Genomic DNA, 55,864 nt, shown 5'->3' with positions numbered 1-55,864 from the left:
CCGACGCGAGAGCGAGCGCGCGTAGAAGTGCAGCCTGGCTTCCGCAGATAGTTCGCGCATGGTGGATCTCCAACGCCCCATTTGCGGGAGTATGAAGGATCAACCCTGGCGGGAGGCAAGATGGCGGCGGAAATAGCGATGGCGGTTCTCTGAAGGCGCCCCGCCGCAGGTGCAAATTCTCTCCGCCCGGCGGTTCCGAGAATCTTATTCGTTAAGATCCGAGCCAGTTGGAACCGGCCGGGATGACGGTGGGATGACAGCCGGACTCAAGGCCCTGGACCCGGTCCAAACAAAAACGTCGAAAACAACCCCATGCACAGTAGAGCCGCGCTTTCGGTAGAACGCCCGGCGCTTGCGCCGCCGGGACGATTCACGCCGATCTTGTCGCAGCTTAGTAGACGTCAGCCTGGAAGCGGCCGGTCTTCTTGAGCTCGGCGACAAAACTGACGGCTTCGTCGGTCGACCGTGCCCCGAACTGGGCGACGATGTCGACCAGCGCACGCTCGACGTCCTTGGCCATGCGCTTGGCATCGCCGCAGATGTAGAGATGCGCGCCCTCGGCGAGCCAGGTCCACAATTCGCGACCGACCTCGCGCATGCGATCCTGCACGTAAAACTTCTTGTCGCCGTCGCGCGACCAGGCCAGCGACAAACGCGTCAGTTGGCCCGAGGTCTTCATCGCGTTGAGCTCTTCCTGGTAGAAGAAGTCGCAATCGCTGCGCTGGTGGCCGAAGAACAGCCAGTTCTTGCCGGGCGCGCCGGTCGCCTTGCGATCGAGCAGGAAGGCGCGGAACGGCGCGATGCCGGTGCCGGGGCCGATCATGATGACCGGCGTCTTCGGATCCTGCGGCAGACCGAAACCGTGCGCCTTCTGCACGTAGACCTTGAGCTTCTCGCCCTCAGCGATCCGCTCGCCGAGGAAGGTCGAGGCAACGCCGATACGCTTGCGCTTGCCAATGACGTAGCGCACGGAATCGACCGTCAGCGACAGCTTTCCCGGCGTCGCATTGTGCGAGGACGAGATCGAATAGAGCCGCGGCTGGAGCGGCTCCAGCGCCTCGACGAACGCCTCGGGATGCGGCCGGATGCCGGAAAACTTCTGGAGCGCCGCCATCACGTCGAGGGTGGCGGCATCGCCATCGGGATCCTCGCCCTGCGCCAGCGCCCGCGCCTTCTCGCGCTGCGCGCCGCCGGTGATGAAGGAGATCAGCTCGAACAGCGAGTCCGGCGCCGGCGACAGCGAGACGTCGTCGATCAGCACCTCGCGTAGCGTCTTGCCGTTCACCTTGGTGGTGTGGGAGGCGCCGAGCAGCGCGATGACCTGGTCGACGAGGCCGACGTCGTTGCGTGCGAACACGCCAAAGCTGTCGCCGACGACGTAGTCGAGTTTGCTCGCCGAGAGATCGAACTCGATGTGATAGGTCTCCTTCTCCGACTTCCCCTTGTTGAGAAGGCGCCGCGACAGGAAGGTCGCTTGGGCCGGATTGTCACGCGAGCGGCCCGGCTCTGCGATCGTCACGGTCACGGCCGGCGCTGCCACCGCATCCGCCTTGTCAGACCCCTTGTCACCCGCCTTGGCCGCCGGCGCCTTGTCCAGCTCCTCGTAGAGCGATTTCAGCATCCGCGCGGTTTCCTTGCCGCCGGGAACGCAAAGGTTGAGCCGCGCTTCGCTGCGGGTGGCGATCGCCTCCGAATAGTCGTGGCAATTGTAGCCGCACTGGCCGCAATCCTGCTGCGCCATCGCCGCCATCATCTTGCGGCGGACGGGACGCCCGTCCGCAAGCTTCATCCGATCGGCGATCGGCATGGTCTGGTCGTGCCAGGGCGCCTCGCCATCGTCCCCGTCGCAGGCTTGCATCACGGCGGCGCCCTGCTCCGCCGATAGCGGTGTGGCCACATCAGGCGACAGCAGCCCGGCAAAGAAGCCGTTCAGCCAGGAGCGCTGCGCGTCGGAGAACGGCGCGCTGGCGGGAATGATATCGAGTTTCGGCGGAGGGGTGATCTGGTTCATGCGGACACCTGTGCATCGGCAAGCTTGCGCAGCGTCTCGCCGTCATGGCGGCGCGCAAAGGAGAGGAAGGTTTCGTCGGGTGAGGCGCGATGGACGATATAGGCCTTGAGCAGCGCTTCGACCGTCTTCGGCGCGTCCTCGGCCTTGAGGTCGTGATAGACCTCCTGCCCGACGTCGGCATCGGGACCGAACCCGCCGCCGGTGAAGAGGTGATAGCCCTCGACCGTGTCCTCCTCGTTCACTGGCACCCGCGCCCCGATCAGTCCGATGTCGCTGATATAGTGCTGCGCGCAGGAATGGTGGCAGCCGGTCACGTGGATGTTGACGGGCTTGTCCATGTCGACGCGCGGCTCGCACCAGTCGCCGATCTCGGCGGCGTGGCGCTTGGTATTGGAGGCCGCGAAGCGGCAGCCGGCATTGCCGGTGCAGGCGATCAGGCCGGCGCGGATATGCGAGGCCTCGACCGCGAGCCCGATCTGCTTGATCGCGGCAATAGCGAGCTCGACGTTCTCGTCGCGCACGCCCGGGATCAAGAGGTTCTGCCAGACCGTCAGGCGAATCTCGCCGTCGCCGAGGTCGCGCGCGACCTTGGCGAGGCCCCGCATCTGGTCGCAGGTGAGCTTGCCGAGTGTCAGCGACACGCCGATCCAGTTGAGGCCGTCCTGCTTCTGCTTGTGCACGCCGATATGCGCCATCCGGTCCGACGCAGGCCGCGGCGCAAACGCCTCTTCCGGCACGCGCGTGAACGGCGTCTTCAGCCGTTCCTCTACGAGCTTCAGGAAGCCGTCATGGCCCATGGTGTCGAGCACGTATTTCAGCCGCGCCTTGTTGCGGTTGGTGCGGTCGCCATGGTCGATGAACACGCGCACGATGGCGTCGGCGACAGCAGTCGCCTGCTCCGGCTTGACGATGATGCCGGAGTACTTTGCGAAATCCTTGTGTCCGGTGATGCCGCCGAGGCCGAGGCGAAACCAGACCCCGGGCTCGACGCCGAAACCGTCCTTCACCTCGAACGCCGTGAAGGCGATGTCGTTGGTTTCCTCGAGCACCGCGATCCTGCCGGCGCCGTCGAAGGCAACGTTGAACTTGCGCGGCAGGCCGTAGAGCGAGCGGTCGTTGAGGATGTGGTAGTGCCACTCGCGCGCAAACGGCCGCGTGTCGATCAGCTCCTGCGGATCGATGCCGGCGGTCGGCGTCCCCGTCACATTGCGGATATTGTCGGCGCCGGAGCCGCGCGAGCACAGGCCGAGATCCTGGATGCCCTCGATCAGCTTGATCGCGTGCTTCGGCGGGATCTCGCGAAGCTGGAGGTTGGCGCGCGTCGTGACATGGCTGTAGGGACCGCAGAGATCGTCGGCGAGATCGGCAAGGCCCGACAATTGCCAGTGCTTCATGATGCCGTTCGGGATGCGCAGGCGGCACATGTAGGAGTCCTGCGTCGGCGCAACGTAGAAGATGCCGTAATAGCGCCAGCGGAAATTGTCCGCCGGACTCGGCGGCGCGTTGTCGAGCGCCTGCTGGCGCAGCCGCGGATAGGCGTCGAACGGATGCTCGTCGCGCTTGAACTTCTCCTGGTCGGCGAGCTTCTTGCCCGAGGCGATGACCTTGTCCTGCGCCTTGATGTGCACGGCGTCCGGACTGGTCGGCTCGGCATTCGCCTTGCCGGAGCCGCCACCAAGACCGCGACCGACCCGGCTGATCTGCAGACCGGTCGTGAAGCCTTCGAGATAGCGCTTCTGCTCGTCGGTAAAGTCGACTGAGACTGTTTCGAGTTTCATGGTCAGTAACGAAGCTCCTGCGGCCACCGGGGTGGTATCGACGGAAAATTGCGCGACCCGCGAGGCACTCGGCTGGCTCAAGAGCCTGCTCTGCACCCAACGGTCCGATCAGCTTCGTTGCTGCGGGACTCGGCTCAGCAGGCGTCTGTGACAAGCTGGCCGCAGTGCAACATACAAGTTGCGTGCCAGCTTCATCGAAATGAGAATTGCTGTAGATTCAGATGATTAGGAGCGCCCCCGGGAACTCCCGGGCGGGGAACTCTCACGAAATTCGAGCAGCCAGCCCAAAATTTAGACGAGGAGCCTAGGCGCCCAAAAACGATGCAGGCCCGAATCAGGCCTTCCAGCGCCCGACTTCGAAGGCCTCGAGATGCCCCCTGATATTGTCGGGATCGAACACGGGGCCGGCGAATGCCCCGAACGCCGCGGGAGCCTCACTGGGCGGCCGGCTACCCAAGGCCGCATCATAAAGATCCGGCCTGAACACGGCCATTGCCGTCTTGACGCCATCCGGCGTCAGCGGCGTCTGTCCCCAGCGCACCATCTGGGCGTAGAGCCAGGCGGCCTGGACCGGATCGGGGCGCCCTGCCCCTTCGCGTCCGACCAGCAGGTAACGGCCGCTTTCGCGGAAGGTGCCATCGGGCGAGATCTTCAGCCGTCCCGTGAGCGTGCGCTGGATCACCTCGGCATCGACGCCGATCCGCTCCGGCTGCGCCAGGATGCGCGCCGCCTCGATGCGGTTCTCCGGATGCTCGATGAACGCGGCGGCTTTCACCGCCGCGCGCACGAGGCCAGCGACCATGTCCGGATTCTTGTCGGCCCAGGTCTGGCGAACCGCCAGCACCTTCTCCGCCGCCCGGACGAGGATATCGGAGACGAAATGCAGGATGTGGCCGATGCCGAGATCGACCGCGATCGAATTCCAGGGCGCGCCGACGCAGAACGCATCGACATGGCCGTTCGCGAGGCTGTCCACCATGTAGGGCGGCGGCAGCACCACCAGCCGCACGTCCTCGTCGGGATCGACGCCGGCCGCCGCCATCCAGAACCGCAATTGGTAATTGTGGGTCGAGAACGGAAAGGTCATGCCGAAGGTCAGCGGATCGGCACCCAGCTTGCGCCGCCGGGCGACCACCCGCGCCAGCGCTTTCGCCGTGACGAGCGGATCGAAGCGGTCGCCGTCGATCTCCTCCATCAGCGCGGCATGGAGCGCCGGCGACACCGTGATCGCGTTGCCGTTGATGCCGAGATTGAAGGGCGCGGCGATCGGCACCTTGACGTGGCCGAGCCCGAGCGAGGACGCGATCGCCACGGGCGCCAGCAGATGGGCGGCGTCGAACAGGCCGATATTGAGCTTGTCGCGGACGTTGGACCAGGAGACCTCGCGCACCAGTTCGACGTCGAGGCCTTCGGCGGCGGTCAAGCCCTTGTCGACGGCGACAATCAGCGCGGCGGCATCGACCAGCGGAATGAACCCGATGCGGAGCGGTCCGGTCATTTCAGCATCTCCGACGCGGTGATGATCGACTGGGCGATCTCGCCGATTTTCTTCTTCTCGCGCATCGCGGTGGAGCGCAGCAGCACATAGGCCTCGTCCTCGGTGAGGCCCTTCACCTTCATCAGGATGCCCTTGGCGCGCTCGATGATCTTGCGGTCCTCGAGCTGCGACTTGGTGCGCTCAAGTTCCTCCTGGAGCTTGGCGAAGGCGTTGAAGCGGGACACGCAGAGGTCGAGGATCGGCTTGATGCGCTCCTTCTTCAACCCGTCAACGATGTAGGCGGATACCCCCGCCTCGACCGAGGCCTGGATCGAGGCTGAATCGCTCTGGTCCACGAACATCGCGATCGGCCGCTTCACGGCGCGGCTGACCTGGAACATCGCCTCCAGCACGTCGCGGCTGGGGTTTTCCAGATCGATCAGGATGATGTCGGGATCGACCGCATAAATACGGGCCAGCAGGCTCTGCATCTCGCGGATATGGGCGACCTGCGTGAATCCGGCCTCCCGCAACCCCTCCTCGAGGATCGCGGCCCGGATCGGGCTTTCGTCGACGATCACGATTTTGGGCGACTGTTCGGCGCTCATAGCTCACTCACGTCAGGTGATTCATCCATAGCACGCCGGAACGCCCTGCAAAGGGTTGTAATTGACCGCATTTAGGACTAGCTCCTGCCGATCAATCAGGCAGATCAAGAGATATGCAAGAGACGGCTGCGCCCAAGGTCAGCTTCGTGTCGCTCGGGTGTCCCAAGGCATTGGTGGACTCCGAGCGCATCATCACGCGCCTGCGCGCCGAGGGCTACGAGCTCGCCCGCAAGCATGACGGGGCCGACATCGTCATCGTCAACACCTGTGGCTTCCTCGACAGCGCCAAGCAGGAATCGCTCTCGGCGATCGGCGAGGCCATGGCCGAGAACGGCAAGGTGATCGTCACCGGCTGCATGGGCGCGGAACCCGAGCAGATCGAGCAGGCCTATCCCGGCGTACTCTCCATCACCGGCCCGCAGCAATATGAGAGCGTGCTCGATGCGGTCCACCGCGCGCTGCCGCCCGCCCACAATCCGCATCTCGATCTGGTGCCGCCGCAGGGCATCAAGCTGACGCCGCGGCACTACGCCTATTTGAAGATCTCCGAGGGCTGCAACAACCGCTGCACCTTCTGCATCATCCCGAAGCTGCGCGGCGACCTGGTCTCGCGCCCGGCCAATGACGTGCTGCGCGAGGCCGAACGGCTGGTCGGCGCCGGCGTCAAGGAGCTGCTGGTGATCTCGCAGGACACCTCAGCCTATGGCGTCGATCTGAAATACGCCGAGAGCCCGTGGAAGGACCGCCAGGTCCGCGCCAAATTCCTCGACCTCGCGCGCGAGCTCGGCGAACTTGGCGCCTGGGTCCGGCTGCAATATGTCTATCCCTATCCGCATGTCGACGAGGTCATCGCGCTGATGAACGAGGGCAAGGTGCTGCCCTATCTCGACATCCCGTTCCAGCACGCAAGCCCCGAGGTGCTGAAGGCGATGAAGCGTCCGGCGGCGCAGGACAAGACGCTGGCGCGGATCAAGCGCTGGCGCGAGGAGTGCCCGGACCTGGCGCTGCGCTCGACCTTCATCGTCGGCTTCCCCGGCGAGACCGACGCGGACTTCGCCTATCTGCTCGACTGGCTGGATGAAGCCGAGATCGATCGCCTCGGCTGCTTCAAATACGAGCCGGTCGCCGGCGCGACGTCGAACGCGATCACCAATCCGGTGCCGGAAGAGGTCAAGCAGGAGCGCTACAACGCGCTGATGGCGCGCCAGCAGAAGATCTCCGCACGCAGGCTGAAGCGCAAGGTCGGCACGCGCCAGCAGATCATCATCGACGAGGTCGGCCCGACCGTCGCCAAGGGGCGGTCCAAGGCCGATGCGCCCGAGATCGACGGCGCCGTCTATTTGTCGAGCCGCCGCCCGTTGCGCATCGGCGAGATCGTCACGGCGAAGATCGAGCGCGCCGACCAATACGACCTGCACGGCAGCGTCGCGGGGTTTTGACGCACTGACGACAGCGACTTCCACTTCATCACCGTCATCCCCGCGCGAGCGCGGGGATGACGGGTCCGCTATCGCGTTTGCCGCGCTCGCGATGACGTCATGTCGCTTCTCCCGACGCCTGCCGTCCGTCATGCGCGGAAAACACCTCCTTGGCTGCGAACAGCCCGTTCACCGCCGCCGGGAAGCCCGCATAGACGGCCATCTGCATGATGGTCTCCACGATCTCGTCGCGAGACAGCCCGACGTTCAGACCCGCCTCGATATGCACCTTGAGCTGAGGCGCGGCATTTCCGAGCGCCGTCAGCGCGGCGATCGTCGCGATCTCTCGATCGCGCAGGCCGAGGCCCTCGCGGCTGTAAATGTCGCCGAAGGGAAACTCGATCACGTATCGTGCGAAATCCGGCGCGATGTCGGCGAGTGAGGCGACGACCTTTTCGCCGGCTCTGCCGTCAATGCGTGACAGGGCCCGCTGGCCGCGATCGAAGCGACTTTCGGCTTGTGGTTGGGCGTGCGTCATTTTCCTTCGTCCTCTGTTCGTCGCCGGCATAGCCGTCGATCTTGGTATCAAGGACGAGCAGGCATTCCTGGAGTTCGGCAATCTGCGTGCGAACCTGTTCCCGGTGGTTTTCCAGCATCTGCCGCCGGGCTGGCCCGGTGGCTTCGCCTTCATCACGAAGCGCCGCATAACGCAACATGTCCCGGATCGGCATTCCCGTGGTCTTGAGCCGACCGAGGAATGCGATCCATGTGAGGATCGATGCGTCAAAGTCACGCTGGCCGGAACGATCCCGGTCTGCGTATGGCAGCAGCCCGATGCGCTCATAATAACGCAACGTGTGAGTCGACAAGCCGGTTCGTTTTGCGAGGTCGCCGATCTTCATGTGTGCCCGTTCTCGTACTGACGCACGTACAGATACCCCTTCGAGCGCACTCTAAGTCAAGGGGGATCGAAGGTGCCGTTCCCGCGAGGTCAAGATGGCACGACCGCAGAAGATTTCGGCGCGCCGGCTGGGCGGCAGCATCGCGGGATACCGGACGTCAGGATGCCGCCAGCCATTTCGGCACCCAGCGTTCCGGGCGCGGGGCGCGGGCGAGATCGGCCTTCGCCTCGGACAGCAGCGCAGGCTCGCCGTCGATGATCGGGCGCAGATCGTATTCGAAGTTCGGCATGACGCGGCCGTCGGCGTAGAGCCCGAAATTCATCGCGTACCACAGCCCGAGCTCGGGCTGCGCGCGGCGCATCTCCTCGCGCAGGTCGCGCAGCAGAGATTCGATCGAAGATGCTTCCGCGAACGGCTGCGGCCCGCGGGTGAGGACGCGCGCCTGATACTGCGCGCCCGATATCGCGACCTCGAAGTTGGTCTTGTCCCAGGGCTTCTTCCCCTTCGGCAGATGCGCAGCCAGCCGCCAGCCGAGCTCGGCCATCAGGCGGTGATTGGCCCAATAGTCTTCGCGATCCCGGCTCCATTTTTCCACGAAGCCGCGAAAGTCGGGAAGCTCCGACGGTGCGTCGTCCGGCGTCATCGGCTCGCCAGCCGGCCGTCCGGCCAGCCACTGCGCGAGCTCGACCGTCTGACACTGGACCTCGTCATGCGGCAGCAGGTCGCTCCAGGCGTTGCCGAATTGCTGCGACGTCAGTTTTGCGAGCAGACCGTCAAGGCTTGGCGCCAGCAGCTCGTAGTCGCCTTCCGAACCGAGACCGACGATCGGCGGATTGTCCCGGTCGAGACCGGCACCGTACCACCCGCCGACGGCTGAGCCGTCCGGCAGCCGCATGAACAGCGAAAACCTGTCGCGCAGGGGGCTGCCGTCGACGATCGGCGCATGATCGGAGAACTGCCCTTGCAGGGAGAAGCGACCGACGCTGCCCCAGGGGCGCCCATTCAGCCAGTCGGCGAAATCGACAAGCAGGGATGGCGCTTCGATGCCCGGCGGAAATGCGCCGCGAATGCTGTCGAGGTCGATCGGGTAAGGCGTGTCGGACAAGGCTGAATACTGTCTGGTTGGTCCCGCCAGGGTTGGTCTCAACGGACCAGCGTCCGGTTCGAACCAATTCGCGTCCTTCGATCACAAACGCGCCAGAGGCTCAATGGTTTCTGCGCGGCAATCGATGAAATACAATCACAAGGCTGGTATCCGGGCCGGGCTGTGCGCGACCGGCACAGCATTGATCCTGCTTGCACTTCCCGCCGCGGCGCAATCGCCCTCACCCGCGCAGGCGCGGCAATGGTGTTTCGGCACCGACAAGGTCGGCGACGACCGGCGCCTCGCCGGCTGCTCGGCGCTGCTGCAAGCCAATCCATCCAATGCGCTCGCGCTTGCCAACCGCGGCGAGATCTTCCGGCGCAAGGGCGAAACAGAGCGGGCCCTGGCCGATCTCAACCGCGCCATCGATCTCGATCCGAAGGACGCCATCGCCTGGTACAATCGCGGCATTACCCATGACGATCTCGGCGATCGCGACCACGCCATCGCCGACTATACGAGCGCGATCCGGCTCAAGCCCAATGATCCGCTGTACTATAACAACCGCGGCAATTCTTACATCGACAAGAACGACTACGCGCAGGCGCTCGCCGACTACGGTCAGGCGATCAAGCTCGATCCGAAATTCGCGCTCGCCTATTTCAACCGCGGCACGGCCTATCGCGAGCACGGCGAGGCCGATCGCGCGCTCGCCGATCTCGACATGTCGATCAGGCTCGATCCCAATTATGGGCCGGCCTATGGCAACCGTGCGCACATCTTCCGCGACAAGGGTGATCGGACGCGGGCGTTTGCCGATTTCGGCAAGTCGCTTCAGCTCACGCCGAACAACGACCGCGACGCCTATGCGCGCGCCAACATGTATTTCGACGACCACGATTACGCGCGGGCGCTGGAGGATTACGACCGCGCCATCAAGGCCAATGCGAGTTATTCCGGCGTGTTCAACGCCCGCTGCATGACGCGCGCGATCGTCGGCCGCCTGCAGGAGGCGCTGGCCGATTGCGAGCAGTCGCTGCGGATGCGCCCGAACGATCCCAACACGCTGGACAGCCGCGCCCTCGCCCACCTCAAGCTCGGCAATCTCGACGCGGCGATTGCGGATTACGACGCAGCGCTGAGCGCAAAGCCGGAGCTCGACAGCGCGCTCTACGGCCGCGGCCTTGCGAAACGGAAAACGGGCGATGCCGACGGCGCCGAACGCGACATCGCGGCGGCCAAAGCACTCAATGCCGGCATCGCCGATGTGTTCGCCCGTTACGGCTTGGAGTAGGCCGGGAAAGCCGCGCATCCGCGCTTGACCGATGCTCGCCAGGGGTGTGTCTCGCAAAACACCGGCTTGACAAGCCCTGCCCTTCGGCTGTAGGGACGCGCCCCATGATCAACTCTCGGACCAACCGCCGCGCAGCTTTCCGTCGTCGCACCCGCGACGATGATGGGTTGCGCCATGTCCGACGACGCCGCTGAAGCACTGAATTCAGCCAGTTTTCGAGAAGGCCGCACCCGCAAAGTGCGGCCTTCTTGCTTTTTGCGTCCATTTTCAACCCGCCTCCAGAGGAGTTCGACATGACCACCGCCACTCATCCGTATGACGCGCTGATGGACATCACCGCACGGCCGAAGGCCGTGTTCGTCCGCGGCGCCGGCTCCTACCTCTGGGACGACAGCCGCAAGCGCTATCTCGATTTCGTGCAGGGCTGGGCCGTCAACTGCCTCGGCCACTCCCCGCCCGCGATCGCCGATGCGCTGGCCACGCAGGCCAAGCGGCTGCTGACGCCAAGCCCGGCCTTCTACAACGAGACCAGCCTCAAGCTCGCGCAGGCGCTGGTCGCAAACAGTGCGTTCGATCAGGTGTTCTTCGCCAACTCCGGCGCGGAAGCCAATGAGGGCGCGATCAAGCTCGCGCGCAAATACGGCAGCCTGCACAAGGGCGGCGCGTTCGAGATCATCAGCTTCGAAGGCGGCTTCCACGGCCGGACGCTGGCGACGATGTCGGCCTCGGGCAAGAAGGCGTTCGAGCCCCTGTTCGAGCCGAAGGTCGCCGGCTTCAAGAAGGCGAAGCTCAACGACATCGCCTCGGTCGAAAAGCTGATCAACGACAACACCGTCGCTGTCATGCTGGAGCCGATCCAGGGTGAATCAGGCGTGTGGCCCGCGACCGATCGGTTCCTGCAGGAGCTGCGCGCCCTCACCGAGGCGCACGGTCTGCTGCTCATTTTCGACGAGATCCAGACCGGCATGGGCCGGACCGGAAAGCTCTTCCACTACGAGCATGCCGGCATCGCGCCCGACATCATGACGCTCGGCAAGGGCATCGGCGGCGGCGTGCCGCTCGCGGCCCTGCTTGCGACCGAACGCGCCGCCTGTTTCGAGCACGGCGACCAGGGCGGCACCTTCAACGGCAACCCGATCATGTGCGCGGTGGGCCTTGCGGTGCTGGACGAGGTCGGCAAGCCGGATTTCCTGAAGGCGGTCACCGAGACCGGCCTCCTGCTCGAAAGCGAGTTGCAGAAGGTCTCGGCCCGGCACGGCCTCGGCGGCGTGCGGGGGCGCGGCCTGCTGCTGGCGCTCGACCTCAAGCTGCCGATCGCCCCCGGCATCGTTGCACAAGCGTTCGAGGCCGGCGTGCTGCTGAACGCACCGCAGGTCGACACGCTGCGCTTCATGCCGGCGCTGAATGTCACGCGGGCGGAGATCGCCGAGATGATCGACTGCCTCGACGCGATCTTGACCAAGGCCGGCGCGGCGAGACGCGTGGCGTAAGGCCACTCTCGTGCCCCGGACGCAGCGCAGCGCCCCCTTCGGCGGTGCGCTGCAGAGCCGGGGCCCATCTCGCCGCATTGTACCTTGTTGCCAATCTGGGTCCCGGCTCTGCGCTGCAACGCTTATGCGTCGCAGCTTGTCCGGGACACGGGAGCTACGGCTTCAAGATCGACGCGCCCGTGGTCTTGCGGCTCTCGAGATCGATATGCGCCTTGGCGGCGTCCTTCAGCGCGTAGGCGTGGTTGATCGGCACGTGCAGCTTGCCGTTGATGACGGCGGCGAACAGCGTGTCGGCGCCTTCCAGCAACTCCTTGCGGGTGCCGACGTAGTCGTTGAGCTTCGGCCGGGTCGCGAACAGCGAGCCGTGGTTGTTGAGCTCGGCGATCGAGAACGGCGGCACGGGGCCTGAGGCATTGCCGAACGAGACGAACATGCCGCGCGGCTTCAGGCAGGACAGCGAGCCCGGGAAGGTCGCCTTGCCGACGCCGTCATAGACGACGTCGCAGCCCTCGTTGCGGCTGATCTGCTTCACGCGCGCGACGAAGTCTTCCTCGTTGTAGAGGATGACGTGGTCGCAGCCATTGGCTTCCGCAAGCTCGGCCTTCTCGCGCGAGCCGACCGTGCCGATGACGTGGGCGCCGAGTGCCCTCGCCCACTGGCAGGCGAGCAGGCCGATGCCGCCGGCGGCGGCGTGGATCAGCACGCGATGATGCGGCTCGACCTTGAAGGTCTTGTGCAGCAGATACCAGACCGTGAGCCCCTTCAGCATCAGCACGGCGCCCTGCTCGTGGGTGATGTGGTCGGGCAGCTTGACCAGCTTCTCCCAGGGGATGTTGCGCTCGCCGGTATAGGCGCCGAGATTGTAGTAGTAAGCGACGCGGTCGCCGGGATGGAAATTCGTGACGCCCGGCCCGACCGCGATGACCTCGCCCGAGGCCTCGTTGCCGGCGATGAAAGGAAGCCCCGGCGCCTTGTAGAGGCCGGTGCGATAATAGACGTCGATGAAGTTCAGGCCCACCGCATGCTGGCGGATGCGCACCTCGCCGGGGCCGGGCGCCGGCACGTCGACGCTCTCGTAGACCAGGGCTTCCGGGCCTCCGACCTTGTGCACACGGACGGCTTTGGTCATTGCCTGACCTCCTCTCGGTCGACGCGGCGGCAAGCCAAAGACATCACGGCCACCTTGTCAACTCGACTTGGAATGGAACGGACCAAACGCGACTATTTGCTGGCTTTCCTGCGGTTGCGCTTGGCCAGCACGTTGAAGAACTCCACCGCAGCCGAGAACGCAATTGCGAAATAGATGTAGCCGCGCGGGATGTGGAATTGGAATCCATCCGCAACCAGCGCGACGCCGATCAACACCAGGAAGGCCAGCGCCAGCATTTTGGTGGTCGGATGCTCCGCGACGAATCGCGACACCGGCCCCGACGAAAGGTACATGATCAGGCAGGCGATCACGACGGCCGCGATCATGATCTCGATGTCCTGCGCCATGCCGATCGCGGTGATGATCGAGTCCAGCGAGAACACGATGTCGATGACGATGATCTGGACGATCACCCAGAAGAAAGCGTTGCGGCCGGAGGCATCGTCGCCCTCGCCGTCATCGGCCTCGACCTCGGCGTGGATCTCGTGCGTCGCCTTCGCGATCAGGAACAGGCCGCCGCCGATCAGGATGAGGTCGCGCCAGGAGAAGTCGTAACCCGCAAACGAGAACACCGGCGCGGTCAGGCCGATCAGCCAGACCAGAACGCTGAGCAGGATGATACGGAAGACCAGCGCCAGCGCGAGCCCGATCTGGCGGGCGCGGTGCGCCTGCTTCTCGGGGATACGCGAGACGATCACCGACAGGAAGATGACGTTGTCGATGCCGAGCACGATCTCGAGCGACGTCAAGGTGAGCAGCGCGGCCCAGGCTTCGGGGCTGGTGAGCAGATGCATCATGCGAAGGATCTTGCGAAGCGAATCAATGCGTCGCTGAAGCTGATCCAGAGCGCGATGGCGCACAGCGCGAGCGTCACACCGGGACCGACGCGAAAGTCCATGTCCAGCGTGTAGAGGGAGAGCACCGCCCAGATCGCGATCAGCGACATGGTCAGCCAGCGCAGCCGCACGACGCGGACCGGATGCAGCACGTGGAACGGCACGAAGGTCAGCACCACGAGTGCCGCGACCAGCAGCGTCGACCACAGCGGCGGCCAGTGCAGCAGGAACAGGTAGAACGCGGCCGCATTCCACAGCGCCGGGAAGCCGCGGAAATGATTGTCGTCGGCCTTCATGCGCAGATCGGCGAAATATAATGCGCTGGTGACGATGATGGCGACGCCGAGCAAGGGAGCCGCGATCGGCAGCAGCAGCCCGCTCGCCACGATCGCGTAGGCCGGCACGAACACATAGGTGACGAAGTCGACCACGAGATCGAGCACATCGCCCGACCAGTTCGGCTGCACGTTCTTGACGTCGAGCCGGCGCGCGATCGGACCGTCGATCGCGTCGATGATCAGCGCGACGCCCAGCCATTGAAACATCGCCGCCCAGTGCTCGCGCACGGCCTCGAGCATCGCCAGCAGCGCGATGGCCGCGCCGAAGGCGGTGAAAATGTGCACCGAGAAGGCCGCGGCGCGGATCGCCGGTTTCGGCTTCAGGGAATCCTGCTGGGTATCCATGGCTTCTGCTATCAGAATGAGACCGGTTTGCACATAAGCCATTGCGGCGCCCGGTCGCACAATTCGCCATAAAATCAGGGAAAAATAGGTGGGCTTGAATTTGCCGCGGGGCGTGTCAAATGTCGTTCCATGACAGACGCATCGACACTCTTTGACGCAGCCGTGATCGGCGGCGGACCGGCGGGCCTTAGCGCGGCCGTCGCGCTTGCGCAGGCGGGTGCACGGACCGCACTGGTGGCGCGCCGCGTGCCCTATGCCGACAATCGCACCACCGCGCTGCTCGGTGCCTCGATCGAGCTCCTGGAGAGCCTCGACATCTGGCCGCGCTGCAAGGACAAGGCGGCCGCGCTCGAAGTCATGCGCCTCGTCGACGACACCGGCCGGCTGTTCCGGGCGCCGGAGGTCCGCTTCTCCTGTCACGAGATCGCGCTCGACGCCTTCGGCTACAACATCGACAACCGCTCGCTGATGCTGGCGCTGGAGGCGCGCGCGGCCGAGCTGCCCGGGGTCGTCCGTTTCGACGACGAGGCCGAAAGCATCGTCGTCGAAGCCGACGATGTCGCGATCCGCACGGCCTCCGCGCAATTCCTCACGGCCCGGCTCGTGGTCGGCGCCGACGGCCGGCATTCGCTGTGCCGGGAGGCCGCCGGCATCGAGGTGACGCGGCGCGAGCTGACGCAGACGGCGCTCACCTTCAACGTCGGCCATGCGCGGCCGCATCGCAATGTCTCGACCGAGTTCCACACGCCGCACGGGCCCTGCGTGTTCGTGCCCCTGCCCGGCAACCGCTCCAGCATCGTCTGGGTCGCAGCTCCGGCGGAAGCCGAGCGGCTCCGCGGCTTAAGCGACGAGGAGCTGTCCGCCGCGATCGAGAAGCAGTCGCACTCCATTTTGGGACGCATGATTGTCGAGCCCGGGCGCAACCTGTTCCCGCTGGCGATCGAACGTCCCAAATCGTTCGGCCGCGACCGTATCGCACTGGTCGGCGAGGCCGCCCATGTCGTTCCCCCGATCGGCGCCCAGGGCCTCAACCTTGGCCTGCGCGATGCCGCCGATATTGCCAGGCTCGCGGGCGAAGCCATCTCATCAGGCCAGGACCCCGGCGCAGCCGACGTGCTCCAGCGCTACGACCGGGCGCGGCGCCCGGACATCCTGAGCCGGACCTTCGCGATCGACATCGCCAACCGCTCCTTGCTCAACGATTTCCTGCCGCTCCAGCCGGTCCGCGCCGTCGGCATGCACCTGCTCGGCGCCATCGGCCCGCTCCGGCGCTTCGCCATGCGGGAGGGGTTGACGCCGACCTGGCGAAGGTAACGCCTCTCACGGAAACGCCAGCCGGCCGGTCTGGATCGCCCACATCACGCTGGTCAGAGTGACCACGGATGCAAAGGTCCCGAGCAGCACCGCGACGGAGGCAGATTCGATCCAGGCCCCGTTCTGCCGGGCGATCACGAACACGTTCAGCGCCGGCGGCAGCGAGGCCATTAGCACGGCGGTCGCGGCCCAAGGCTGCGCGAACGGGCCGAACGCCAGCATCAGGCCGAACGCTGCGAGCGGATGGATCAGGAGCTTCACCACGATCACGCCCGGCACCTCCCACGGCACCCGGTCGAACGGGCGGAGCGCCACGGTCACGCCGAGCACGAACAGCGCGGTCGGGGCGGCGGCGTTCTGGAGGAAGGTGATGGTGCGGTCGAGCGCGACCGGCAGCTCGATATGCAGCGCTGCCACCGCCGCGCCAAAACAGGCCGACATGATCAGCGGGTTGAGCACGATCTGCTTCAGCACCACGCCGAAGGCGTGCACGATCGAGGGATGATCGCGGTCGGAGAGTTCGATCAGGAGCGGCACGATCGTGAACAGGAAGATGCTGTCGCAGCAGAAGATCAGCGCGGTCGGCGCCGACGCCTTCGTCCCGAGCACGGCGAGCGCCAGCCCCGGCCCCATATAGCCGATATTGCCGTAACCGCCGGAGAGCCCTGCCAGCGTCGCCTCGCGCAGCGTCAGGCGGCCGAGAACCTTGCCGACGACCAGCGCCAGCGCGAACGCCGTAACCGTCGACAGCGTGGTCGCCACCAGGAACGGCGGGTTGTTCAGCTCCGCAAACGGGGTCTTCGACATGATCGCGAACAGCAGCGCCGGCAGCGACACGTAGAGCAGGAAAAAGTTCATCCAGGCCAGGCCCGTTTCCGGCAGCGCCTTGACCTTGCCGCAGGCAAATCCGACGAAGATCAAGCCGAAATAAGGTAATGCCAGATTGAGGATATCGGCCATTTCTAAGGTTTTTTCTGAAGACTTGAGGGCTATCCGCCCCCTAGGCGAGCATTAATTCCAGGTGAGGCCACTAGCATCGGCCACAATCCTGGTCTATCGACGGTGAATGATTAAAGCGCGGACCGCGAAATTCCAGATCGGACAGGTCGTTCGCCACCGGATCTTCTCGTTCCGGGGCGTGATTTTCGACATCGATCCGGAATTCAACAACACCGAGGAGTGGTGGCTGTCGATCCCCGAGGAGGTGCGGCCCCACAAGGATCAGCCGTTCTACCATCTGCTCGCGGAGAACGCGGAATCGGAATACGTCGCCTATGTGTCCGAGCAGAATCTGTTGCCCGACGAGTCGGGCGAGCCGATCCGGCACTCGCAGGTCGCCGAGATCTTCATCAAGGACAAGGGCGGCGGCTATCGTCCGCGCAATCCGTCGCTGAACTGAGTCGAGCCGCCGGCATGCGGCCAATAAAAAAGGCGCTCGACGTGAGCGCCTTTTTCATGTCGGGGATCTGGTCCCGATTATTTCTGGCCGGCCGGAGCCGCACCGGGCGCAGCGCCGCTCTGCTCGAGCTTCTTGCGCTGCTCGTCGGCCTTCTTCTGAAGCTCTTCCTGGAGCTTCTTCTGGGTCTCCTCGAACACCTTCGGATCGGTCGGCGGACCGTCATAGGCCTTCTGGAATTCGCCGGCGAGCGGCAGCGGCAGGGTCAGCGGCGCGCCGTTGGCGTTGATCGCCTGGACGACGAGATTCTGGCCCTTCTTCATGTTGGCGATGAGCTCGGGCGTGGCCTCGTAGTCCGACATGCAGCCGTTCTGGAAGCAGATCACGTACGGGCTCTGCAGCGGCGCGTTGCTGTCCACGATGATGCGGGTGCCGTGCACGAGCTGCATGCCGAGCGGCAGCGTCACGCGCAGGATCTTCTTCGGTTCGCCTTCCGGCTCGATGATCACGGCGGCGATGACCGGCTGGCCCGACTCGATGCGACCGTCCTTGCCGGTGAAGCAGACCTGCTTGGCGTTGGCGTCCTGGCCCTTGAGGCAGAACTTGGTCCAGGGGGCGTAGATCAGCTGGATCTGCTGATCGGCCGGCTGGGCTGCGCCCTGCTGCGGGGCGCCCGGCGCCGGGGCCTGCTGGGCCTGCGGCGACGCCGCCGGCGCGGGAGCCTTGGGGGCAGCCTTCGGCGGAGCGGCCTTCGGGGCCGGAGCTGCCGCCTTGGGCGCGCCGGGGGCCGGCGTCGGGGTCTGGGCCTCGGCGGCAAACGGGACGGCCAACACCGTCGCCGTCAACAAGGCGAGAAGTCGCCCGCGCGGCCGGACGGACGCGGCCAAGTAACGTAAATTCATTGCGGAAAACCCTTTCTGAACGGGAAGTGCCCGAACCGCTCCGAAGCGCCGAACCTGGCCGCCTTGGGCGCGGCTCTCTCCCCGTCAATTGAGGCGGATAAGTGACGGGCTCGACGCTCTTGCGCGATTGCCCGCCTTCTTAACGTGGCCGACGAAAAGATCAATGCCGACAACCGTCTTTGGCCGCCCTGGCGCCAGCGCCCCACCAAATTCCCTGTGATAGGATTCAGGTCCGCCGGTCCTCGAATCAACGTGTGCCGATGTTCATGTTCCAGCGCCTGCTCGAGGGCCCCGGCATCCGCCATTGCATCATCCTCGCCTCGGTCCTCGTTATGGTCCTCGCCGCCGGGCTGCCGGCAAGCGCGCGGGCCGAGGAGGCCCATGCCATCGCCATGCATGGCAAGCCGGCGATGCCCGCCGGTTTCACCCACATGCCCTACGCCAATCCCGATGCCCCCAAAGGCGGCCGGCTGACCTGGGGCATGCTCGGCACCTTCGACAGCCTCAATCCCTTCATCGTGAAGGGACTGGCCGTGCAGCAGATGCGCAGCTACGTGGTGGAAAGCCTGCTTGCGCGCGGCCAGGATGAACCGTTCACGCTCTATGGCCTGCTCGCCAAATCGGTCGAGACCGACGATGCGCGGAGCTATGTCACGTTCCGCCTCGATCCGCGCGCCCGCTTCTCCGACGGCAAGCCGGTACTCGCCGAGGACGTGCTGTTCTCCTGGCAGCTTTTGCGCGACCACGGCCGCCCGAACCTTCGGCAGTACTATGCCAAGGTTGCCAGGGCCGAGGCGCCCGATCCCCTCACCGTCCGCTTCGACCTAGCCGGCGCCAATGACCGGGAACTGCCGCTGATCCTCGGCCTGATGCCGATCCTGCCGAAGCACGCGGTCGATGTCGCGACCTTCGAGGAGACGACGCTGACGGGGCCGGTCGGCTCGGGCCCGTATCGGGTCGCCGCGGTGAAGCCCGGCGCCAGCGTGACGCTCATGCGCAATCCCGACTATTGGGGCCGCGACCTCGCCGTCAATCGCGGCCTGTACAATTTCGACGAGATCAGGCTCGACTATTTCCGTGAGGCCAACGGCCAGTTCGAGGCCTTCAAGCGTGGCCTCTACGATTTCCGCGTCGAGAACGAGCCGCTGCGCTGGCACGACGGCTACGATTTTCCGGCCGTCAGAAGCGGCGAGGTGATCCGCGACACGGTCAAGCCCGGCGTGCCGCAGCCCTCGGAATTCCTGGTCTTCAACACCCGCCGTGCGATGTTCGCCGACATCCGCGTGCGCCAGGCACTGACGCTGCTGTTCGATTTCGAGCTGGTCAACCGCAACTACTTCTTCTCGCTCTATTCCCGCGTCGCCGGCTATTTCGCCGGCTCGGAGCTGTCGACCTATGGCAAGCCGGCCGACGCGCGCGAGCGCGAGCTGCTCAAGCCGTTCGCCGCACAAATTCCACCCGATGTCATGGACGGCACCTACCGCCTGCCGGTGACCGACGGCTCCGGGCGCGACCGGACCACGCTGCGCGCCGCGCTGAAACTGTTGTCGGACGCCGGCTACGATCTCGACGGCACCGTCCTGCGCAACCGCACGACCAGGGTGCCCTTCACGTTCGAGATCCTGGTCACGACCCGCGACCAGGAACGCATCGCGCTCGCCTTCCAGCGCGACCTCAAGCGTGCCGGCATCGAGCCGAGGGTACGGTCGGTCGATCCCGTGCAATTCGACCAGCGCCGGCTCGCTTACGAGTTCGACATGATCCAGAACCGCTGGGACCAGTCGCTGTCGCCCGGCAACGAGCAGTATTTCTATTGGGGCAGCGCTGCCGCCGACAATCCCGGCACCCGCAACTACATGGGCGCCAGGGATCCGGCTGTCGATGCCATGATCGGCGCCCTGCTGGAGGCCCGTGAACATACGGCCTTCGTCTCGGCGGTGCGCGCGCTCGACCGCGCCCTGATCGCGGGCTTCTACACAATCCCCCTGTTTAACGTATCCGAGCAATGGATCGCGCGCTGGAATCGGATAGAACGGCCGAAGGCCATCGCGCTGTCCGGCTACCTGCCGGAGACCTGGTGGTCGAAGGGTGAGCCCAGTCAAGCGAAGTGACGCCGTGAACCAGCCAGCCGTATCGCCGACGCTCGACACGCTGTTCCAGCGCACGCTGATGCGGCAGCCGCACGCGACCGCCCTGCTCGACCCCCTCAACAAGGCGCGCGTGACCGGGCACCAGCCGCGGCGGATGAGCTATGCCGAGGCCGATACCGCCATCGAGGCGCTGTCGGCCTATTTCGTCGAATCGGGCCTGCCGGCCAATTCCGTCATCGCAATCCAGCTGCCTGCTACGGTCGAGTTCGTGCTGACCGTGCTCGCCGCCCATCGCGCCGGCCTCGTCGTCGCCGTGCTGCCGCTGCTGTGGCGCCACGCGGAACTGACCGCAGCGCTCAACCGCACCGCGGCGCGTGCCATCGTCACCATGAGCAAGGTCGACGGCGTCAGCTACGCCGACCTCGCGATGCACGCTGCGGCCGAGGCGTTCTCGATCCGCCATGTCTGCGGCTTCGGCACCGACCTGCCCGAGGGCATGGCCTCGCTCGACGAGGTGCTGGCCCGCCCGCCCGGCACCACGCGTGCCGTGATCCAGGACGGCCGCAAGGCGGCGATGATCTCCTTCGACGTCACGGCGGAAGGTTTTCGCCCGGTGCCGCGGCCGCATTTCAGCCTGATCGCCGGTGGCCTCGCGATGTCGCTGGAGGCCGATATCAAGCAGGGCGCGACCGTGATGGCGGCGTTCACGCCGATGTCGTTCGCCGGCCTCGCCTCCTCGCTCGCGGTGTGGCTGCTCTCGGGCGGTGCGCTGGCGCTGCATCATCCCTTCGAGAACGACGTGCTGGAGCAGCAGATCAACGAGCATGAATGCGAGGTGCTGATCGCGCCCGCGCAGCTCGCGCTGCGGCTCGGCGATTCCGACCTGGCGGCGCGGATGCCGACCTTGCGCAACGTCATCGGCCTGTGGCGCGCGCCGGAGCAGGTGGCGGCAAGCGATGCCTGGATCGCGCCGCATGCGCCGCTGACCGACGTCTATCTGTTCGGCGAGGCCGGATTGTTCGGCGCCCGCCGCGGCGAGGACGGCATGCCTGTTGCGGTGATGCCGGGGCCGCACGGCGCCCCGCGCGAACAGTCCGGTTCATCCATCGCCGGCGAGATCCTGCTGACACCGAAGGGCACGCTCGGCCTGCGCGGGGCGATGGTGCCGATCGGGGCCTACGCCCCGCCGCAGCCGGTCGGCGAGACGCTGATCGCGCAGCCGCCGCGCGACTATGTCGACACCGGCTATGCGGCGCGGCTCGATCGTCCAAGCGGTGCGATCTGCATCACCGCGCCGCCCTCCGGCATCATGGCCGTCGGCGGCTACCGCTTCCTCTCCAACGACCTCCAGGAATGGGCGCGCCGGCTCGGCCAGGGCGCCCTGCTCACCGCGCTGCCCGACCGCCTCTCCGGTCACCGGTTGGCGGGCCGGGCCCAGGACAACGCCCGCGCCCGCGAGGCGCTCAACGAACTCGGGCTTAACCCCCTGATGGTCGAGGCTTTTCGCGACCGCTCCGGGGCGGCCTAGGCGTATTTTCAACCCACCGTTGACGCTGCATTAAGGCGGCCAAACTAGATTGCGCAGCATCTGTCGCGTGATCCGAGTTTGCGATGTCCCAGGCGGGCCCGATCCTCTTTGTTTCCAATGCCGAGCGCCCCGCCTTCGTTGCGGCGCTGGACGAGGCCCGTCTCTTTCCCGTGGTCGACACCGACTGGGCCAGCGCGGCGCGCGCGGTCGAGCAGGTGCAGCCGGCCGCGGTTCTGGCCGCAATGAACAGTGGGTATGAGCCGTATCTGGCGCTGCTCGCCAGGAAGATCGCCGACCAGTCGCCGTACCTTCCCTTCGTGGCCCTGGATGCGGCGGGCGCGCTGCCGCACAACGCCCTGCCCTTCTCCTCGCGCGGCAATCCCGACCGCCTGAGCGCGCGGCTCCGCGCCGCGCTGCGCGTCCGCACCCTTCACGCCACCGTGCTGCGCCGGCTGCCGGAGGTGAAGGTCGCGCTGCCGCAGAGCGATCCGTCGCGCGATGCCACCGTGCTCCTGATCGGCCGCGGCGCGGCCTATCCCGCACTGTCCGTCGCTCTCGGCGAACGCGTCGGCGTCATCGGCGCGCTCTCGATCGAGGCCGCGGCCAAGCATCTCAACACCCGCGACATCGACGGCGTCGTGCTCGCCGAAGGCTTTACCGCGCGCGTCACCGACGCCTTCCTCACGGTGCTGGCCGAGGACACCCGCTTCCGCAGCCTGCCCGTGATCGTCACCGCGCACCAGCTCGTTCAGACCTACGACCTGCCCAATCTCGAGCTCATCCCGGGCGAGCCGGCGAAAGTCGCCGCCAACGCGCTGCCGCTGATCCGCCAGCACGCGCTGGAAGCGCAACTGAGCCGCACGCTGCGCTCGATCGATGCCGGCGGCTGGCTCGATCCGCGCAGCGGCCTGCTCACGACGGAAGCCTTTGCCCGCGACTTCTCCAAGGCTGTCGAGCAGACGCTTGCTCGCGGCGGCGGCCTGTCGGTGGCGCGCTTCGCCTTCGATCCCTCAAATCCCCGCGCCCAGCTCGATGCCGCACGCATCCTGAGCCGCCTGATGCGGCAGATGGACTTCGGCACAGCGCAGAAGGACGGCTCGGTCATCGTCGTCTTCGCCGAGACCGACTTCCGCACCGCCCACATGATCGCTCGCCGCCTCTCCGCGGTGATGCGGCACACCTCCAACGGCAAGCACGAGATGCGCAGCGATCCCGTGGTCAGCGTGGACTCGCTGTCGTCGTCGGATACGGCAAGGTCGTTGCTGGCGCGGCTGTCCGCCGACGCCTCGCGCGCGGCGTCGTAGTCAACCGCCAGCGTTCCCGGATCTGTTGCTTGTCTTGACGTCCGCCGCCGGGCCTCGGCGGCTCAGCTCATCATGAGCTTGATCTGGCCGTCCTCAAAGGCTCCCATCGCGAGAGCGTCGCGAGCCATCTTTTCGACCGCCGGCCAATTGGCGAGAAGGTATTTTTGCGCCTGCGCCTTGGTTGGGAGCGTGGTTTGCAAAATACAGGTCTGCCGCGCGTTCCCGTTCGCGATCTGAAAGGACACGGCCTGGGGACCCTCTTTGAGCTCTTGCTCGGAGGGCTTGGGAAATTTGCGCATGCGGCTCCTTCTCGGGGCTCAGCGAACGGTGACCCCGAACGCTTGATCGGCGCGGGTCATCCCGGCCGCGATCTTCCCGGCTTTCGCCAGGCGCTTCGACTCTCCGCCGGGCTGCGTGTTACGGACCGCCTCAGCCAGCATCTCGCGAAGCTCAGCCTTGGTCTTGGGTGCTTGCCGTGTCGTCGACTTCTGCCAATTTGCCATGCCCCTTATATGGGGACGATCGAGCTAAATGCCACTCTTCGCGTTCGTGCTGGCCGATAGAGCGGGAGTAGCCAGGAGAAAGCCGACAGAATCGTGCAGGAGCTCGTAGGCACGGTCGACGATATCGTCCAGCGATATGGTCTTGGCGAACATGCGCTGCGCCTCAGCCAGCAACTGCTCGCGGGTCGGCATGCTGGACAGGCGCAAGTCGGCACGGTGCTGCAACAGACTGAGCGCGTCCCGGACCGACAATTCGGTCTCGTGGATCGACGTTCTGATCGCGAGCGCGATGTGTTCCGGATCAAAGCGAGCGGCGAGCTGCTCGGCCGCTTGCTTGACCACGCGTGATCCCAACCGATGCTCGTTGCGCAGAACCTGCCTGGGCGGCAACTTCAGATCCCGGACAATCCCGAGCCAGGACAAGGCCACCAGGACGTAATAGGTCAGATCGACCTCATACCAGTAGAACCCTTGCCGGGCGCTGGCCTGGTAGGCGTGATGATTGTTGTGCCAGCCCTCGCCCATCGTCAACAGGGCGAGCAGCCAGTTGTTGCGGGAGTCGTCACCGGTCACATACCGCTTGCGTCCGTGAACATGTGCGAGGGAGTTGATGCAGAACGTGGCGTGATACAGAAGCACGGTGCTCCAGAGGAATCCGACCACGAGTCCCGACCACCCGGCAACGAGAAAGCACAGACCCGCGAGCACGGCCGCCGGCAAGAGCTCCAACCTGTGCAGCCACATCAACTCGGGATACGACGCCAGATCCGATACTTTCACGAGGTCGGTCGCATCGTGCTGCCGGTAGAAGATCCAGCCGACATGACTGTACACGAAGCCCTTGTGCCGGGGCGAGTGCACATCATGCGCCGTATCCGAGTGCAGATGATGATGGCGGTGTTTGGCGGCCCACCAAAGCACGCTTTTCTGCGCGCTGCTCTGGGCAATGAAGGCAAGGATGAATTGGAACACCCGGCTCGTCGCGTAGGCCCGATGCGAGAAGTAGCGATGGTATCCGGCGGTGATCCCAAACATGCGCAACCAATAAAGCGCGGCGCAGATCGCGATGGCCTGCCACGAGACGCCCGACCAGATCGCCGCGACGCATCCCGCATGGATCAATACAAACGGCAGGACCTGCGGATACATGACGTCGTCGTGTTCCTGATCCGGTTCCTGGCCTGAATCGATATTGATGGACACGCTCGCGACCTCAGCTGTTTCGATGGGCGGGCCAACCCGCAACCGGTGTAAAAAAACCCGCGGCCGGTAAACCAGTCGCGGGTCGAGAGAACCAGAAGCTCTGCCAGTACATCCGTGGTCAAAGCAACATAGTACCGATTGCGGCAGCTTAGGCGGCGCGCAGATTTTCCGCAGCAGACTTGCCGGTCCGGCGGTCCGCGACGATTTCGAAGGAAACCTTCTGCCCCTCGTTGAGGGTGCTCATGCCGGCGCGTTCGACTGCGCTGATATGAACGAAAACATCCTGGCCTCCCTGGTCCGGCTGAATGAAGCCGAAACCTTTTTGGCCGTTAAACCACTTCACAGTTCCCGTATTCATGGGGTCGTCCTTTAACATAGATAAGTCTTGGAACCGCGCTCAAGAGCGCAGTCAGCGAATTCGAGATCTGGAGGGAGGGTCGTCAGTCAGGCACGCTTATCAGCGGCGAGGCCAAGTCGTTCGGCCGAAACTCGATGCAGCCAATATGGCCGTTGTTCGGGCATTCCACAAGGGGCCATATGTCGCTGTTTTCGGACCCAAATGTTCCGCGGACGGCCGCGCGAGCGCTCCACCCGTGTGGCAGACGCTCGGTGGCGGCTTGCGCGCTGCGGCGTTAGAGCCAAACCTTGTCAGCTTCGGAACTTACGGTTTGTAGCGGAGCGCGCCGATGAATGCAGCCAATGCGGGCGGCGTCTGACGCCGGCTGGGATGATAGAGGTAATAGCCGGGGAAGGTCGGGCACCATCTCTCCAGAATTCGCTTGAGCCGCCCGGCCCGGACGTCCGCCGCCACCTCATCCGCGTAGACATAGGCAATGCCTTGCCCCGCGAGGGCGGCCTCGCGAGTCAGATCGGCGTTGTTGAACACGAGCGGCCCCTCGACGCGCACCTGGAACGGCCGCCCCTTTTCCTCGAAGTCCCAGGCGTAAAGCCCACCCGACCTGACATGCCGGTAGTTGATGCAACGATGGCCGGCGAGTTCGCGGGGCGTCCTGGGCACTGGATGGTCGGCGAAATACGAGGGCGCACCGACCACGGCCATCCGGATGTCCGGCCCGATGCGGACCGCGATCATGTCCTTCTCGACGATGTCGCCGAAACGGATGCCGGCGTCGATGCGGTCCGCGACGATGTCGGTCAGATTGTCATCGACGATCATGTCCACCCGGATATCGGGATGGGCCGCGAGGAAGCGCGGCAAGACCGGCATCACCACGGACGAGACCGCGTGCTTGGTTGCCGTAACGCGGACGGTGCCGGACGGCTTGCCGCGCAGAGCGCCGACTGCATTTACGCCTGAGGAGATCTCGTCCAGCGCGGGACGCAGCGAACGCAGCAGCGTCTCGCCCGCTTCGGTCGTCGATACCGAGCGCGTGGTCCGCGACAGCAGCCGCACCCCGAGCCGTTCCTCCAGGCTCTTCATGGCGTGGCTCAATGCCGGCTGGGACATGCCGAGCTCGGCCGCCGCGCGCGTGAAACTGCCCTGCTCCGCGACCGCCGCAAAGGCGGCGAGGTCATAAAGATCGTCCCGTTTCATTCATGCACCGCATGCATAAGCTTAAGTGGATTATAGCGTCTAATCGGAATCGACAACCAGCGTTATCTGGCTGTCTGCGGGCCCTGGCCTCTGGTCTGCTCGATAGTCCGTAGGAGCAAATTCATGAAGCTTATAGTGAACAACCGAGAGGTCACGATCGATGCCGATCCTGCGATGCCCCTGCTCTGGGCGCTGCGCGACCTCATCGGGCTGACCGGCACCAAGTTCGGCTGTGGCGCCGCCCAATGCGGCGCCTGCACGGTGCACATGGATGGCGAAGCCATTCGTTCCTGCATCACGCCAGTCTCCGACGCCGCGGGCAAGAAGCTCACCACCATCGAAGCCGCGACCGACGGCACCGACCGCGTCGGTGCCGCCGTGCATGCAGCCTGGATCAAGCACGACGTGGCGCAGTGCGGCTACTGCCAGAGCGGCCAGATCATGAGCGCCATTGCCTTGCTCAAATCGCTGCCGAGCGGCCAGCAACCCACCGCAGACAGCATCGACGCGGCCATGGCCGGCAACATCTGCCGCTGCGGCACCTATGTCCGCATCCGCGCCGCCGTGGCCGACGCCGCGCGCACGCTCGCCTGAAGGAGCCGCCATGCTGCCCAACATCGACTACAGTGAACTGCCGCGCGCGCTCCAGCACATGCTGGAACGGGGGCAGACCGTGAAGACGCTGCCGCGCCGCAGCTTCCTGAAACTCGCCGGCGCCACCGGGCTGGCGCTCGGCGCCTTTCCGCACATCGCGTTGGCCGATCCGGCCGCCGGTGGCAAGGCCGCCAGCAGTCTCAAGCCGACGCAGCAGCCGTCAGCCTTCGTCCAGATCGCCGGCAACGGCGAAGTCACCGTGACCATCAACCGACTGGAATTCGGACAGGGCGTCCACACCGCGTTGCCGATGATCCTGGCGGAGGAGCTCGACGCCGACTGGAGCCTGGTGCGCAGCCGGCACGGCACCAACGATGCAGCCTATGTCGATCCGCTGTTCGGCATCCATCTCACTGGCGGCTCGCATTCGATCAAGAACAGTTTTTCGCAGTATCGCGAGCTCGGCGCACGCGCACGGGCCATGTTGCTCGGCGCGGCCGCGGCGCGCTGGAAGGTCGACGTAGCCACGCTGCGCACGCAGGCCGGTACGGTGCTCGGTCCCGGCGGCCGCAAGCTCGGTTACGGCGAACTGGCCGAAGCCGCCATGGCGCAGCCGGTGCCCGAGAAGGTTACGCTGAAGGATCCGAAGGATTTCCGCATCATCGGCCGCCCCACGCCGCGCCTGGATGCGCAGGCCAAGAGCAGCGGGCGACAGGATTTCGGCATCGATGCTCGCCTGCCCGGTCAGTTGACCGCCGTCGTGGCGCGTCCGCCGGTGTTCGGGGCGCGCCTTGCCGCAATGGACGACAGCGCGGCACGCGCGATCAAGGGCGTCAGGGCCGTGCTGCGCGTGCCGCTGGATGGCGGCGCCGAAGGCGTCGCGGTGGTGGCCGACGGATACTGGCAGGCCACGCAGGGCCGCGACGCGTTGAAGCTGACTTGGGACACCGCCAAGGTGGAGAAGGTCGACAGCGAACGACAACTCGTCCAGTACCGCGAACTGGCCGGACGTCCCGGCCCGCGCAAGTTCGACGCCGACATGGCGCCGCTCGCCACAGCCCCCCAGCAACTGGAAGCCGAGTTTGTATTCCCCTACCTCGCCCACGCGGCGATGGAGCCGTTGAACTGCACCGTTGCCCTCACCGAGGGCCGCGCCGAGCTGTGGGTCGGCAGCCAGTGCGCCGGATTGGATGCCGGTGCGGCGGCGCGTGTGCTGAACCTCAAGCCCGAGCAGGTGACGGTCCATGTGCAGATGGCCGGCGGCGGCTTCGGCCGACGTTTCTCCAGCACGAGCGACACCGTGGTCGAGGCCTGCGAGATCGCGAAGGCCGCGCGTGCCGCCGGGCTGAACGCACCGGTGCGCACGCTGTGGAGCCGAGAGGACGACATGCGGGGCGGCTTCTACCGTCCCATGCATCTGCACCGCGCCCGCGTCGGCTTCGACGAGCGCGGCAACGTTCTGGCCTGGGATCACGTCATCGTCGGCCAGTCCATCACCACGGGCTCCGTGTTCGAACAGTTCCAGGTCAAGAACGGCATCGACGGCACGGCCACCGAAGGCATGCGGGATCCCTACCCGCTGCCGATGCGACTGACCGTGCACCATCCCAAGCTCAACGTGCCGGTGCTGTGGTGGCGCAGCGTGGGCTCCACCCACACCGCCTTCGTGATGGAGACCCTGCTCGACGAAATCGCTCGCACGACGCAGCAGGATCCGGTTGCCTATCGGATGCGCATGTTCGGTGACAAGCATCTGCGCCACAGGGACGCGCTGCAACTGGCGGTGGACAAGAGCGGCTATGGCAAGACGCGCCTACCCGAGGGCCGAGCCTGGGGCGTGGCCGTGCACGAGTCCTTCGATTCCGTGGTGGCCTATGTGGTGGAAGCCTCGGTGAAAGACGGCCGGCCGATGCTGCACCGCGTGACGGCAGGCGTGCATTGCAATCTGGCGGTAAACCCGCGCACCGTGGAGGCCCAGGTGCAGGGCGCGGCGGTCACCGGCCTGTCGATGTGCCTGCCGGGTTCGGCCATCACGCTCAAGGACGGTGTCGTCGAGCAGAGCAACTTTGACGGCTACACCGTCGCGCGCATTACCGACATGCCCGAGTTCAACGTCCACATCGTGCCCAGCGCCGAGCCGCCCACGGGTATCGGCGAGCCCGGCCTGCCGCCTCTGGCACCGGCTTTCGCCAATGCCATCGCTCGACTGACCGGCAAGCCGCTGCGTCAGTTGCCGTTCAAACTGGCCTGACCAGGTGGCAAACGGCTCGATGAATTTACCGAAGATCCACTTCATCAATGGATAGAGAGCTGACGTCATGACACCAGACGCGAACAAGGGAGTGATGATCCGTTTCACGGAATTCATCAACACCGCTAGCGAGACTCTGGCCGCAGAGCTCATTTCTCCGGATGCGATCTTCCATGTCCCCGGGCGCAGCGAGCCGATGCGAGGCCCTGCGGGCTACCTCGCGATCATCCAGATGATGCGGGGAGGTTTCCCGGATATTCAATGGACGCTCGAGGAGATGGTCGCCGAAGGTGACAAGGTGGCTGCTCGCTTCACCATGCGAGGCACGCACCTTGGCACCTTCTTCGGCACCCCATCGACCGGGAAGACAATCGCGGTCCAGGCGCTGAACATCTATCGCCTGTCTGACGGGCAGATCATCGAGGAGACGGGGCAACCCGATCTGCTCGGATTACTTCAGCAGATTGGCGCGGTCCCTGGAAATTAGCGGCTGACCGGAAAGCCGCTGCGTCAGCTGCCCTTCGACATCGACAACAAGAGTCAAGCATGAGCAAGGTCTGGTTCATCACGGGTGCAGGTAGCGGCATCGGCGCGGCAACCGCCAGAGCGGCATTGAAGGCCGGCGACCGTGTTGTCGCGACCGGCCGCAATCTCGACAAGGTCCGCAATGCCCTGAACGACGTCGCAGGCGACAACCTCGCGGTCGTCCAGCTGGACGTCGCCGATGAGGCACAGGCGAAGCCTTCGGTTGACGCGGCGATCCGCGCTTTCGGGCGCATCGACGTTCTCGTCAACAATGCCGGCTACAGCCTGCTCGGTAATTTCGAGGAGTTGAGCACCGCTGAAATCGAGCAGCTGATCGCGACCAACTTCTACGGCGTGATGTACATGATGCGCGCGGTGCTTCCGGTGATGCGCAAGCAGAGATCCGGCCGGATCATCAACATCAGCTCCCTGGCGGGTATCGTCGGCTTCAAGCATTGCGGGGCCTATAGCGCCGCAAAGTTCGCGGTCGAAGGCCTGTCGGCATCGGTGGCCCATGAGGTCGAGCCGTTCGGCATCAAGATCGTCGCAGTCGAGCCCGGCTTCTTCCGGACGGACCTCCTCGACGCCCACAACGCCAAATATGCCGGCAGCACGATCGAGGACTACGCGGCGGAAGGCACCGCCGAAAACATGTGGTCGGGCTATCACGGCGCCCAGCAGGGTGATCCGGCCAGGCTTGGCGACGTCCTGGTCAAGATCGCCGGGATGGACAATCCACCCAGGCAGTTTGTGGCCGGCAGCGACGCGCTCGCAGTGGTCAAGCCAGCGCTCGAAGCTCGGCTTGAGGAGTTGCTAGCTCACGCGGATCTCTCCAAGTCGACGGACGGCTCCTTCTGAAGTCGCGTCGCGCTGAGGGAACTTCGCGAGTGCCCGCCCTCTTCAGCGCATGATGAAGCCGCCGTCGACCGAGATCGATTGGCCGGTCACGTAGCTGGCTGCATCGCTACAGAGCCACAGCACCGCGCTCGCAATCTCCTCGGGGCGGCCGACCCGTCCCATCGGCACGCTCTTCTCTAGAGCTTTGAGAGCATCGCCCTGACCGGCGGCAACCATCTGGTCGGCCATCGGGGTCCAGATCAGCCCGGGGCATATGGCATTGATACGGATGCCGCGTGCCGCATATTCGAGCGCCGCGCTCTTGGTGAAGCCAAGGACGCCGTGCTTGGCCGCGTGATAGATGCCGCGCTCGGCGCCTCCCACAAGTCCCCCGAGAGACGAGCAATTGACGATCGCGCCGCTTCCCTGTTTGCGCATCTGTTGCAGCTCGAATTTCATGCAGCTCCATTCGCCGCGGAGATTGATCCCCATGACGCGGTCGTAATCCTCGCGCGTGGTGTCGGCCGTCTCTGCGAGGACATTCTGGACGCCCGCGTTGTTATAGGCGGCATCGAGCCTGCCGAAGGCGGCGACCGTCTTCGCGACCATGGCTTCGACCTGTGCGTCATCGGAGACGTCGCAGCGGATGGCGATGGCCTTATGACCCCGGGTGGCCAGCTCCCCGGCCTCGGCACGTACTGCGTCCTCGTTCCAGTCCGCCAGCGCGACGGACGCCCCGGATTCCGCGAAAGCCTTTGCCGTGGCGAGGCCCAGCCCGGACGCAGCGCCGGTCACCAGCGCAACCTGTCCCTCGAATGAAATGTTCATGGATATCTCTCCTGTCGATGTATCAGATCGTCGTACGCGCCGTCAGCGCTGCGTACGCGCGGCTTCCGCCTGCGGGTAACGGTCGCCCGTGATGGTGATCTGCGCGACCGCGGCGTCGATGTGCCTGATATCGTCGGGTGTCAGCGCGACCGCGGCCGCGGCGATGTTTTCGTCGAGACGGCCGAGCTTGGTCGTGCCGGGGATCGGGACGATCCACGACCTCTGCGCCAGCAGCCAGGCCAATGCGATCTGCGCCGGCGTCGCACGTTTCTGGGCGCCGATCTGAGCCAGCAGGTCCACGACCGGCCGGTTCGCCTTGCGGGCCTCGGGCGTAAAGCGCGGCAAGCCGGCGCGGTTGTCATTGCCGCCGAAGCTGGTGGTCTCGTCGATCTGGCCGGTGAGGAATCCCCTGCCGAGAGGACTGAACGGGACGAAGCCGATCCCCAGCTCCTCGCAAGCCGGCAACACCTCCGTCTCGGGCTGACGCCACCAGAAGGAGTATTCGCTCTGGATCGCGGCGACCGGCTGGACCGCATGCGCGCGGCGAATGGTGGAGGCGCCGGCCTCGCTGAGGCCGAAATGCCTGACCTTGCCCTCGGCGATCAGATCCTTCACCGCACCAGCGACATCCTCGATCGGGACATCGGGATCGACGCGGTGCTGATAGAACAGCTCGATCGTCTCGACCCGCAACCGCTTCAACGAGCCCTCCGCCGCCTGCCGGACACGTTCGGGGCGGCTGTCGAGCCCACCGGAACGCCGGGCGTCGGCGGGACCGAGGTCGTGGCCAAACTTGGTGGCAATGACGACGCCCTTCCGGAACGGCTCCAACGCTTCGCCCACGAGTTCCTCGTTGGTGAACGGGCCGTAGACCTCGGCAGTGTCGAAGAAGGTGACACCGCGCTCCACCGCCGCCCGGACCAGCGCGATCATCTCGCGACGTTCCGGCGCCGGGCCACGATGATAGTTCAGGCCCATGCAGCCGAAGCCGATGGCCGAGACCGCAAGGCCGCTATCGCCAAGCTCGCGCATCTGCATGTTCATTCTCCTCGGCGAGCCGCTCGCACCAGCACGCAATCACCTGCGATACTGTTCGTCGCTGACCTTCTCCATCCAGTCGACATTCTTGCCGTTTAGCGATTCCGTGATGGCGATATGCGTCATCGCGGTTGTCGCGGTGGCGCCATGCCAGTGTTTCTCGCCGGGCGGAAACCAGACGACGTCGCCGGGGCGGATTTCCTCGATCGGTCCCCCCTCGCTTTGCACCCAGCCCAGGCCGGACGTGACGATCAGGGTTTGGCCGAGCGGATGGGTGTGCCACATGGTTCGGGCACCGGGTTCGAAAGTTACTTGACCGCCGCTCAGACGTACCGGGTCGCCCAGCTGAAAGAGCGGATCGACGCGGACCGTGCCGGAAAACCATGTTTCAGGGCCCCTACCAGAGGGGCGTGAGCCGTTGCGTTTGATGTCCATCGTTGCCTGCCTTCCCGTTGTCGGACCAGTCTCTTCCGAGGCCCTCGCAAAGCCCGCATGCGACGATGCCAGCATGGCCAATCCGGCGGCGCCTGAGAGCACGCTCCGCCGCGTCAGCGCGCTCGAGGCGTCCGCAGCGCTGCTCCCGCATTGCCGGAAGGGAACGTCCGATCGATCCATATGCCGAGCTCGCCTCACTTCGCGGGACTGCGCCATATCTAATGCGTGCGGCTATGCGGACTAGCCACTATCATCGGCATGGACTTATAAGGAGGATCGATAAATGCAGCGCGGAAATCTCGACGACCTCTCGGCCTTCCTGATCGTCGCCCGTGAAGGCAGCTTTACGAGAGCCGCCGCGAAGCTCGGCATTTCACAGTCCGCGCTCAGCTACACCATCAAGGAGCTCGAGGCGCGGCTGAAGCTGCGCCTGTTGACGCGCACCACGCGCAGCGTGTCGCCGACGGCCGCGGGTGAACGTCTGTTGCGCAACGTGGGTCCACGGATCGCGGAGATCGAGGCCGAACTCGTCGCCTTGACCGAGCTCCGGGAAAAGCCCTCCGGTACCATTCGCATCACGGCGACCGAATATGCCACCGACGCCGTCCTCCTGCCGAAGCTTGCGAAGCTGTTACGCGAATATCCCGACATCAAGCTAGAGATCGTCAGCGATTACGGACTGACGGATATCGTCGCGCAGCGTTTCGATGCCGGCGTGCGGGACGGCGAGCAAGTCGCGAGAGACATGATCGCGGTGCGAATCGGCCCCGACGCGCGCATGGCCGTCGTCGGCGCTCCGTCCTATTTCCGGAGCCGGCCGGAGCTGAAGAAACCATCGCAACTGGTCGTGCACAATTGCATCAACCTGCGCCTGCCGACCCACGGCGGATTGTACTCCTGGGAGTTCGAAAAGGGCTCGCGGGAGCTCAACGTTCGGGTCGATGGCCAATTATTCTTCAACACCACGACCCAGATGCTCCAGGCGGCGCTTGCCGGCCTGGGCCTGGCCTATCTGCCGGAGGGCCTCGTACAGCCCCACATCAACAAAGGCCGCCTCAAGCGGGTGCTCGAGGACTGGTGTCCTCCCTATCCCGGCTACCACCTCTACTACCCGAGCCGGCGCCAGCCTTCCGCGGCTTTTGCACTCCTTGTCGAGGCGCTGCGCCACCGGGACTGAGCCGTCACCTCGGCAAAGCGCCAAAGGCGATGGGCGTGGTTCGGATCAGCTTCAGCGACCGGACCATCTTCTCCACGGTCGCCTTGTATGTCTTGAAGTGAGCGGTTTCCAGGTGAGACCGGTAAGCATCCTGATCCCGGTAGATCTCGAACACCCTGACGCGCGTGGGATTGTCGTTTTCGGAGACGGCATAGAGCGCAATAATACCGGGCTCAACGCGCGTGGCAGTCTCGATGTGCTCGGCCACCGCAGCCTTGTAGGATTCAAGCTGTGCGGGATCGATCTCGATTTCCGCTTCCTGCACGTAGAGCGGCCGCACTTCGGCGGCGGCAGCGGTCCCGGAAACGGCTGCCGTGAGCACGGACCCGCCGATCAGGAGAAGATGCGAGATACTCAAGTCAGCCTCCTCGCGAATGGGAAGCGCGAACGCCATCTCCGGCATGGTATTCGATCTTCGTGGTGGGATACGGCTAATGCGGCCGCTTCGCAAACACATCCTTGGCGACGGCCATCGCCGAAAACACGTTCGGCCAGCCGGCATAGAACGCAAGTTGCGTGATGGCTTCCGAAGCCTCCGTCTGGGTCAGGCCGTTATCCATCGCCCTGTTGAGGTGCGGCGTGAGCTGCGCCATCTGCCCGTTGGCGATCAGCGCGCTGACGGTGACGAGACTGCGGTCCCTGGGCGCAAGGTCCGGACGCAGCCACAGGTCACGAAACAGCACGTCGGTGGTGTACTGCACGACACCCGGAAAGGACGCGCCGAACTGGTCCTGGACGAACGTCGCACGCTGCGCCTCGGCAGCCTCGTCAAGCGGCAACGGCGTCACCGTGACGGCCGGAAGCTCACCGACGCCGATGTTGCGGGCGGCGAAGACGTCCTTGGCAACAGCGACCGCGGACATCGCATTAGCCCAGCCGGCGTAGAAGGCGAGATGCGTGATGATCTCCAAAATCTCGCGCGGCTTGACACCGTTGTCGAGCGCCAGATTGAAATGATACGGCATCTCGATCGACTGATTGCGCGCGATCAGCGCTGCCAAGGTGACGATGCTGCGGTCGCGCGGCGCGAGGCCGGGGCGCTTCCAGACATCGCCAAGCAGCCGGTTCTGCGTATAGGCCTCCAGCGCCGGGGCGACCTTCCGAACATCCTCATACGTGAGCGCAGCCTTCGATCCGGTCATGGTGCCAGTCTCCTCCGTGCGGGCCGATGGCATGGCCATCACCAGAAGCAATGCGATGGCTGCGGCTTGCGGTTTCATGATGATCTCCTGTGCGCCACGGCTTGTTCCCGGACGCTCGCGCGCCGGCGGGGCGTGGTCGCTCTTCGCAGGCTTGTTATAGGCAATCGGTCGCCATGCGATTAGATGGTGCAATCCGCATGGACTTATCGAGCAGGCTTATGAATCTGTCCGATGGAGCACGCTTCGCGATACGCCGCAGCACTGGGACCCATCCTCGCGAGCGGGAAAGAACTGGGTCCCGGCTCTGCGCGACGCTTCGCTGCGCTTGTCCGGGACACGGTAGACTGCCCTAGGCCGCCTCTTGCTCTGCGCCAATTGCGCCAGCTGCCGCATGATCTCCGTGGTGCCGGCTGCTGTTGCAGTGCCCCTCGCTCTCATCTATCAAATCTAAGAAGCCGGCAGAACCACATTCATCCACGTCGCAACGCGCCGGTCTTGCGCCGACGCTTCACAGCGACGCGCTGTTGCGAGTTGGCCAAGGACTCTCAGATGCATCCCACCGATCTGACTACCCAACCCGGCGTCGTTCGTCCCGGCGCGATCGGTCACAGCCGCGCAGTCGTCGGCCGCAATTTCGCATTCATGCCGCCTGAAGGCGTCTTGAAGAGCCGGCTGCCGGCGTGGGTGTCAACGACTGTGCGTTTTCTGGCGGCGCCGAGCCTCGGAGCCGATTTTGCCCAGTTCATGCTGGAAATCGAGCCCTCGGGCGGCACGGCCCAGCCGATCTGCGTGGACGTTCAGCACTTCTTCTACGTCGTCACGGGAGCCCTCGACATCAGCATCGGCGCCGAACCCCCGACCTCATTGACGGCAGGCGCCTTTGCCTACGTTCCGGCCAACACGTCCTTCGCGATGAGCTGCCATCCCGCTGCTCCCGCCCGCGTTCTCGCGGTCAAGAAGCGTTATGAAGCGGCTGGGGGCATCGCGTCACCGGCGGCAATCATCGGTCAACAACAATCGATGCCGATAACGAACCATACCGGACTGGAGGGGCGCGGCTTCAAGCACCTGCTTCCAATGGGCGACTTGCGGTTCGATTTCGAGATGAATCTGATGTTCTTCCAACCCGGCGTCTGCTTTCCAGCCGTCGAGACCCATATCATGGAGCACGGGTTGTTCATGCTGGAGGGGCAAGGCTTGTATTATCTTGGCGATAGCTGGCACGAAATCTGGGTCGATGACTTCATCTGGATGGGATCGTTCTGTCCGCAGCAATTCTATCCGACCGGTTCGAACCGATCGGTCTACCTTCTGTACAAGAACGTCAACCGGGACGTGGTCCTCTGACAAGCGTCGCGGGGCACCGGCGCGATTCTGCAGAGCGGAAGCGATAGTCGCTCCCTACGCCGCCTTCTTGGCCTGCGCCAGCTGCGCCAGTTGCCGCATGATCTCCGTGGTGCCGGCGAGCCGCTCTTCCGGGGTCTCCCAGTCCTGGAGGAACACCACCTTCATGTCGGGCCGCACCTTCGCGGCCTGGCCGTGGCTGCGGATGAACGTCACCAGGCGGTCGGGATAGGCGAACGAATTGTCGCGGAAGGCGATGACGGCGCCCTTCGGACCGGCGTCGATCTTCTCGACATTGGCCCTGCGGCAGAACGCCTTGATCGCGGCGACCTTGAAGAGATAGCGCACCTCGTCCGGCAGCACGCCGAAGCGGTCGCGCATCTCCGCGCCGAAGTTCTCGATCTCCTCCTCGGTGTCGAGATCGGCCAGGCGCCTGTAGAGCGACAGCCGAACCGAGAGATCGCTGACGTAATCCTCCGGGATGAGCACGGGCATGCCGATCGTGATCGACGGCGACCAGCGGTCGGCGGCCGGCTCGGAGACGCCGGCCTTGAGGTTCACGATCGCCTCCTCCAGCATCGACTGGTAGAGCTCGAAGCCGACCTCCTTGATATGGCCTGACTGCTCCTCGCCGAGCAGATTGCCGGCGCCGCGGATGTCGAGGTCGTGCGAGGCGAGCTGGAAGCCCGCGCCCAGCGTTTCCAGCGATTGCAGCACGGTGAGCCGGCGCTCGGCCTGCGCCGTGATCTTCTGCTGCGCCGGCAGCGTGAACAGCGCATACGCCCGCAGCTTGGAGCGGCCGACGCGGCCGCGGAGCTGATAGAGCTGGGCAAGGCCGAACATGTCGGCGCGATGCACGATCAGCGTGTTGGCGTTGGGAATGTCGAGGCCGGATTCGACGATCGTGGTCGACAGCAGGATGTCGAACTTGCCGTCGTAGAACGCGGTCATGATGTCCTCGATCACGGCGGGCGGCATCTGCCCGTGCGCGACCGCGACCTTCATCTCCGGCACGTTCTTGTCGAGGAAATCCTTGACCTCGGCGAGGTCATCGATGCGCGGCACCACGTAGAACGCCTGGCCGCCGCGATAGCGTTCGCGCAAGAGCGCCTCGCGGATCATCAAGGGATCGTGCGGGGCGACGAAGGTGCGCACCGCAAGGCGGTCGACCGGGGGCGAGGCAATGATCGAGAGCTCGCGGACGCCGGTGAGCGCCAGCTGCAGCGTGCGCGGGATCGGCGTCGCCGACAGCGTCAGCACGTGCACCTCGGAGCGAAGCGCCTTCAGCCGTTCCTTGTGAGTGACGCCAAAATGCTGCTCCTCGTCGACGATGACGAGGCCGAGATCGCGGAACTTGATCGCCTTGCCGAGCAGCGCGTGGGTGCCGACGACGATGTCGACCGAGCCGTCGGCGATGCCCTTCTTGACCTGGTTCAGCTCCTTGGTCGGGATCAGGCGCGATGCCTGCGCCACGTTCACCGGAAAGCCCTTGAAGCGCTCGGTGAAGGTTCTTGCGTGCTGGCGCGCCAGCAGCGTGGTCGGCACCACGACAGCGACCTGCTTGCCTTCGAGCGCCACGGCAAAGGCGGCACGCAAGGCCACCTCGGTCTTGCCAAAGCCGACGTCGCCGCAGATCAAACGGTCCATGGGGCGGCCGAGTTCGAGGTCCTTCAGGGTCGATTCGATCGCCCCCAGCTGGTCCTCGGTCTCGTCATAGGGGAAGCGCGCACAGAATTCGTCATAGAGGCCCGGCTGCACCGGCAGCTTTGGCGCCTCGTGCAAATGGCGCGCGGCGGCGATCTTGATCAACTCGCCCGCGATCTCGCGGATGCGGTTCTTGAGTTTCGCCTTGCGGGTCTGCCAGCCGCTGCCGCCGAGACGATCGAGCTCGACCGTGGTCTGGTCGGAACCGTAGCGAGACAACAGCTCGATGTTCTCGACGGGCAGGAACAGCTTGGTCTCGGCGGCGTAGTGCAGTTCGAGACAATCATGCGGCGCGCCGGCGACGTCGAGCGTTTGCAGACCGACGAACCGGCCGATGCCGTGATCGACATGGACCACGATGTCGCCGGCGGCAAGGCTCGTCACCTCCGAGATGAAATTGTCGAGCTTGCGGCTCGCCCTGCGCGGCCGCACCAGGCGGTCGCCGAGGATGTCCTGCTCGCTGATGAGCGCGATCTCGTCGGTCTCGAAGCCGCTCTCCAAGCCGAGCACGGCGAGCATGGTCTCGTTGCGCGGGGTGGCCTGCACCGTGCGCCAGCTGTTGACGCTGGTGGTGTGGGCCAGCTTGTGGTCGCGCAGCATCGAGGTCATGCGGTCGCGCGAGCCTTCGCTCCACAGCGTGATCACGACCTTCTTGCGTTGCGCCTGCAGGGCCATCACGTGGCTGACCACGGATTCGAACACGTTGACGGTGGTGTCGTTGCGCTCCGGCGCGAAGTCGCGGCCCTTGCGTGCGCCGGCATCGACGACACCAGCGCCATCCGCCGGCACGGAGAATTGCGTGAGGCGCGCCAGCGGGATGTCGCCGAGGCGCTTGGTCCACTCCTCTTCGGTGAAATACAGCCGGTCCGGCGGCAGCGGCTTGTAGATGGCGCCGCCGCCCGGATGCTCCATGGCATCGCGGCGGGCCTGGTAATAGTCGAGGATCTGCTTGAAGCGCTCGCGGACGGCGTCCTCGGCCTGCGGCTCGATCGCGACGGCCGCGCCCTGCAGATAGTCGAACAGCGTGTCCATCCGGTCCTGGAACAGCGGCAGCCAGTGCTCCATGCCGGGATGGCGGCGGCCTTCGCTGACGGCCTCGTACAGCGCATCGTCGCGCTCGGGCGCGCCGAACTCGGCGACATAGCCCATGCGGAAACGGCGGATGGTGTCGGTGACGAGCTGGAATTCGGAGACCGGGACGAGGTCGAGCGAGCGCATGTCGAGCAGCGTGCGCTGGGTCTCGGCGTCGAAGGAGCGGATCGATTCCAGGCTGTCGCCAAAGAAGTCGAAGCGCACGGGCTGCTCGAGGCCGGCTGGAAACAGGTCCAGAATGCCGCCGCGCACGGCATATTCGCCGGGCTCGCGCACGGTCGAGGAGCGGTTGTATCCGTTGTGCTCGAGCCAGGCGACGATGGTGTCCATCGGCACGACGTTGCCGGGGGCGACCGACAGCGCCTGCGCCGCGACGAGCTCGCGCGCCGGCACGCGCTGCACGATGGCGTTGACCGTCGTCAGCACGATCAGCGGCTTGTCGCTACCGGTCAGGGGGGCAAGCCGCGCCAACGTCGTCAGGCGTTGGGCCAAGATGCCGCCATGCGGCGAGACGCGGTCGTAGGGCTGGCAGTCCCAGGCCGGGAAGGTCAGCACCGGCAGATCGGGCGCGAAGAACTGCAGCGCGCGTTCGAGCTGCTGCATCCGCGCACCGTCGCGGCAGACCACTGCAAGGCTGACGGCCGGCTTCTTCGGCCGTGCCGCGATGGCGCGCGCCAGATCCGAGATGACGAGGCCTTCGGCACCTTCCGCGACATTGGCAAGCGTCAGGGCGCGGCCGGGCGTGAGCAGCTCGGCCGGCGATTTCATCCCCTGCTTCATGCGTCGCGGTCCGCGATCGGAAACGCCTTGATACGGGCAAACAGCGCACCGGTGACGTCGGCCGGCAGCACCTTGTCGCCGGTGATGGCGGCATAGAGGTCGGGATCGTTGACCTCGAGCAGGTGCTCGAGTTCGGCGAGTTCGGCATCGGACAGGTTGCCGATCTCGGCATCCGCGAAGCGGCCGAGGATCAGGTCCATCTCGCGCGTGCCGCGGTGCCAGCAGCGGAACAGCAGCCGCTTGCGGCGGTCGTCCAGCCCGTTGCTCGATCGTGTCGTTCCCGTCATGTCTCAATTCCAGTCAAACGCCGAAAGCCCGGACGTGCCGGGCGGGGGTGATATAGCTACTTGGGCGGCCGGTGTCAGCTCTTTGTTGGCGCACTCCTGTCTGCCAATTCGTCATGGCCGGGCTTTGTCCCGCCGAGCCGTGAAAAAAGACGTGGATGCCCGGCATAAAGCCGGGCATGACGGGCCGAAACGATCCTAGATTCCCCCAATGCGCCCCAGCCTGCTCAATCCACTGTTTGCTCCCGTGACCAGCCTGCCCGGCGTCGGTCCGAAGCAGGACAAGCTGCTGCAGTACCTGCTCAGCCGCAACGAGACGCCGCGGCTGGTTGACCTTCTGCTGCACTTGCCGAGCCAGGTCATCGACCGCCGCGCCCGGCCGAAGATTCGCGATGCCGTGCAGGGAACCATGGTGACGCTGGAGGTGACCGTCGACCGCCACCGCCCGCCCCCGCCGCGCAACGCGCGGGCGCCCTATCTCGTGTACGCCAGCGACGATACCGGCGACGTCGTGCTGACGTTCTTCCGCGCCAAGCCGGGCTATGTCGAAAAGCTGCTGCCCGTCGGCGAGAAGCGCTACGTCTCCGGCACGCTCCAGATGTATGACGGCATGCCGCAGATCGTGCATCCCGACCGCGTGCTGGACGAAGAGGCGATCTCAAAACTCTCAGGGATCGATCCGGTCTATCCCTTGACGGAGGGCCTGGCGCTCGGCTCGCTGCGCCGCGCGATCGCGCAAGCGCTCCAGAAATTGCCCGCCTTGCCGGAATGGATCAGCCCGGAGGTGATGCGCCGCTGCCACTTCCCGCCAATCGCGGAAGCCCTCACCCGCGTGCACCAGCCGGTCGAGCTCACGGACATTTTGCCCGATCAGCCGTTCTGGTCCCGCCTCGCCTTCGACGAACTGCTGGCCGGCCAGCTGGCGCTGGCCCTGATCCGCGCGCAATTGCGCCGCCCGGCCGGCGTACGCAATGCCGGCGATGGCCATCTGCGCAACAAGATCATCGACGCGCTGCCCTATGCGTTGACGCCTTCCCAGCGCGATGCGGCCGCAGCGATCGCGAACGATCTGCAACAGCCGGTTCGCATGCTGCGCCTGCTCCAGGGCGATGTCGGCTCCGGCAAGACGGTGGTGGCGCTGCTGGCGGCCGCGGCGGTGGCCGAAGTCGGCAAGCAGGCCGCGCTGATGGCCCCGACCGAAATCCTGGCGCGCCAGCACATCAAGACCATCGCGCCGCTGGCGGAGCGCGCCGGTATGCGCGTCGCGATCCTCACCGGCCGTGAAAAGGGCAAGGAGCGACGCGAGATCATTGCCCAGCTTGCCGAGGGCGAGATCGATCTGCTCGTCGGCACCCATGCGCTGATCCAGGACGACGTGATCTTTCGGGACCTCGCGCTTGCCGTGGTCGACGAGCAGCATCGTTTTGGCGTGCGCGAACGGCTCGCGCTGACATCCAAGGGCGAAGCCGTCGACGTGCTGGTGCTGAGTGCAACCCCGATCCCGCGCACGCTGGTGCTGACCTATTTCGGCGACATGGATATCTCCGAGCTGCGCGAGAAGCCGGCCGGCCGCCAGCCGATTGACACCCGCGCGGTGGCGATGAGCCGCCTCGGCGAAGTCATGGACGGCGTCGGCCGCGCGCTCGAGTCCGGCAAGCTGGTCTACTGGATCTGCCCGCTGGTCGAGGAATCCGAGGCCGAGGGCACCGAGCACCTCACCAACGCGACCAAACGCTTCGAGAGCCTGCAGAAGCGCTTTGGCGACCGCGTCGGTCTGGTCCACGGCCAGATGAAGGGCACGGAGAAGGATCGCGTGATGGGCCAGTTCGCGGCCCACGAGATCGGCCTTCTCGTCGCCACCACCGTGGTTGAAGTCGGCGTCGACGTGCCCGCGGCCACCATCATGGTGATCGAGAACGCCGAGCGTTTCGGCCTCGCCCAGCTGCATCAGCTCCGCGGCCGCATTGGCCGCGGTTCGGAGGCCTCGACCTGCATCCTGCTCTATTCGGAGCCGCTCGGCGAGATGTCGAAGGCGCGGCTGAAGGTGATCCGCGAGACCACCGACGGTTTTCGCATCGCCGAGGAGGATTTGAAGCTGCGCGGCGAAGGCGACGTGCTGGGCGTGCGCCAGAGCGGCCTGCCCGGCTACCGCATCGCGCGCTCGGAGGTGCACGGCCAGCTCATCACCCAGGCTAGAGACGAGGCGCTGCGCATCCTCAAGGACGATCCGAAACTGAAGGGCGAGCGCGGCGAGGCGCTGAGGTGCCTGCTGTATCTCTATGAACGCGATGAGGCGATCCCGCTGATCGGGGCGGGCTAGGACGTGGACTCAATAGCGCCGAGCCTCTGGTCCGTTATTTGCGCAATGATCTGAAGGCTGCGCGTACCTCATCTGAAAACAGCTTCGGCTCCTCCCAGGCGGCGAAATGTCCGCCACGTTCGACCTCGCTGAAGTAGGCGAGGCCGGGGTACATAATCTCGACCCAACTTCGGGGCGCAGCAAAGATTTCACCGGGGAACGTCGTAAATCCCACGGGAACCGCGACCGCAGGAGGAGACTTGCCGGCCGCACGGGCTGCGGCCTGTCCGGCCTCCCAGTACCACCGTGCGGCCGAGGCCCCAGTGCCCGTCAGCCAGTACAGCGTGATGTTGTCGAGGATGTTGTCCCGGGTGAGATTGCCCGCGGGCTTACCCTCCACGAACGCTCGGGAAATCTTGTAGTAGCTGTCCGTGTCATGGTCGAGCATCCAGCTCGCGAGCCCGATGGGTGAATTCAGCAGGGAGTAGCCGATCGTCTGTGGCCGCGTCGACTGCTCCAGGAAGTAGCCAAAGCCACTCGCCCTAAACGTCGCGGCCGCCTTCTGCGCCGCGCGTTCCTTCTCGGATTCTGCGGGCAGCTTGTCGGACATTGCCGCCACACCCGCGAGCAAGTTGACGTGAATGCCGAGAAGTCCCTTGGGTGCCTGGCGCCCCATCGCATCCGTTACTGCCGCTCCTACGTCGCCACCCTGGGCAACGTAGCGCGTGTAGCCGAGACGATCCATCAGCACCGCCCACGCACGCGCGATGCGCACGGCGTCCCAGCCGAGTTCGGTCGGCTCACCCGAGAAGCCGTAGCCAGGCAAGGACGGCAGCACCAGGTGGAATGCATCGTCGGGAGTGCCCCCATACTTGGTCGGGTCAGCCAGGGGACCGACGGTATCGAGGAGTTCGATGACCGAGCCGGGCCAGCCGTGCGTCATGATCAGCGGCAGCGCGTTCTCATGCCGGGACTTGACGTGGATGAAATGGATCTTCACCCCGTCGATCACGGTCGTGAACTGTGGCAGTGCGTTCAGCCGTGCCTCGCACTTGCGCCAGTCGTACTCAGTCGACCAGTAGCGGGCGAGCGCCCGCAGCGTCGCCAGCTGCACACCCTGCGACCGATCCTCAACGAGCTCTTTGGTGGGCCAGCGCGCGGCCGCGAGGCGCCGGCGGAGATCAGCGAGGTCTTCACCCCGGACATTGACGCGGAAGGGAAGAATTGCGTCGGCTTTGGTCGTACCGAGCGGGGACCCTCCTTGTTTCGATTGCGCGCGTGCGGCGACGAAATGTATTGGAAGCAAGCTGACGGCACCAGTCGCGGCTGACCCTGCGAGAAGGCTGCGCCGGGTGGGTGACGAGGAGATTGCGGTCATGGTCGGCCTCCTTGTTTACAAGCCCGCTCCTAGACTAGTGAACTGCGATGCGTCGGCCAGCTTCGAACTGTAGAAATGATTGCAGGTGCCTGGGCCAAGCGTATGAGCAATTATTCGGATGATACCTTGGTACGAACTGCCCAGGGACCGTACTAAAAACAGCATACAATAGAATCCACCCACCGTCTGATGACAAGATGTTGGGGGCAACATCTTGCGAAGAGATTGCCGCCTTGGGCTGCGCTGGGCCACCCGTGAGCTTCCCTCGCAAGACGCGCAGCGACTACTTCTCGTCAGGCCGGCTTGAGCTCTCGATCTGAGCGCGCTGATGTCTCCACATGCCAAACGGCGCAACCACATAGCTGAGCAGCGCACAGCCGACCATCCAGGCCATCGCGATTCAAGTCCGGGTGGTGGCAGACGAGCGCACGCCGTCTCCTCCTCGTCATTGCGAGCGCAGCGAAGCAATCCAGAATCTTTCGGCGGAGGGGACTCTGGATTGCTTCGCTGCGCTCGCAATGACGACGTGGATAGAGCCGTTTCAGAAGACTTATCCTTTCGCCGCGGCCGACTTCATGCATCCTTCCTGCCATGCGCGGACGTCCCGGTTGTGCGCCTGAAACGCGACCGGGACATCCAAGAGTTTCTGGATTCCGTGCCAGTGGATGGCAAGTCTACGAGGTGAGGCCGGACGACTAGGCCTTCTTCTGCGCGATGCTCGCGGCAAATGCCTTCATCAGCGACGCATCCGCCGCCTCGCCCTTTGCGTCCTCGGCGAGATGCTCGAACCAGCGCGCAAAACCCTCGTAGATCTGGCTGGCCGGATGATCGGCGCCGAGGAAGCCGGAAATCTCCCGCATCTCCGCGACCCAGCGATAGGCCTTCGGGATCATGTCCGGCAGCGCGACTTCGAGCCGCGCCAGGACCGCGGGCTGGCTCAGCGCGAGCTCGTCGCGCAGCGCGTCCGCAGCGCCTGCTTTGGTTGCCGCGATCACCATGGCCGAGCCGATGCCGGCGAGGCCCTTGACGATGCCGGCGTAGGACATCTTCAAGGCCGACGCCGCGCCGACCGGGCCTTCGACGATCCGCACGTCGAGGCCGAGGTCCTTCAGCACGGCGACATCCCCGGCGTGCTCGCCGGACATGTAGAAGGCCGGGCTCTTGCCGCCGGGCTGCGGTGGGAAGCCGATGATCCCGGCATCGACGAACGGCGCCTGCGCCGAACCGATGATCTCCTCGATCCTGCGCACGGTGTCGACATTGACGGCGTTGCAATCGACCACGACGGGCTTCTTCGCGCGCCGGACGATGAGCGCGGCCAGGCGTTCGGCGAGTGCGACGGCCTCGCCCGGCGGCACGATCGAGAGGATGATGTCGGCCTCGGCGATCGCCTCGTCGTCCGCGCCGATCATGCCGGCATCCGCCGCGCGTTTTTGCGTCGCCTCGCTCCGCCCCTTCAACGACGTCAGCACGCGCGCGCCGTTTTCGTTGAGGCGGCGGGCCACGGCGCTGCCCATGGCGCCGGGCGCGAGGATCGCAATGGTCTTGGACGTCGTCTTGGACATCGTGCACTCCAGGTCGAGCACCGAGCAAGGCGCTCGGTTCAACCCGAAGAATAGCAGAGGATGCGAAGCCCTGCGTGAACGCGGCCATCCCGCACGGGAATGGCCCTACTCCACCTTCGCAGGCTGGGGCTGGAGTGCCGACGCATTGGCGATGCGCGCGGCATTCGCCATGCCCGCGAGCGCCGCGGCCTTCTTCGGGTCGGGCGCCGAGCCCGGCTGCACCACGCCGGCCGACATGATCAGCGTCGCGGCATCCTCGGTGCTCATGTCGACCTCGACGATCTTGCTCTTGGGCACGTAGAAGAAGAAGCCCGTGGTCGGGTTCGGCGAGCAAGGCAGGAATACCGAGACGTGCTCCTCCTGCCCCGGCAGGCTGCGCGCGACCTCTTCATTCGGCGACTGCGAGATCAGCACGATCGACCACATGCCCGGCGAGGGAAACTCGACCAGGCCGACCTTTCGGAAGCTCGAGCCCTTGCCCGAGAACAGCGTCTCGAACACCTGCTTCAGGCCGCGGTAGATGGCGCGCACCGCCGGGATCCGGCCGAGGAAGGTCTCGCCGATATCGACCAGCGTCCGGCCGATCAGATTGGCTGCGAGGAATCCGACGAGCGTCAGCGTGAAGAATGCGACAATCAGTCCCCAGCCGGGAACGACATACGGCAGGTAGGTTTCCGGCCGGTAGGCCAGCGGCACGAACGGCCGCACCACGCCGTCGACCCAGGTGACGAACCACCAGACCAGATAGAATGTGATCGCAATCGGCCCCGTCACCACGAGGCCGGTCAGGAAATAGTTGCGGAAGCGGCCAATCAGGCCGGTATGCGGTTCCGGGATGGGATCAAGCGGCGCAGGCGCGTCGTCGCGGGGGGTCATTCGGGTTCCAGGTCGGTCGCTACACTCAAGCTAGGGTTTTCTAGCAGGTTTTGGAAGAGCGCGGCCTGATCCGTTCTGCCTATTCCACGGTCACCGATTTTGCGAGGTTGCGCGGCTGGTCGACGTCGGTGCCCATGATGACAGCCGTATGATAGGCGAGCAGCTGCACCGGGACGGCATAGACCATCGGCGTGAACGCCGCCGCCATGTCGGGCATGACGATGGTGACGAGCGAATCGACGGTCGCCTCCGCCGCGCCCTTGGCGTCGGTCATCAGGATGATCCTGCCGCCGCGGGCGGCGACCTCCTGCATGTTCGACACCGTCTTCTCGAACACCCGGTCGTAGGGTGCGATGACGACGACCGGCATGGTCTCGTCGATCAGCGCGATCGGGCCGTGCTTCAACTCGCCGGCGGCGTAGCCCTCGGCGTGGATGTAGGAGATCTCCTTCAGCTTCAGCGCGCCTTCGAGCGCGAGCGGGAAGCTGGTGCCGCGGCCGAGATAGAGCACATCGCGCGATTTCGCGATCTCGCGCGCCAGCTTCTCGATCTGGAGCTCGGTGGTGAGCGCATCCGACATCAGGCGCGGAATCTCGACGAGGCCGTGGACGAGCTTGGTCTCGTCCTCGTCGGACAATTCGCCGCGGGCCTTGCCGGCCGCGATCGCGAGGTTCGCGAGCACCATCAGCTGGCAGGTGAAGGCCTTGGTCGAGGCAACGCCGATCTCGGGGCCGGCCAGCGTCTGCAGCACGGTCTCGCTCTCGCGCGCGATCGTCGAGGTCGGCACGTTGACCACGGCCACCGTGTGCACACCCTCGGCCTTGGCATAGCGCAACGCCGCCAGCGTGTCGGCGGTCTCGCCCGATTGCGAGATGAAGATGGCGAGATCGCCCTTGCGCAAGGGCGCCTCGCGGTAGCGGAATTCGGAGGCGACATCGACCTCGACCGGCACGCGCGCGAAACGCTCGAACCAGTATTTGGCGACGAAGCCGGCATAGCTCGCGGTGCCGCAGGCGGTGATGTTGATGCGCTGGATGTTCTTGAAGTCGAACGGCAGCTTGACCGGCAGCGCGACGCGTTCGGTCGCCATGTCGACATAGCGCGCCAGCGTGTGGCCGACCACTTCCGGCTGCTCGTGGATCTCCTTGGCCATGAAGTGGCGGTAATTGGCCTTGTCGACCAGCGAAGTCGCTGCGGCGTGCTTGATCTTGTCGCGCTGGACGGCATGGCCGTCCTTGTCGAAGATCGTGGCGCTCTTGCGCGTCAGCACGACCCAGTCGCCGTCCTCGAGATAGCTGATCGTGTCGGTGAACGGGCCGAGCGCAATGGCGTCGGAGCCGAGATACATCTCGCCGTCGCCATAGCCGATCGCGAGCGGCGGGCCGTTACGCGCGCCGATCATCAGATCGTCATCGCCGGCGAAGATGAAGCCGAGTGCGAAAGCGCCGCGCAGCCGCGTCAGCGCCAGCTTCACCGCCTCGACCGGCTTGTTGCCGCGCGTGAGCAGGTCGTCGACGAGATGCAGCACGATCTCGGTGTCGGTCTCGGTGTGGAACACCGTGCCCTTCTTCTCGAGCTCCTCGCGCAGCTCGCGGAAATTCTCGATGATGCCGTTGTGGACCACGGCGACGCGCTCGGTCGCGTGCGGATGGGCGTTGTTGATGGTCGGCTTGCCGTGGGTGGCCCAGCGGGTGTGACCGATGCCGGTCGTACCCTTGAGCGGCTCGGCCTCCAGCCGCTTCTCCAGATTCTTCAGCTTGCCCTCGGCGCGGCGGCGCTCGAGATGCTTGCCCTCGAGCGTGGCGACGCCCGCGGAATCGTAGCCGCGATATTCAAGACGTTTGAGCGAATCCACCAATTGCTCTGCAACCGGCTCGCGCCCGAGAATGCCGACAATCCCGCACATGCGGATCAATATCCCCCAAATCGTCGAAAAATCGCCAAAACGACGCGCTCGGTTTTTAGCGAAGTTCCTAAGGAACCAGATACTCAATAATTATTGCGAGTTGCTACAGTGCAATACGATCAAACGCCTCCCAGCCTCTTCCGGGGTATAGCAGTAAATTTTTCCCAAACCCACTTTCTCCGGCCCCACTGACGTCCGACGCTCCCCGCCGGCCGCGCGCGGTGTCGGGATCAACGCATTACGGGCCGCCCTACGCGATCCGGCGGGCCATTGGGCGGGCGATGACTGACCCGCGCGCTGCGGCGGGACCACCGTGCACGGCCATCCGCGCGCGGCCGGCGATGTCAGCAGATGACCCCGACTGCGGCAATGTAGCCTGCGGGATGGCCATTTTCGTCCCTAGCATTGGCTGTGCCAGCCGGTAAGCTAAACGTCTTAGCTGCGGAATAGGTCGTCATTTTGCGATCGGCGAGGCGGTCGAAACCGCGTTGTCCATATTCATTACTTAAGGAGGCGAGACTACATGAACTCCGCGAAGGCTCGGCTGTTTTTGCTGGCGGTCGCCGGCATCGTTCTTATTTCAACAAATTTTGCATCAGCGCAGATCGTGGCGCTTGGCCACAGCGCAGTTCGTGGTGTTGTGGCCGAGTCTGAAATGTGGCCGGCCGTATTAGAGGGCTTGTTGCGTGCAAGGGGCTCGCAGAGCCACGTTATAAACGCCGGAGTCTACGCTGAAACCACCGATCTAACGCTTGCACGGGTACCGAGCGCCGTCCCGCCGGGAACCAAGATCGTTATCCTGGCTGACAACGCGTTCAATGATCAACGGCGTAATATGAGTGCAGCACAGTCTGCGGCAAATCTCGCTGCCATCAAGAGCCAGCTAAGGGCGCGGGGCATCAAGATCGTCGATGCGATGGGGATCTACCTCTCGGTACGCGGACAACCCGGAATGAAGGCTCCCGACGGCGTTCACTTGAACGCCGCGGGGAACCAGAAGGTCGCGACCATCTTAGCCGGAATGGTGAGATAGCGCGCGCAACGCCAGCAACCGGTGCTGCACTTTGTGAGTTCCGGCCCGTGGCCGAATTCGCGCGGATTACGACAGCATCGCGCGGCGAACGCCTGCGGCCTCAGACCAAGGATTCGCGGGCCTTTAACCCTGCATATTAACTCCGCGTCAACATATTTGGCCAACGATTCCCGGTCTGGAGAACAAGGCCATGAAAGGCTCGTCCGACCGCAAGGGTCTCTCGTCGAAATATCTGCGTGCCAGCGAGACCTCGGGCACGCACCTTGCGCATTGGCCGCCGCCCCAGCGCGGCAAGGAAAGCAAGCCCGTCTTCGTCAAGCATCCGGAAGGCGAACCGGTCAAGCGCGCCAAGCCGCGCGGCTGGCGCCTGACCCGCGCCATCTTCTCCGAATTCGCCGACGACGAATAGCGACGCGCCTCACCACCTCAGCACCAGGGCAAACACGAGGAAAACGACGAACGCCCAGAACGCCAGTCCGGTGACCAGCGATGCGACCTCGGCTGGGCGAGGCTCGCCGACCTGTTCCAGTACCCATCGTCCCGGTGGCATGATGACGCGCTTGACGAGGAATGAGATCGTTTCGTCGATGAAGTCGTCGTCCATGAGCGCAGCCCTAACAACACCGATCGGGGATCGGCACTCGGCCGCTCACTTCTCCGGCTTCTTTCCGCGCATCTTCATCTCGCGATAGCGCGCCGCGCCGCCTTCCCTGATGGTCTGCTGGTTGCGCTCGAGCGCCATCGCATCGTCGGGCACGTCGCGCGTGATCACCGAGCCGGAGCCGATATAGGCGCCGTTGCCGATTTTCACCGGTGCCACCAGCGAGGAGTTGGTGCCGACGAAGGCGCCCTGCCCGATCACCGTCTTGTGCTTCTTGAAGCCGTCGTAGTTGCAGGTGATGGTGCCGGCGCCGATGTTGGAATTGGCGCCGACGGTGGCATCGCCAATGTAGGAGAGATGGTTGACCTTGACGCCGGCCTCCAGCGTCGCCGCCTTGGTCTCCACGAAATTGCCGATCCGCGCACCGTCGCCGAGCGAGGTACCGGGGCGCAGCCGCGCATAGGGTCCGATCGAGACGTTCCTGCCGAGCGTGGTCTCGACGATGTGCGAGAAGGAATGGATCACCGTGCCGTCGGCGATCGAGACGCCGGGGCCGATCACCACGAACGGCTCGATGGTGACGTCCTTGCCGAACACGGTGTCGGCGGACAGATAAACCGTCTCGGGCGCGATCAGTGTCACGCCGGCTTCCATCGCCGTCTTGCGCAGCCGCGCCTGCATCACGCCTTCGGCTTCCGCGAGCTGCGCCTTGGTGTTGATGCCGCGCACCTCGTCCTCGCTGGTCTCGATCACCACGGACTCCCATCCCTGTTCGCGGACGATCTCGACCGCATCCGTCAGATAATATTCGCCCTTGGAATTCGCATTGCCGATTTTGTCGAGGATCGCGAGCGCGCGGCGTCCGTCGATCGCCATCACGCCGGCATTGCACAGATCGATCTTGCGCTCGTCCGCGCTGGCATCGGCCTGCTCGCGGATCGCGACCAGGCGGTCGCCCTCGACGATGAAGCGGCCATAGCCGGTGGGGTCGGCGGCGCGGAAGCCGAGCGCGGCGATCGCGGCGCCGTTGGCCAGCGGCGCGCGCAGCCGCGCGAAGGTCTCGGCCGAGATCAGCGGCGTGTCGCCGAAGGCGATCAGCAGATCGTCCACGCCGCGCGCGATCGCCTCGCGCGCTGCCAGCACCGCATGCGCGGTGCCGAGCCGTTCGGCTTGCACGAAGGTGAGCGCATCGGGGCGGATGCGCCTCGCCTCATCGGCCACCGCCTGATGATCCGGGCCAACCACGACGGCGAGCGCGATGCCGGTTCCCTTGGGGGCGGCGGCGAGCACATGGGCGAGCAGTGTCTGGTGGGCGACGGGATGCAGCACTTTCGGCAGGCGTGAGCGCATGCGCGTGCCTTCGCCAGCGGCGAGCACGATCGTGAGGCTGGAGCGGGCGGTCATCGCAATCCTGTCAGATACGGCCGAATCAACTGGCGCGGCAGGCGGCAGGCCGCCCTCATGTTGCCTGCCTTGCTACCCCCGCAAACGCCCGGAATTCAAGTGCGAGGTGCTTTTCCTGTTAATGTTCCCTGATTGATTCGGGGAAGCCGGACAGGGCTGGGCACTTAACGTTCATGGCAAAGGATTCCGACCCACTGGCGGATGCCTTCGGCACCAAGGAGACTGGCGGGCTGTTCTCTGGACTTTTGGCCGAGGAAAGCACGTTCGACCGCGGCATGATGTGGCGGCTGGGCTCCTGGGGCGTTGCGGCCGTCGGCGCCGTCGTCATCGCGGTGATGGCCAACCAGGCTCAGCTCGGCTGGCGGCGCGACCAGGTCGCGTCCGCCGATCTCGCGCGCCAGGCCGACCGGCTTCAGTTGCTGACCAGGGAAAGCCAGAACGAGGCCCGCCGCCTCGCCGCCGCCGTCGAGACGCTGAATGCCGATCGCGACCGGCTCTATTCGCGCGTCACCGTGCTGGAGAAAGGGCTCGATTCCGTCACTGGCGCCATCGCCAGGCAGAGCGCAAAGCCGCAGGACACGCCGGCGCCTGACGCACCGCCTGCGGCGCCCAGCGTCGCGCCGGTCGCCTCGATGCCGGTGCCATCCAGCGACAAGCCGCGCGCGGCAGCCGCCAAGGACCAGGCGAAGGAGCCGACAAAGGACACTGCGAAGGACGCCGCAAAGGAGCCGTCGAGCCCACCGTCGCAGAGCGCGGCCGCGGCCTCCCTCGTGCAGCAGTCGCCGGCGACGACATCGGCGCTGCCGATGCTTCCGCTGGTGCCCTCCAAATCGATCATGGCGCCGCCTGATCCCGCCGCGTCGAAACTGGTTCAACCCGAGACGGCTGAGAAGACAACCGAGAAGACCGCCGAGAAGAAGACCGAGCCGGCGCCCGCCCCGACCGAAGTCGCAGCCGCATCGGCCAAGCCTTCGGAGGCAACCGAAAGCGAGGCTCCCGCGATCGCGGTTCAGCAGACGCGCTTCGCGATCGATCTCGGCGGCGCCAACTCGATCGACGGCCTGCGCGCGCTCTGGCGCGGCGTGACCAAATCCAATCCCGAGATCGCAGCGCTGCGGCCGATCATCATGATCAAGGAAGGCACCACCGGCCTTGGCATGCAGCTCCGCCTGGGTGCCGGCCCGCTGATCAACGCCGCCGCCGCCGCAAAGCTCTGCGCGGGCCTCGCCGAGAACGACCGTCACTGCGAGACCACCGTGTTCGACGGCCAGCGGCTGTCGATGCGCGGAGGGTCGGAGAAGGGACAAGAAAAGTCCCAGGACAGGGTTCAGGAAAAGAACGCCGAGAAGAACCCGGACGCCGCGCCGCAAGCCGAGACTGCACCTGCGCCCGCCCCCACCGCCAAGCCGGACAAGCGCCGCCGCAGCTATTCCTCGAAGCGCTCATCAAAGCGCGAGGAGCCCGCGCCTGCACCTGCCGCACAGCCGCCGGCAGCGCCGGCCAAGCCGGAGACGGCGTCGGCGGGATCGACGTTGTCGTCGTTCTTCAGGCGGTAGGGAATGGTGCGTGCCGATTGGATCGGTTGAGCCACAAAGATGGCGCGCGAGCCAAATGTCCTGACTGCACTGCCAGTCTAACGGCTTGCGAGCGATGGACAGAAAAGTTGGGTCGCCCCTGTTGCCCCCTCCCGTCATCCCGACCATATTGCGCCCATGACAAAAAAGCCCTTCCGCCTCTCGCCCTACCAGGTGCAGTTCCTGATCGTCGTCGGCTTCATCTCCGTCGGCTACGCGCTCTACGTGCGCTATCTCGCGATCGAGTTCTCGCAAGTCGCGCTCGCCTGCGATGCCGGGCTTCAGACCCTGATGTGCAAGGCGCGTTCGGTCTCGACCGTGCTGTTCAAGAATTCGGTGTTCGGCATCGTCGCGCTGGTGGTTGCGACGCTGAACCTGATGCGGCCGTCGATCGTGCTGCTCACCGCCGGAATCATCGCCGCCGGTCTCGGCATCGTGCTCTACAATGTCGTGCTGTCCGGCCTGGCGATCGGCCTGCTCATTCTTGGCTTTGCTCGGCCCGCGCCCGCCACAGCGTGAGCGCGAACAAGAGATACATCGCGCAGGTCCACAGCGACTGCCAGTTGTCGCGGCCTTCGTTGAAGAGCACATAGGCGGCCGACAGCGCGAGCACGCCTGCGAACACCGATTCCGCGATCGGACGCACGCCGATCTGCGGACGGTTTAGCATCAGGATCGCGAACGGCACCACCGCCATCGTCAGCGAGGCGTAGGGGAAATCCTTGTAGCGCGGGTCGAACACGAAGCCGAGCGCCGTCTGTGCCGCGATCACCGCCGCCACCGCCAGCGTCAGGCCGAGCACGGCGGTGAGCTTTGACCATTTCCGTCCCTCGCTCGGGCCGAGCAGGTCGAGGAAGGTCGGCAGGCTGCGGCCGATCACCAACGCCTGCGCGCAGAAGATCGGCGACAGGATGCCGGCGGCGAGCAGTGTGCCCCACAGCAGCCAGCCGCCGATGCCGTAGCTCTCGTAAAACACCTTGTCGGCGCCGACGCCGAGCAGGCTCCCTGCCGTCGTCGCCGAGATGGCGACGCCGAGCCAGGCCGAGAAGCGCGGCGTCCAGGGCCGCCGGCGCAGCGTCATCAGCGCGACCGCGAATACCAGCACACTGAGGCCCATGCCTGCGCCCATGTACCATTTCCAGTACGGGAAATTGCTGATCGGCTCGCCCGGCGGATATTTCAGGCTCCGCCGCACCGAGTCGAACAGGCCCCAATAGCCGCCGACGGTGCCTTCCAGCTTGCGCTTCCACGGCTGGTCATAGGACTCGATCAGATTGACGCGAAACTTCTGCGCCTTCGCCAGGCTGAGGATTTCCGAGACGACGCGCGCCTGGTTGGTGCGCGACGGCAGCGCGCCGTCGCGCATGCGGCCCTCGCTCGGCCAGCCGGTTTCGCCGATCAGGATCTCCTTGCCGGGAAACGCCACCGCCATGCGCTCGCGGATCGTCTCGACATGGGCGCTGGCGAATTTCGCCTTCACCGGGAAATCCTCCCAATAGGGAAGGATATGGATCGTGACGAAGTCGACCGCGTCGTAGACTTCGCGGTTCTTCAGCCAGTACTCCCACACATCGGCATAGGTGATGGGCACGCGGACCTGCGGCTTCACCGAGCGGATGATGGAGACGAGATCGGCCGTCGTCATCTCGCCGCGCAGCAGCACCTCGTTGCCGACGACGAGCGCGGTGATGATGTCGGGGAACTCCTTGGTGAGGCGAACGGCGAGCGCGACCTGCTCAAAGTTCTTGGTGCGGTTGCTGGAGAGCCAGATGCCCTGGAGCACCTTGAGCCCGCCGACCTTGGCGGCGATCGCCGGAACCTGGTCGAGCCCGTTCTCCATCGAATAGGTGCGGACGCAGTCGGTGATCTCCTTGAGCTGGCGCAGGTCCTGCTCGATCTGGTCGGCCTCGATATGGGTCCATGCGTCCAGCGGCGACTGCTCGCCGCGGAACGGCGCATAGGAGACGCACTGAACCTTGTCGGCAGGATCGATCGGGGCGCGCGCGAGCGTGATTGGCGTGGCCAGCCACCACCACACGGCAGCAATCGCACCCAGTGAAACGAGCAGCAGCGCCAGTGGCGTACGAAGTGAAATCGGTTCCGTCCTCCGCGAAGCGCCGTCGATTACCTGCTCGCGCGCCATCTGCCAAGGGGGGTGGCTCGAAGCGGATCCCTCCCTCCCCCAAGGAATTTACCTGCGGCCGTTCGACAGAGGCCTAGGATCGTGACTTTGCTGGACAAAATTCGAAATACAGGTCATGCAACTCGCCGGGAATTTTCCGCCGCATTGGAGACCCATTTGGACGCCATCACCGGCGCGTCCGCGGGACCTGACGCGGGCGGTCAGCGGAGAAGTTGGGGAATTCATGCGGCAACGGGTGCGTCAGTCACGAAATGCGGTCCTGCGGCAGTTCGCCGCCACCTTGGCCGTCACCTCTCTTCTGGCCCTGGCTGGTCTCGCTGGCGCCTCCGCCCAGAGCGGCACGCCCGCCCCCGATCAGGGCAAGGCCGCCGCCCAGCCCGCCGACGCTGCCGCCAAGGACGCCGCCCAGAACCAGCGCCGCACCGACGAGTTCGCCGAAGCCGCCCAGGTCATCAACGGCCCGGCCGGCAACCCCGAATGCGTCTGGCT

At 65.3% G+C, this 55,864-nt stretch carries 52 protein-coding genes (2 of these 52 cut by a window edge); 20 read left to right on the top strand and 32 right to left on the bottom strand.

What is annotated here, in order from left to right; genetic code table 11:
• The 5 genes from E4K65_RS18445 to E4K65_RS18425 form a co-directional block, all read right to left on the bottom strand.
• On the bottom strand, positions 1-60 hold the 5' portion of the coding sequence (locus E4K65_RS18445; protein WP_014495196.1) for a hypothetical protein. It extends 93 nt beyond the left edge of the window; 60 of the gene's 153 nt are visible here — the first part of the coding sequence; the start codon lies at positions 58-60; the stop codon falls past the left edge of the window.
• A gap of 331 nt (positions 61-391) precedes the next feature.
• The gene (locus E4K65_RS18440; RefSeq protein ID WP_135175374.1) at positions 392-2,011 is read right to left on the bottom strand and encodes a sulfite reductase subunit alpha; all 1,620 of its coding nucleotides are present in this window, start codon (positions 2,009-2,011) and stop codon (positions 392-394) included.
• Positions 2,008-3,789 carry a NirA family protein gene (locus tag E4K65_RS18435; RefSeq protein WP_167770918.1) on the bottom strand — a complete coding sequence of 594 codons (1,782 nt, stop codon included), beginning with the start codon at positions 3,787-3,789 and terminating at the stop codon, positions 2,008-2,010. Before E4K65_RS18435 ends, E4K65_RS18440 begins: the two co-directional genes overlap by 4 nt.
• Before the next feature lie 334 nt (positions 3,790-4,123).
• Positions 4,124-5,287 (bottom strand): CmpA/NrtA family ABC transporter substrate-binding protein, encoded by a 1,164-nt coding sequence (locus E4K65_RS18430; protein WP_135175372.1) that lies wholly within the window; start codon positions 5,285-5,287, stop codon positions 4,124-4,126.
• Positions 5,284-5,874 carry an ANTAR domain-containing response regulator gene (locus tag E4K65_RS18425; protein ID WP_027542860.1) on the bottom strand — a complete coding sequence of 197 codons (591 nt, stop codon included), beginning with the start codon at positions 5,872-5,874 and terminating at the stop codon, positions 5,284-5,286. The genes E4K65_RS18430 and E4K65_RS18425 overlap by 4 nt, the downstream gene beginning before the upstream one ends.
• 113 nt (positions 5,875-5,987) lie before the next feature.
• Here E4K65_RS18425 and rimO point away from each other — a divergent pair, with 113 nt between their 5' ends.
• Complete coding sequence (rimO, locus tag E4K65_RS18420; protein WP_135175371.1) at positions 5,988-7,313, top strand: 30S ribosomal protein S12 methylthiotransferase RimO; 1,326 nt, start codon at positions 5,988-5,990, stop codon at positions 7,311-7,313.
• Between the two features lie 97 nt (positions 7,314-7,410).
• Here the strand turns inward: rimO and E4K65_RS18415 are convergent, their stop codons facing one another.
• The 3 genes from E4K65_RS18415 to E4K65_RS18405 form a co-directional block, all read right to left on the bottom strand.
• Complete coding sequence (locus tag E4K65_RS18415) at positions 7,411-7,830, bottom strand: carboxymuconolactone decarboxylase family protein (RefSeq protein WP_135175370.1); 420 nt, start codon at positions 7,828-7,830, stop codon at positions 7,411-7,413.
• Positions 7,763-8,194 (bottom strand): MerR family transcriptional regulator, encoded by a 432-nt coding sequence (locus E4K65_RS18410; protein WP_135175369.1) that lies wholly within the window; start codon positions 8,192-8,194, stop codon positions 7,763-7,765. The genes E4K65_RS18415 and E4K65_RS18410 overlap by 68 nt, the downstream gene beginning before the upstream one ends.
• Before the next feature lie 157 nt (positions 8,195-8,351).
• Complete coding sequence (locus E4K65_RS18405; protein WP_027542864.1) at positions 8,352-9,299, bottom strand: hypothetical protein; 948 nt, start codon at positions 9,297-9,299, stop codon at positions 8,352-8,354.
• A 124-nt stretch (positions 9,300-9,423) separates the two neighbouring features.
• Between E4K65_RS18405 and E4K65_RS18400 the strand changes: the two genes are divergently transcribed.
• Entirely contained in the window at positions 9,424-10,572 is a 1,149-nt protein-coding gene (locus E4K65_RS18400; protein ID WP_235885668.1) for a tetratricopeptide repeat protein, read from the top strand.
• A gap of 293 nt (positions 10,573-10,865) precedes the next feature.
• Positions 10,866-12,062, top strand: a complete 1,197-nt coding sequence (locus E4K65_RS18395) for an acetylornithine transaminase (RefSeq protein WP_135175367.1) — start codon at positions 10,866-10,868, stop codon at positions 12,060-12,062.
• 154 nt (positions 12,063-12,216) lie between these two features.
• Here E4K65_RS18395 and E4K65_RS18390 read toward each other — a convergent pair whose 3' ends face one another.
• The 3 genes from E4K65_RS18390 to pcsA all read right to left on the bottom strand — a co-directional run bounded on the left by E4K65_RS18390 (position 12,217) and on the right by pcsA (position 14,773).
• Positions 12,217-13,191, bottom strand: a complete 975-nt coding sequence (locus E4K65_RS18390; RefSeq protein WP_135175366.1) for a quinone oxidoreductase family protein — start codon at positions 13,189-13,191, stop codon at positions 12,217-12,219.
• 92 nt (positions 13,192-13,283) lie between these two features.
• Positions 13,284-14,009, bottom strand: coding sequence for a TerC family protein (locus tag E4K65_RS18385; protein ID WP_135175365.1), 726 nt, complete (start codon positions 14,007-14,009; stop codon positions 13,284-13,286).
• Positions 14,006-14,773 (bottom strand): phosphatidylcholine synthase, encoded by a 768-nt coding sequence (pcsA, locus tag E4K65_RS18380; protein WP_167770917.1) that lies wholly within the window; start codon positions 14,771-14,773, stop codon positions 14,006-14,008. The genes E4K65_RS18385 and pcsA overlap by 4 nt, the downstream gene beginning before the upstream one ends.
• Before the next feature lie 87 nt (positions 14,774-14,860).
• Between pcsA and E4K65_RS18375 the strand changes: the two genes are divergently transcribed.
• Positions 14,861-16,045 carry a UbiH/UbiF family hydroxylase gene (locus tag E4K65_RS18375; RefSeq protein ID WP_135175364.1) on the top strand — a complete coding sequence of 395 codons (1,185 nt, stop codon included), beginning with the start codon at positions 14,861-14,863 and terminating at the stop codon, positions 16,043-16,045.
• A 6-nt stretch (positions 16,046-16,051) separates the two neighbouring features.
• Here E4K65_RS18375 and E4K65_RS18370 read toward each other — a convergent pair whose 3' ends face one another.
• A complete protein-coding gene (locus E4K65_RS18370) occupies positions 16,052-17,005 on the bottom strand; it encodes an AEC family transporter (protein ID WP_135175363.1) in 954 nt (317 codons plus the stop codon).
• Positions 17,006-17,111: 106 nt separating this feature from the next.
• Here E4K65_RS18370 and hspQ point away from each other — a divergent pair, with 106 nt between their 5' ends.
• The gene (gene hspQ / locus E4K65_RS18365; RefSeq protein WP_011087359.1) at positions 17,112-17,444 is read left to right on the top strand and encodes a heat shock protein HspQ; all 333 of its coding nucleotides are present in this window, start codon (positions 17,112-17,114) and stop codon (positions 17,442-17,444) included.
• Positions 17,445-17,521: 77 nt separating this feature from the next.
• Here the strand turns inward: hspQ and E4K65_RS18360 are convergent, their stop codons facing one another.
• Positions 17,522-18,343 carry an invasion associated locus B family protein gene (locus tag E4K65_RS18360; RefSeq protein WP_135175362.1) on the bottom strand — a complete coding sequence of 274 codons (822 nt, stop codon included), beginning with the start codon at positions 18,341-18,343 and terminating at the stop codon, positions 17,522-17,524.
• 260 nt (positions 18,344-18,603) lie between these two features.
• Between E4K65_RS18360 and E4K65_RS18355 the strand changes: the two genes are divergently transcribed.
• The 3 genes from E4K65_RS18355 to E4K65_RS18345 all read left to right on the top strand — a co-directional run bounded on the left by E4K65_RS18355 (position 18,604) and on the right by E4K65_RS18345 (position 23,265).
• On the top strand, positions 18,604-20,454 hold the full coding sequence (locus E4K65_RS18355; protein WP_167770931.1) for an extracellular solute-binding protein: 1,851 nt from the start codon (positions 18,604-18,606) through the stop codon (positions 20,452-20,454).
• A 4-nt stretch (positions 20,455-20,458) separates the two neighbouring features.
• Positions 20,459-21,961, top strand: a complete 1,503-nt coding sequence (locus tag E4K65_RS18350) for a class I adenylate-forming enzyme family protein (protein ID WP_135175360.1) — start codon at positions 20,459-20,461, stop codon at positions 21,959-21,961.
• A gap of 83 nt (positions 21,962-22,044) precedes the next feature.
• Positions 22,045-23,265 (top strand): GGDEF domain-containing protein, encoded by a 1,221-nt coding sequence (locus E4K65_RS18345; protein WP_135175359.1) that lies wholly within the window; start codon positions 22,045-22,047, stop codon positions 23,263-23,265.
• 62 nt (positions 23,266-23,327) lie between these two features.
• On the opposite strand, the gene E4K65_RS18340 is transcribed toward E4K65_RS18345, so the two are convergent.
• The 5 genes from E4K65_RS18340 to E4K65_RS18320 form a co-directional block, all read right to left on the bottom strand.
• The gene (locus E4K65_RS18340) at positions 23,328-23,564 is read right to left on the bottom strand and encodes a hypothetical protein (RefSeq protein WP_135175358.1); all 237 of its coding nucleotides are present in this window, start codon (positions 23,562-23,564) and stop codon (positions 23,328-23,330) included.
• An 18-nt stretch (positions 23,565-23,582) separates the two neighbouring features.
• A complete protein-coding gene (locus E4K65_RS18335) occupies positions 23,583-23,768 on the bottom strand; it encodes a hypothetical protein (RefSeq protein WP_135175357.1) in 186 nt (61 codons plus the stop codon).
• A 24-nt stretch (positions 23,769-23,792) separates the two neighbouring features.
• Entirely contained in the window at positions 23,793-24,917 is a 1,125-nt protein-coding gene (locus tag E4K65_RS18330; protein WP_167770930.1) for an acyl-CoA desaturase, read from the bottom strand.
• Between the two features lie 202 nt (positions 24,918-25,119).
• Entirely contained in the window at positions 25,120-25,329 is a 210-nt protein-coding gene (locus tag E4K65_RS18325) for a cold-shock protein (protein WP_027542880.1), read from the bottom strand.
• A 303-nt stretch (positions 25,330-25,632) separates the two neighbouring features.
• Positions 25,633-26,526 carry a LysR family transcriptional regulator gene (locus tag E4K65_RS18320; RefSeq protein ID WP_092181638.1) on the bottom strand — a complete coding sequence of 298 codons (894 nt, stop codon included), beginning with the start codon at positions 26,524-26,526 and terminating at the stop codon, positions 25,633-25,635.
• 123 nt (positions 26,527-26,649) lie between these two features.
• Between E4K65_RS18320 and E4K65_RS18315 the strand changes: the two genes are divergently transcribed.
• The 4 genes from E4K65_RS18315 (at position 26,650) to E4K65_RS18300 (ending at position 30,754) form a co-directional block, all read left to right on the top strand.
• Positions 26,650-27,120: a (2Fe-2S)-binding protein gene (locus E4K65_RS18315; RefSeq protein WP_135175355.1), complete on the top strand. Its 471-nt coding sequence runs from the start codon at positions 26,650-26,652 to the stop codon at positions 27,118-27,120.
• A 10-nt stretch (positions 27,121-27,130) separates the two neighbouring features.
• Positions 27,131-29,371 (top strand): xanthine dehydrogenase family protein molybdopterin-binding subunit, encoded by a 2,241-nt coding sequence (locus E4K65_RS18310; RefSeq protein WP_135175354.1) that lies wholly within the window; start codon positions 27,131-27,133, stop codon positions 29,369-29,371.
• Between the two features lie 67 nt (positions 29,372-29,438).
• Complete coding sequence (locus tag E4K65_RS18305; protein ID WP_135175353.1) at positions 29,439-29,858, top strand: ester cyclase; 420 nt, start codon at positions 29,439-29,441, stop codon at positions 29,856-29,858.
• A 59-nt stretch (positions 29,859-29,917) separates the two neighbouring features.
• On the top strand, positions 29,918-30,754 hold the full coding sequence (locus tag E4K65_RS18300) for an SDR family oxidoreductase (RefSeq protein ID WP_135175352.1): 837 nt from the start codon (positions 29,918-29,920) through the stop codon (positions 30,752-30,754).
• A gap of 42 nt (positions 30,755-30,796) precedes the next feature.
• Here E4K65_RS18300 and E4K65_RS18295 read toward each other — a convergent pair whose 3' ends face one another.
• Genes E4K65_RS18295 through E4K65_RS48220 form a run of 3 tightly spaced genes read right to left on the bottom strand, consistent with a single transcriptional unit; the run spans position 30,797 to position 33,034 of the window.
• Positions 30,797-31,561: an SDR family NAD(P)-dependent oxidoreductase gene (locus E4K65_RS18295; RefSeq protein ID WP_135175351.1), complete on the bottom strand. Its 765-nt coding sequence runs from the start codon at positions 31,559-31,561 to the stop codon at positions 30,797-30,799.
• A gap of 42 nt (positions 31,562-31,603) precedes the next feature.
• Positions 31,604-32,599, bottom strand: coding sequence for an aldo/keto reductase (locus tag E4K65_RS18290; RefSeq protein WP_167770916.1), 996 nt, complete (start codon positions 32,597-32,599; stop codon positions 31,604-31,606).
• A gap of 39 nt (positions 32,600-32,638) precedes the next feature.
• The gene (locus tag E4K65_RS48220; RefSeq protein ID WP_209312074.1) at positions 32,639-33,034 is read right to left on the bottom strand and encodes a (R)-mandelonitrile lyase; all 396 of its coding nucleotides are present in this window, start codon (positions 33,032-33,034) and stop codon (positions 32,639-32,641) included.
• 283 nt (positions 33,035-33,317) lie between these two features.
• Here E4K65_RS48220 and E4K65_RS18280 point away from each other — a divergent pair, with 283 nt between their 5' ends.
• Positions 33,318-34,211, top strand: coding sequence for a LysR family transcriptional regulator (locus tag E4K65_RS18280; RefSeq protein ID WP_135175348.1), 894 nt, complete (start codon positions 33,318-33,320; stop codon positions 34,209-34,211).
• Positions 34,212-34,215: 4 nt separating this feature from the next.
• Here E4K65_RS18280 and E4K65_RS18275 read toward each other — a convergent pair whose 3' ends face one another.
• Together E4K65_RS18275 and E4K65_RS18270 are read right to left on the bottom strand one after the other, a co-directional pair.
• Complete coding sequence (locus tag E4K65_RS18275) at positions 34,216-34,653, bottom strand: putative quinol monooxygenase (RefSeq protein WP_235885667.1); 438 nt, start codon at positions 34,651-34,653, stop codon at positions 34,216-34,218.
• A 28-nt stretch (positions 34,654-34,681) separates the two neighbouring features.
• A complete protein-coding gene (locus E4K65_RS18270) occupies positions 34,682-35,470 on the bottom strand; it encodes a carboxymuconolactone decarboxylase family protein (protein ID WP_135175347.1) in 789 nt (262 codons plus the stop codon).
• A 471-nt stretch (positions 35,471-35,941) separates the two neighbouring features.
• On the opposite strand from E4K65_RS18270, the gene allE reads away from it, so the two are divergent.
• A complete protein-coding gene (gene allE / locus E4K65_RS18265; protein WP_135175398.1) occupies positions 35,942-36,739 on the top strand; it encodes a (S)-ureidoglycine aminohydrolase in 798 nt (265 codons plus the stop codon).
• Between the two features lie 54 nt (positions 36,740-36,793).
• On the opposite strand, the gene mfd is transcribed toward allE, so the two are convergent.
• Both mfd and E4K65_RS18255 read right to left on the bottom strand, forming a co-directional pair.
• The gene (gene mfd / locus E4K65_RS18260) at positions 36,794-40,312 is read right to left on the bottom strand and encodes a transcription-repair coupling factor (RefSeq protein ID WP_135175346.1); all 3,519 of its coding nucleotides are present in this window, start codon (positions 40,310-40,312) and stop codon (positions 36,794-36,796) included.
• Complete coding sequence (locus E4K65_RS18255) at positions 40,309-40,599, bottom strand: FAD assembly factor SdhE (protein WP_135175345.1); 291 nt, start codon at positions 40,597-40,599, stop codon at positions 40,309-40,311. Before E4K65_RS18255 ends, mfd begins: the two co-directional genes overlap by 4 nt.
• A 208-nt stretch (positions 40,600-40,807) precedes the next feature.
• Between E4K65_RS18255 and recG the strand changes: the two genes are divergently transcribed.
• Entirely contained in the window at positions 40,808-42,916 is a 2,109-nt protein-coding gene (gene recG / locus E4K65_RS18250) for an ATP-dependent DNA helicase RecG (protein WP_135175344.1), read from the top strand.
• A 34-nt stretch (positions 42,917-42,950) separates the two neighbouring features.
• On the opposite strand, the gene E4K65_RS18245 is transcribed toward recG, so the two are convergent.
• From E4K65_RS18245 to glmS, 4 genes are all read right to left on the bottom strand, one after another.
• Positions 42,951-44,273, bottom strand: a complete 1,323-nt coding sequence (locus E4K65_RS18245) for an epoxide hydrolase family protein (RefSeq protein ID WP_135175343.1) — start codon at positions 44,271-44,273, stop codon at positions 42,951-42,953.
• Between the two features lie 695 nt (positions 44,274-44,968).
• Entirely contained in the window at positions 44,969-45,838 is an 870-nt protein-coding gene (locus E4K65_RS18240; RefSeq protein ID WP_167770915.1) for an NAD(P)-dependent oxidoreductase, read from the bottom strand.
• Positions 45,839-45,943: 105 nt separating this feature from the next.
• A complete protein-coding gene (locus E4K65_RS18235) occupies positions 45,944-46,714 on the bottom strand; it encodes a DUF502 domain-containing protein (RefSeq protein WP_027542896.1) in 771 nt (256 codons plus the stop codon).
• Between the two features lie 79 nt (positions 46,715-46,793).
• Positions 46,794-48,620 (bottom strand): glutamine--fructose-6-phosphate transaminase (isomerizing), encoded by a 1,827-nt coding sequence (glmS, locus tag E4K65_RS18230; protein ID WP_135175341.1) that lies wholly within the window; start codon positions 48,618-48,620, stop codon positions 46,794-46,796.
• A 523-nt stretch (positions 48,621-49,143) separates the two neighbouring features.
• Between glmS and E4K65_RS18225 the strand changes: the two genes are divergently transcribed.
• Both E4K65_RS18225 and E4K65_RS18220 read left to right on the top strand, forming a co-directional pair.
• Positions 49,144-49,653, top strand: coding sequence for a GDSL-type esterase/lipase family protein (locus E4K65_RS18225; protein ID WP_209312073.1), 510 nt, complete (start codon positions 49,144-49,146; stop codon positions 49,651-49,653).
• Positions 49,654-49,843: 190 nt separating this feature from the next.
• On the top strand, positions 49,844-50,062 hold the full coding sequence (locus E4K65_RS18220; RefSeq protein WP_135175340.1) for a hypothetical protein: 219 nt from the start codon (positions 49,844-49,846) through the stop codon (positions 50,060-50,062).
• Positions 50,063-50,071: 9 nt separating this feature from the next.
• On the opposite strand, the gene E4K65_RS18215 is transcribed toward E4K65_RS18220, so the two are convergent.
• On the bottom strand, positions 50,072-50,257 hold the full coding sequence (locus tag E4K65_RS18215) for a hypothetical protein (protein ID WP_135175339.1): 186 nt from the start codon (positions 50,255-50,257) through the stop codon (positions 50,072-50,074).
• Between the two features lie 45 nt (positions 50,258-50,302).
• Entirely contained in the window at positions 50,303-51,658 is a 1,356-nt protein-coding gene (gene glmU / locus E4K65_RS18210) for a bifunctional UDP-N-acetylglucosamine diphosphorylase/glucosamine-1-phosphate N-acetyltransferase GlmU (RefSeq protein ID WP_135175338.1), read from the bottom strand.
• Positions 51,659-51,831: 173 nt separating this feature from the next.
• On the opposite strand from glmU, the gene E4K65_RS18205 reads away from it, so the two are divergent.
• Both E4K65_RS18205 and E4K65_RS18200 read left to right on the top strand, forming a co-directional pair.
• Positions 51,832-53,214, top strand: a complete 1,383-nt coding sequence (locus E4K65_RS18205) for a hypothetical protein (RefSeq protein ID WP_135175337.1) — start codon at positions 51,832-51,834, stop codon at positions 53,212-53,214.
• Positions 53,215-53,370: 156 nt separating this feature from the next.
• Positions 53,371-53,751 carry a hypothetical protein gene (locus E4K65_RS18200; protein ID WP_135175336.1) on the top strand — a complete coding sequence of 127 codons (381 nt, stop codon included), beginning with the start codon at positions 53,371-53,373 and terminating at the stop codon, positions 53,749-53,751.
• On the opposite strand, the gene E4K65_RS18195 is transcribed toward E4K65_RS18200, so the two are convergent.
• Positions 53,711-55,375 carry a glycoside hydrolase family 17 protein gene (locus E4K65_RS18195; protein WP_135175335.1) on the bottom strand — a complete coding sequence of 555 codons (1,665 nt, stop codon included), beginning with the start codon at positions 55,373-55,375 and terminating at the stop codon, positions 53,711-53,713. The genes E4K65_RS18200 and E4K65_RS18195 overlap by 41 nt on opposite strands.
• A 223-nt stretch (positions 55,376-55,598) precedes the next feature.
• Here E4K65_RS18195 and E4K65_RS18190 point away from each other — a divergent pair, with 223 nt between their 5' ends.
• A protein-coding gene (locus E4K65_RS18190; RefSeq protein ID WP_135175334.1) for a beta-1-3, beta-1-6-glucan biosynthesis protein crosses the window boundary here: on the top strand, positions 55,599-55,864 show its 5' end (the start). 331 nt of this gene lie beyond the right edge of the window; only the first 266 of its 597 coding nucleotides appear in the window; the start codon lies at positions 55,599-55,601; its stop codon lies beyond the right edge, outside the window.

The sequence above is a fragment of the Bradyrhizobium niftali genome (genome assembly GCF_004571025.1).
In the GTDB taxonomy this organism is placed as follows: Bacteria; Pseudomonadota; Alphaproteobacteria; order Rhizobiales; family Xanthobacteraceae; genus Bradyrhizobium; species Bradyrhizobium niftali.
This window is presented reverse-complemented; position numbering and strand designations above follow the sequence as displayed.

What these genes read in the sequence shown, in the direction of transcription:
- E4K65_RS18425 (WP_027542860.1), bottom strand. Translation starts at nt 5,874, where the DNA reads ATGAGCGCCGAACAGTCGCCCAAAATCGTGATCGTCGACGAAAGCCCG.
- glmS (WP_135175341.1), bottom strand. Translation starts at nt 48,620, where the DNA reads ATGTGCGGGATTGTCGGCATTCTCGGGCGCGAGCCGGTTGCAGAGCAA.
- E4K65_RS18330 (WP_167770930.1), bottom strand. Translation starts at nt 24,917, where the DNA reads ATGTATCCGCAGGTCCTGCCGTTTGTATTGATCCATGCGGGATGCGTC.
- E4K65_RS18395 (WP_135175367.1), top strand. Translation starts at nt 10,866, where the DNA reads ATGACCACCGCCACTCATCCGTATGACGCGCTGATGGACATCACCGCA.
- E4K65_RS18440 (WP_135175374.1), bottom strand. Translation starts at nt 2,011, where the DNA reads ATGAACCAGATCACCCCTCCGCCGAAACTCGATATCATTCCCGCCAGC.
- E4K65_RS18345 (WP_135175359.1), top strand. Translation starts at nt 22,045, where the DNA reads ATGTCCCAGGCGGGCCCGATCCTCTTTGTTTCCAATGCCGAGCGCCCC.
- E4K65_RS18295 (WP_135175351.1), bottom strand. Translation starts at nt 31,561, where the DNA reads ATGAACATTTCATTCGAGGGACAGGTTGCGCTGGTGACCGGCGCTGCG.
- pcsA (WP_167770917.1), bottom strand. Translation starts at nt 14,773, where the DNA reads ATGGCTTATGTGCAAACCGGTCTCATTCTGATAGCAGAAGCCATGGAT.
- E4K65_RS18310 (WP_135175354.1), top strand. Translation starts at nt 27,131, where the DNA reads ATGCTGCCCAACATCGACTACAGTGAACTGCCGCGCGCGCTCCAGCAC.
- E4K65_RS18410 (WP_135175369.1), bottom strand. Translation starts at nt 8,194, where the DNA reads ATGAAGATCGGCGACCTCGCAAAACGAACCGGCTTGTCGACTCACACG.
- E4K65_RS18300 (WP_135175352.1), top strand. Translation starts at nt 29,918, where the DNA reads ATGAGCAAGGTCTGGTTCATCACGGGTGCAGGTAGCGGCATCGGCGCG.
- E4K65_RS18200 (WP_135175336.1), top strand. Translation starts at nt 53,371, where the DNA reads ATGACAAAAAAGCCCTTCCGCCTCTCGCCCTACCAGGTGCAGTTCCTG.
- E4K65_RS48220 (WP_209312074.1), bottom strand. Translation starts at nt 33,034, where the DNA reads ATGGACATCAAACGCAACGGCTCACGCCCCTCTGGTAGGGGCCCTGAA.
- E4K65_RS18235 (WP_027542896.1), bottom strand. Translation starts at nt 46,714, where the DNA reads ATGACCCCCCGCGACGACGCGCCTGCGCCGCTTGATCCCATCCCGGAA.
- E4K65_RS18225 (WP_209312073.1), top strand. Translation starts at nt 49,144, where the DNA reads ATGAACTCCGCGAAGGCTCGGCTGTTTTTGCTGGCGGTCGCCGGCATC.
- glmU (WP_135175338.1), bottom strand. Translation starts at nt 51,658, where the DNA reads ATGACCGCCCGCTCCAGCCTCACGATCGTGCTCGCCGCTGGCGAAGGC.
- E4K65_RS18400 (WP_235885668.1), top strand. Translation starts at nt 9,424, where the DNA reads ATGAAATACAATCACAAGGCTGGTATCCGGGCCGGGCTGTGCGCGACC.
- E4K65_RS18435 (WP_167770918.1), bottom strand. Translation starts at nt 3,789, where the DNA reads ATGAAACTCGAAACAGTCTCAGTCGACTTTACCGACGAGCAGAAGCGC.
- E4K65_RS18290 (WP_167770916.1), bottom strand. Translation starts at nt 32,599, where the DNA reads ATGCAGATGCGCGAGCTTGGCGATAGCGGCCTTGCGGTCTCGGCCATC.
- E4K65_RS18385 (WP_135175365.1), bottom strand. Translation starts at nt 14,009, where the DNA reads ATGATGCATCTGCTCACCAGCCCCGAAGCCTGGGCCGCGCTGCTCACC.
- E4K65_RS18215 (WP_135175339.1), bottom strand. Translation starts at nt 50,257, where the DNA reads ATGGACGACGACTTCATCGACGAAACGATCTCATTCCTCGTCAAGCGC.
- E4K65_RS18205 (WP_135175337.1), top strand. Translation starts at nt 51,832, where the DNA reads ATGGCAAAGGATTCCGACCCACTGGCGGATGCCTTCGGCACCAAGGAG.
- E4K65_RS18370 (WP_135175363.1), bottom strand. Translation starts at nt 17,005, where the DNA reads ATGGCCGATATCCTCAATCTGGCATTACCTTATTTCGGCTTGATCTTC.
- E4K65_RS18375 (WP_135175364.1), top strand. Translation starts at nt 14,861, where the DNA reads ATGACAGACGCATCGACACTCTTTGACGCAGCCGTGATCGGCGGCGGA.
- E4K65_RS18320 (WP_092181638.1), bottom strand. Translation starts at nt 26,526, where the DNA reads ATGAAACGGGACGATCTTTATGACCTCGCCGCCTTTGCGGCGGTCGCG.
- E4K65_RS18305 (WP_135175353.1), top strand. Translation starts at nt 29,439, where the DNA reads ATGACACCAGACGCGAACAAGGGAGTGATGATCCGTTTCACGGAATTC.
- E4K65_RS18355 (WP_167770931.1), top strand. Translation starts at nt 18,604, where the DNA reads ATGTTCATGTTCCAGCGCCTGCTCGAGGGCCCCGGCATCCGCCATTGC.
- E4K65_RS18280 (WP_135175348.1), top strand. Translation starts at nt 33,318, where the DNA reads ATGCAGCGCGGAAATCTCGACGACCTCTCGGCCTTCCTGATCGTCGCC.
- rimO (WP_135175371.1), top strand. Translation starts at nt 5,988, where the DNA reads ATGCAAGAGACGGCTGCGCCCAAGGTCAGCTTCGTGTCGCTCGGGTGT.
- E4K65_RS18240 (WP_167770915.1), bottom strand. Translation starts at nt 45,838, where the DNA reads ATGTCCAAGACGACGTCCAAGACCATTGCGATCCTCGCGCCCGGCGCC.
- E4K65_RS18325 (WP_027542880.1), bottom strand. Translation starts at nt 25,329, where the DNA reads ATGAATACGGGAACTGTGAAGTGGTTTAACGGCCAAAAAGGTTTCGGC.
- recG (WP_135175344.1), top strand. Translation starts at nt 40,808, where the DNA reads ATGCGCCCCAGCCTGCTCAATCCACTGTTTGCTCCCGTGACCAGCCTG.
- hspQ (WP_011087359.1), top strand. Translation starts at nt 17,112, where the DNA reads ATGATTAAAGCGCGGACCGCGAAATTCCAGATCGGACAGGTCGTTCGC.
- E4K65_RS18430 (WP_135175372.1), bottom strand. Translation starts at nt 5,287, where the DNA reads ATGACCGGACCGCTCCGCATCGGGTTCATTCCGCTGGTCGATGCCGCC.
- allE (WP_135175398.1), top strand. Translation starts at nt 35,942, where the DNA reads ATGCATCCCACCGATCTGACTACCCAACCCGGCGTCGTTCGTCCCGGC.
- E4K65_RS18220 (WP_135175340.1), top strand. Translation starts at nt 49,844, where the DNA reads ATGAAAGGCTCGTCCGACCGCAAGGGTCTCTCGTCGAAATATCTGCGT.
- E4K65_RS18195 (WP_135175335.1), bottom strand. Translation starts at nt 55,375, where the DNA reads ATGGCGCGCGAGCAGGTAATCGACGGCGCTTCGCGGAGGACGGAACCG.
- E4K65_RS18255 (WP_135175345.1), bottom strand. Translation starts at nt 40,599, where the DNA reads ATGACGGGAACGACACGATCGAGCAACGGGCTGGACGACCGCCGCAAG.
- E4K65_RS18275 (WP_235885667.1), bottom strand. Translation starts at nt 34,653, where the DNA reads ATGCCGGAGATGGCGTTCGCGCTTCCCATTCGCGAGGAGGCTGACTTG.
- E4K65_RS18415 (WP_135175370.1), bottom strand. Translation starts at nt 7,830, where the DNA reads ATGACGCACGCCCAACCACAAGCCGAAAGTCGCTTCGATCGCGGCCAG.
- E4K65_RS18340 (WP_135175358.1), bottom strand. Translation starts at nt 23,564, where the DNA reads ATGCGCAAATTTCCCAAGCCCTCCGAGCAAGAGCTCAAAGAGGGTCCC.
- mfd (WP_135175346.1), bottom strand. Translation starts at nt 40,312, where the DNA reads ATGAAGCAGGGGATGAAATCGCCGGCCGAGCTGCTCACGCCCGGCCGC.
- E4K65_RS18270 (WP_135175347.1), bottom strand. Translation starts at nt 35,470, where the DNA reads ATGAAACCGCAAGCCGCAGCCATCGCATTGCTTCTGGTGATGGCCATG.
- E4K65_RS18245 (WP_135175343.1), bottom strand. Translation starts at nt 44,273, where the DNA reads ATGACCGCAATCTCCTCGTCACCCACCCGGCGCAGCCTTCTCGCAGGG.
- E4K65_RS18335 (WP_135175357.1), bottom strand. Translation starts at nt 23,768, where the DNA reads ATGGCAAATTGGCAGAAGTCGACGACACGGCAAGCACCCAAGACCAAG.
- E4K65_RS18360 (WP_135175362.1), bottom strand. Translation starts at nt 18,343, where the DNA reads ATGAATTTACGTTACTTGGCCGCGTCCGTCCGGCCGCGCGGGCGACTT.
- E4K65_RS18315 (WP_135175355.1), top strand. Translation starts at nt 26,650, where the DNA reads ATGAAGCTTATAGTGAACAACCGAGAGGTCACGATCGATGCCGATCCT.
- E4K65_RS18390 (WP_135175366.1), bottom strand. Translation starts at nt 13,191, where the DNA reads ATGACCAAAGCCGTCCGTGTGCACAAGGTCGGAGGCCCGGAAGCCCTG.